Origin of the sequence: Microbulbifer variabilis, assembly GCF_023716485.1 — a bacterium.
Classification (GTDB): domain Bacteria; phylum Pseudomonadota; class Gammaproteobacteria; order Pseudomonadales; family Cellvibrionaceae; genus Microbulbifer; species Microbulbifer variabilis_B.
Map to the genome: position 1 here is coordinate 719,774 of NZ_CP092418.1, position 57,671 is coordinate 777,444.

At 49.4% G+C, this 57,671-nt stretch carries 45 protein-coding genes and 1 pseudogene (1 of these 46 cut by a window edge); 15 read left to right on the top strand and 31 right to left on the bottom strand.

Features of this window, described 5'->3' with window-relative positions; translation table 11 throughout:
- Positions 1–226: 226 nt before the first annotated feature.
- The 6 genes from MJO52_RS03300 to MJO52_RS03325 form a co-directional block, all read right to left on the bottom strand.
- Positions 227–1,609: an MATE family efflux transporter gene (locus tag MJO52_RS03300; protein WP_252084538.1), complete on the bottom strand. Its 1,383-nt coding sequence runs from the start codon at positions 1,607–1,609 to the stop codon at positions 227–229.
- 153 nt (positions 1,610–1,762) lie between these two features.
- Positions 1,763–2,236 carry a ribosomal protein S18-alanine N-acetyltransferase gene (rimI, locus tag MJO52_RS03305; protein WP_252084539.1) on the bottom strand — a complete coding sequence of 158 codons (474 nt, stop codon included), beginning with the start codon at positions 2,234–2,236 and terminating at the stop codon, positions 1,763–1,765.
- A complete protein-coding gene (locus MJO52_RS03310) occupies positions 2,233–3,006 on the bottom strand; it encodes a uracil-DNA glycosylase family protein (protein ID WP_252084540.1) in 774 nt (257 codons plus the stop codon). The genes rimI and MJO52_RS03310 overlap by 4 nt, the downstream gene beginning before the upstream one ends.
- Positions 3,007–4,542, bottom strand: a complete 1,536-nt coding sequence (locus MJO52_RS03315; RefSeq protein ID WP_252084541.1) for a 2-isopropylmalate synthase — start codon at positions 4,540–4,542, stop codon at positions 3,007–3,009. It abuts the gene before it with no gap.
- Positions 4,543–4,939: 397 nt separating this feature from the next.
- Positions 4,940–5,449 carry a MarR family winged helix-turn-helix transcriptional regulator gene (locus tag MJO52_RS03320; protein WP_252084542.1) on the bottom strand — a complete coding sequence of 170 codons (510 nt, stop codon included), beginning with the start codon at positions 5,447–5,449 and terminating at the stop codon, positions 4,940–4,942.
- Between the two features lie 2 nt (positions 5,450–5,451).
- Positions 5,452–5,931, bottom strand: a complete 480-nt coding sequence (locus tag MJO52_RS03325) for a glutathione peroxidase (protein ID WP_252084543.1) — start codon at positions 5,929–5,931, stop codon at positions 5,452–5,454.
- A gap of 178 nt (positions 5,932–6,109) precedes the next feature.
- Between MJO52_RS03325 and MJO52_RS03330 the strand changes: the two genes are divergently transcribed.
- On the top strand, positions 6,110–8,041 hold the full coding sequence (locus tag MJO52_RS03330) for a cytochrome c/FTR1 family iron permease (protein ID WP_252084544.1): 1,932 nt from the start codon (positions 6,110–6,112) through the stop codon (positions 8,039–8,041).
- 237 nt (positions 8,042–8,278) lie between these two features.
- Here MJO52_RS03330 and MJO52_RS03335 read toward each other — a convergent pair whose 3' ends face one another.
- From MJO52_RS03335 to MJO52_RS03355, 5 genes are all read right to left on the bottom strand, one after another.
- A complete protein-coding gene (locus tag MJO52_RS03335; protein WP_252084545.1) occupies positions 8,279–10,111 on the bottom strand; it encodes an MFS transporter in 1,833 nt (610 codons plus the stop codon).
- A 251-nt stretch (positions 10,112–10,362) separates the two neighbouring features.
- Positions 10,363–12,153, bottom strand: coding sequence for an MFS transporter (locus tag MJO52_RS03340; RefSeq protein ID WP_252084546.1), 1,791 nt, complete (start codon positions 12,151–12,153; stop codon positions 10,363–10,365).
- A gap of 270 nt (positions 12,154–12,423) precedes the next feature.
- Positions 12,424–14,310, bottom strand: a complete 1,887-nt coding sequence (locus MJO52_RS03345; protein ID WP_252084547.1) for an MFS transporter — start codon at positions 14,308–14,310, stop codon at positions 12,424–12,426.
- A gap of 210 nt (positions 14,311–14,520) precedes the next feature.
- Positions 14,521–16,590, bottom strand: a complete 2,070-nt coding sequence (locus MJO52_RS03350) for a M13 family metallopeptidase (protein WP_252084548.1) — start codon at positions 16,588–16,590, stop codon at positions 14,521–14,523.
- A 202-nt stretch (positions 16,591–16,792) separates the two neighbouring features.
- Entirely contained in the window at positions 16,793–18,028 is a 1,236-nt protein-coding gene (locus MJO52_RS03355) for a TonB family protein (protein WP_252084549.1), read from the bottom strand.
- Between the two features lie 343 nt (positions 18,029–18,371).
- Between MJO52_RS03355 and MJO52_RS03360 the strand changes: the two genes are divergently transcribed.
- The 4 genes from MJO52_RS03360 to MJO52_RS03375 all read left to right on the top strand — a co-directional run bounded on the left by MJO52_RS03360 (position 18,372) and on the right by MJO52_RS03375 (position 24,761).
- The gene (locus MJO52_RS03360) at positions 18,372–19,070 is read left to right on the top strand and encodes a cyclic nucleotide-binding domain-containing protein (RefSeq protein WP_252084550.1); all 699 of its coding nucleotides are present in this window, start codon (positions 18,372–18,374) and stop codon (positions 19,068–19,070) included.
- A gap of 268 nt (positions 19,071–19,338) precedes the next feature.
- A complete protein-coding gene (locus MJO52_RS03365) occupies positions 19,339–20,526 on the top strand; it encodes an efflux RND transporter periplasmic adaptor subunit (RefSeq protein ID WP_252084551.1) in 1,188 nt (395 codons plus the stop codon).
- A 2-nt stretch (positions 20,527–20,528) separates the two neighbouring features.
- Positions 20,529–23,681, top strand: coding sequence for an efflux RND transporter permease subunit (locus MJO52_RS03370; protein WP_252084552.1), 3,153 nt, complete (start codon positions 20,529–20,531; stop codon positions 23,679–23,681).
- Positions 23,682–23,795: 114 nt separating this feature from the next.
- Positions 23,796–24,761, top strand: a complete 966-nt coding sequence (locus tag MJO52_RS03375; RefSeq protein ID WP_252084553.1) for a phosphoribulokinase — start codon at positions 23,796–23,798, stop codon at positions 24,759–24,761.
- A 70-nt stretch (positions 24,762–24,831) separates the two neighbouring features.
- Here MJO52_RS03375 and MJO52_RS03380 read toward each other — a convergent pair whose 3' ends face one another.
- Both MJO52_RS03380 and MJO52_RS03385 read right to left on the bottom strand, forming a co-directional pair.
- On the bottom strand, positions 24,832–25,752 hold the full coding sequence (locus tag MJO52_RS03380) for a hypothetical protein (RefSeq protein ID WP_252084554.1): 921 nt from the start codon (positions 25,750–25,752) through the stop codon (positions 24,832–24,834).
- 1,494 nt (positions 25,753–27,246) lie between these two features.
- Entirely contained in the window at positions 27,247–27,651 is a 405-nt protein-coding gene (locus MJO52_RS03385) for a hypothetical protein (protein WP_252084555.1), read from the bottom strand.
- A gap of 157 nt (positions 27,652–27,808) precedes the next feature.
- Here MJO52_RS03385 and MJO52_RS03390 point away from each other — a divergent pair.
- Both MJO52_RS03390 and MJO52_RS03395 read left to right on the top strand, forming a co-directional pair.
- Positions 27,809–28,260 (top strand): annotated as a pseudogene (locus tag MJO52_RS03390) (methylglyoxal synthase).
- Between the two features lie 185 nt (positions 28,261–28,445).
- Positions 28,446–28,868: an ExbD/TolR family protein gene (locus MJO52_RS03395; RefSeq protein ID WP_252084556.1), complete on the top strand. Its 423-nt coding sequence runs from the start codon at positions 28,446–28,448 to the stop codon at positions 28,866–28,868.
- Here MJO52_RS03395 and MJO52_RS03400 read toward each other — a convergent pair.
- Entirely contained in the window at positions 28,838–29,257 is a 420-nt protein-coding gene (locus MJO52_RS03400) for a hypothetical protein (protein WP_252084557.1), read from the bottom strand. The genes MJO52_RS03395 and MJO52_RS03400 overlap by 31 nt on opposite strands.
- A gap of 58 nt (positions 29,258–29,315) precedes the next feature.
- Positions 29,316–29,492 carry a tryptophan 2,3-dioxygenase family protein gene (locus MJO52_RS03405; protein WP_252084558.1) on the bottom strand — a complete coding sequence of 59 codons (177 nt, stop codon included), beginning with the start codon at positions 29,490–29,492 and terminating at the stop codon, positions 29,316–29,318.
- A 126-nt stretch (positions 29,493–29,618) separates the two neighbouring features.
- Between MJO52_RS03405 and MJO52_RS03410 the strand changes: the two genes are divergently transcribed.
- From MJO52_RS03410 to MJO52_RS03420, 3 genes are all read left to right on the top strand, one after another.
- Complete coding sequence (locus tag MJO52_RS03410) at positions 29,619–30,866, top strand: Zn-dependent hydrolase (protein WP_252084559.1); 1,248 nt, start codon at positions 29,619–29,621, stop codon at positions 30,864–30,866.
- Between the two features lie 85 nt (positions 30,867–30,951).
- A complete protein-coding gene (locus MJO52_RS03415) occupies positions 30,952–31,872 on the top strand; it encodes a dimethylarginine dimethylaminohydrolase family protein (protein WP_252084560.1) in 921 nt (306 codons plus the stop codon).
- A gap of 375 nt (positions 31,873–32,247) precedes the next feature.
- On the top strand, positions 32,248–33,027 hold the full coding sequence (locus tag MJO52_RS03420) for an enoyl-CoA hydratase (protein ID WP_252084561.1): 780 nt from the start codon (positions 32,248–32,250) through the stop codon (positions 33,025–33,027).
- 36 nt (positions 33,028–33,063) lie between these two features.
- On the opposite strand, the gene glpQ is transcribed toward MJO52_RS03420, so the two are convergent.
- The 15 genes from glpQ to MJO52_RS03495 form a co-directional block, all read right to left on the bottom strand.
- Entirely contained in the window at positions 33,064–34,161 is a 1,098-nt protein-coding gene (gene glpQ / locus MJO52_RS03425) for a glycerophosphodiester phosphodiesterase (protein ID WP_252084562.1), read from the bottom strand.
- A gap of 191 nt (positions 34,162–34,352) precedes the next feature.
- A complete protein-coding gene (locus MJO52_RS03430) occupies positions 34,353–35,984 on the bottom strand; it encodes a long-chain-fatty-acid--CoA ligase (protein WP_252084563.1) in 1,632 nt (543 codons plus the stop codon).
- 348 nt (positions 35,985–36,332) lie between these two features.
- Positions 36,333–37,793, bottom strand: coding sequence for a M48 family metalloprotease (locus tag MJO52_RS03435; protein ID WP_252084565.1), 1,461 nt, complete (start codon positions 37,791–37,793; stop codon positions 36,333–36,335).
- A gap of 28 nt (positions 37,794–37,821) precedes the next feature.
- The gene (locus MJO52_RS03440) at positions 37,822–38,484 is read right to left on the bottom strand and encodes a hypothetical protein (RefSeq protein WP_252084566.1); all 663 of its coding nucleotides are present in this window, start codon (positions 38,482–38,484) and stop codon (positions 37,822–37,824) included.
- An 11-nt stretch (positions 38,485–38,495) separates the two neighbouring features.
- A complete protein-coding gene (locus MJO52_RS03445; RefSeq protein ID WP_252084567.1) occupies positions 38,496–39,164 on the bottom strand; it encodes a hypothetical protein in 669 nt (222 codons plus the stop codon).
- A gap of 23 nt (positions 39,165–39,187) precedes the next feature.
- Positions 39,188–40,192: a VWA domain-containing protein gene (locus MJO52_RS03450; protein ID WP_252084568.1), complete on the bottom strand. Its 1,005-nt coding sequence runs from the start codon at positions 40,190–40,192 to the stop codon at positions 39,188–39,190.
- Positions 40,189–41,271, bottom strand: coding sequence for a VWA domain-containing protein (locus tag MJO52_RS03455; RefSeq protein ID WP_252084569.1), 1,083 nt, complete (start codon positions 41,269–41,271; stop codon positions 40,189–40,191). The genes MJO52_RS03450 and MJO52_RS03455 overlap by 4 nt, the downstream gene beginning before the upstream one ends.
- On the bottom strand, positions 41,261–42,565 hold the full coding sequence (locus tag MJO52_RS03460; protein ID WP_252084570.1) for a hypothetical protein: 1,305 nt from the start codon (positions 42,563–42,565) through the stop codon (positions 41,261–41,263). Before MJO52_RS03460 ends, MJO52_RS03455 begins: the two co-directional genes overlap by 11 nt.
- Before the next feature lie 47 nt (positions 42,566–42,612).
- Positions 42,613–43,407: a MotA/TolQ/ExbB proton channel family protein gene (locus MJO52_RS03465; protein ID WP_252084571.1), complete on the bottom strand. Its 795-nt coding sequence runs from the start codon at positions 43,405–43,407 to the stop codon at positions 42,613–42,615.
- A 25-nt stretch (positions 43,408–43,432) separates the two neighbouring features.
- A complete protein-coding gene (locus tag MJO52_RS03470) occupies positions 43,433–43,639 on the bottom strand; it encodes a hypothetical protein (RefSeq protein WP_252084572.1) in 207 nt (68 codons plus the stop codon).
- A 13-nt stretch (positions 43,640–43,652) separates the two neighbouring features.
- Positions 43,653–45,743 carry a PEGA domain-containing protein gene (locus MJO52_RS03475; RefSeq protein WP_252084573.1) on the bottom strand — a complete coding sequence of 697 codons (2,091 nt, stop codon included), beginning with the start codon at positions 45,741–45,743 and terminating at the stop codon, positions 43,653–43,655.
- Positions 45,744–46,017: 274 nt separating this feature from the next.
- Complete coding sequence (locus tag MJO52_RS03480; RefSeq protein WP_252084574.1) at positions 46,018–47,571, bottom strand: tetratricopeptide repeat protein; 1,554 nt, start codon at positions 47,569–47,571, stop codon at positions 46,018–46,020.
- A gap of 95 nt (positions 47,572–47,666) precedes the next feature.
- Positions 47,667–48,890, bottom strand: a complete 1,224-nt coding sequence (locus MJO52_RS03485; RefSeq protein WP_252084575.1) for a hypothetical protein — start codon at positions 48,888–48,890, stop codon at positions 47,667–47,669.
- A gap of 17 nt (positions 48,891–48,907) precedes the next feature.
- Positions 48,908–50,065: a hypothetical protein gene (locus tag MJO52_RS03490; protein WP_252084576.1), complete on the bottom strand. Its 1,158-nt coding sequence runs from the start codon at positions 50,063–50,065 to the stop codon at positions 48,908–48,910.
- A 166-nt stretch (positions 50,066–50,231) separates the two neighbouring features.
- The gene (locus tag MJO52_RS03495) at positions 50,232–51,527 is read right to left on the bottom strand and encodes a tetratricopeptide repeat protein (protein WP_252084577.1); all 1,296 of its coding nucleotides are present in this window, start codon (positions 51,525–51,527) and stop codon (positions 50,232–50,234) included.
- 586 nt (positions 51,528–52,113) lie between these two features.
- On the opposite strand from MJO52_RS03495, the gene MJO52_RS03500 reads away from it, so the two are divergent.
- From MJO52_RS03500 to MJO52_RS03510, 3 genes are all read left to right on the top strand, one after another.
- Entirely contained in the window at positions 52,114–53,181 is a 1,068-nt protein-coding gene (locus tag MJO52_RS03500) for a branched-chain amino acid aminotransferase (RefSeq protein WP_252084578.1), read from the top strand.
- 366 nt (positions 53,182–53,547) lie between these two features.
- On the top strand, positions 53,548–54,144 hold the full coding sequence (locus tag MJO52_RS03505) for a Yip1 family protein (protein WP_252084579.1): 597 nt from the start codon (positions 53,548–53,550) through the stop codon (positions 54,142–54,144).
- Between the two features lie 184 nt (positions 54,145–54,328).
- Positions 54,329–55,264 (top strand): alpha/beta hydrolase, encoded by a 936-nt coding sequence (locus MJO52_RS03510; protein WP_252084580.1) that lies wholly within the window; start codon positions 54,329–54,331, stop codon positions 55,262–55,264.
- Positions 55,265–55,279: 15 nt separating this feature from the next.
- Here the strand turns inward: MJO52_RS03510 and MJO52_RS03515 are convergent, their stop codons facing one another.
- Positions 55,280–55,765 carry a hypothetical protein gene (locus MJO52_RS03515; RefSeq protein ID WP_252084581.1) on the bottom strand — a complete coding sequence of 162 codons (486 nt, stop codon included), beginning with the start codon at positions 55,763–55,765 and terminating at the stop codon, positions 55,280–55,282.
- A gap of 257 nt (positions 55,766–56,022) precedes the next feature.
- Here MJO52_RS03515 and MJO52_RS03520 point away from each other — a divergent pair, with 257 nt between their 5' ends.
- Positions 56,023–57,324 (top strand): parallel beta-helix domain-containing protein, encoded by a 1,302-nt coding sequence (locus MJO52_RS03520; protein ID WP_252084582.1) that lies wholly within the window; start codon positions 56,023–56,025, stop codon positions 57,322–57,324.
- Positions 57,317–57,671: the 5' end (the start) of an SO2930 family diheme c-type cytochrome gene (locus tag MJO52_RS03525; RefSeq protein ID WP_252084583.1), read on the top strand. The gene runs 800 nt beyond the window's last position; 355 of the gene's 1,155 nt are visible here — the first part of the coding sequence; it begins with the start codon at positions 57,317–57,319; its stop codon lies beyond the right edge, outside the window. The genes MJO52_RS03520 and MJO52_RS03525 overlap by 8 nt, the downstream gene beginning before the upstream one ends.

Sequence of the window (57,671 nt, forward strand, 5' to 3'; positions counted from 1 at the left end):
ACCGTCCTTGCTGCGGAGTAAGTAGGCGTGACCGGACTCTGGGTTCGGCCACGGCTGAAACTAACGTGCAAAGTGGGAAGTAATATGCAAGCTCACTAGTGTGGCGGATAATTCATTATGAAGTGCGGCAGAGCCAAATACAGCGCTGTAAAGTTGAACAAGAGGCAGCCTCATGGACGGGAGAGTTGCGCAATGAGGCTGTCGCTTGCGTTTTCCTGAACTGAAATTAACTGGCCGATAGGGGTTCTGTTGTGTCGACTTCCGCACTGCGCTTGCTGGTATCGTGGCGCAGCCACCACCAGGATAGGGCGCCAAGCAACAGGTTGGATGCGGCGGTAGCGGCAAACAATCCGGTCATGCCCCAGAAATAGTTGCCGACCCACGCTAGGGGGAGATAGATACCGAGTACCCGCAAGAAAGAGATCATGGTTGCAGGCAATGGCCGACCCAGGCCGTTGAAGGCGGCATTGGCCGACATTACAAAACCGTAACCGGCATAGCTAAACGGCACCAGGCTCAGGTAGGCGACAGCCACGGCGATAACTTCTGGGGAGTCGCTGAACAGGCGCACTACTGGCTCGCCGATCAAATAAAGCAGCACCGCCAACCCCGTCCCCAGTATCAGGCAGAAACGTGCCAATACACTGACGGTTTCCCGCAGCCGGTCGGTGTTGCCGGCCCCGGCGTTTTGTCCCATAAAGGGGCCGACGACTGCAGAAAGTGCATAAAAAATAATCAGGGCGACTGGCTCGATACGCAGTGCCACGCCGAGTCCGGCCACAGCCTCGTCGCCGTGTACGGCCACCAGTGCTACTACAACACCGCCGGCCATGGGGATAATGACATTGGTGAGTACCGCCGGCAGCCCCACGGCGAGGACTTTGCGCCAGGATTCGACTAGGGTACCGAAGTGCCATTGGGGCGCGGCCACAAGATTTTCCCGGCGGATCAAATAATAGAAGGCGAAGAAGAAACTGATGGCGCGCACGATGACAGTGGCGATCGCTGCGCCCTGTAATTCCAGCCGGGGAAACCCTAGCAGGCCGAAAATCAGAATAGGATCGAGGATCACATTGAACAGGGCCACCCCCACCATGATTCGACCGGTCAGCGCGCTGTTGCCGATAGCGCGCAGAGCCGAAAGGGCAATGGTGGGGACTATCACGAAGATGGTGCCGATGTACCAGGGCACCATGTAGTCCTCAATCAGTGGCATCAGCTCTTCGCTGGCACCGAGCAGGGAAAACAGAGGGCGAATGCTCAACAAGCCGGCGACAGTAATCAGCAGAGAAATGAGGAGCGCCAATACTGAGGCGTCTGTTACTAATCTGCGCACATTCCCTACATCTCCGGCACCGTAGGCACGGGCTACCGCGGAGGAGGTGCCGGCGCCGAGACCAATGGAGAAACTGTTGATGACCATTACAACCGGGAAGGTGAAGCTCATAGCCGCTAGAGGGGCACTGCCCAGCTGTGAGACAAAATAGGTATCCACGATATTGAAGGACATTACCGCGAGGATACCCCACACCATGGGCAGAGCCAGTCTCTGCAGGTGGCCGGAAACCGAGCCTTCTAGGAGTGAGGGACTGCTTTTAGATAGCGACATTCGATAACTCTTTCCAACAAATCGGTTGTTTGGGCAGATTTTCTGATACTGCTCAGGCAATGAAGATATGGTTCGGCAGCATCCCCTGCGGAAAACTGCGTGGGATGGCACGGCGAGAAATTTGGGCCAAAAACGCCCGCTGACTGTTTTAAGCTACGGTTGCGGCTCTGCCAGGGCGAGGCTCATGAGTACAGCATTCTCGCGTTTGCCGTTTTCCGCGGGATAGTAATTCTTGCGCAAGCCATCCTCAGAAAAACCCAGTTTGCGATAGAGTGACTGCGCGGCGAGATTGGAGGCCCGCACCTCCAGCAATAGCCGCCGGATATCTTTGTGTCGCTCGTCGATAAGGCGGCGCAACAGCGTTTCCGCCAAGCCATGCCGGCGCCACTGGGGTACCACGGCCACATCGAGAATTTCCGCTTCGTCAAACAGCTGGCTGATTACACAGCAGGCGACAGTCTCATTGCCACTGCTGAGAAGCCAGCACTGGTGCCCGTCTTTTAGGCTTTGCAGATATTGTGTCTCACTCCAGGGGTGGCTGTGGGCACTGAGCGCCAGATTGGCCAGAGCGGCACAGTCAGTCTCCTCGGCGAGACGTAAATCCAATTTGGTGTTGGACAACATCATTGAGCGCGGGTCTCTGCGGGATAGGCTTTGCGCAGCAGCTGCCAGAGTTCGCGCTTGCGTTGCGGCTGTTGTAGCAGTTGCGACAGACTGGGGATGGAAAGGATGCGTATACCATCCCAGTGGTTGATATCGCTTTCCAGGGGCTGAGGTGTACAGAATTCCTGTGCTTCTTGCCCCATCAACCAGATCGACCGCACTGGATAGCGCGAGCAGGAGGCCTCCAGCCAACTGGAAAAGGTATCGCGGGCCTCCGAGGCGTCTGCCGCCGGGCCGAAGCGGTTTTCTGCCATTGGCCAATGCAGACGCTCTTGCTGGCGCGGTAGCTCGTGCCAGTTAAGCGCTCGAACGATATTGCCGAACAGAGACTCCAGTGGCAGTGCGGCACCGGGCTCGTGGCTGTCTACTGCCAGCAGGGTTTCGCCGAGACGCCAGCAGTTGAGCACAAAGGGTTTCACTTGCTGGCTCGGCGCTGCCACCGGTATGGCAATAGTAGGTTTTACCGGAGCCTGTACATTTGTCGAGCTAGTTAGTGCGTTGATCTCCGCCGCGACAGTATCACGCTCTTTGGTTGCCGGTGCGTCAATAATCTGTGCCGCAGACTGCGGCAGGGGGTTGCTAGCTAATGGCAGCGGCTGGTCAGTAGCGGTATCAGGCTCCGCCGGCGGCAGCTTGGCCTGGCGGGGCTCGGGAGCGAGCGGTAATACAAAGCGCGGCACATAGCTGGCTATACCCAGTACCGATAGATATTCCGCTCGCTGCAGCTCGTTCACTTACACGCCCTGTTTCTTACTCTCACTGATGGCGAGCAAGTTTAACGCATCCATGTAGGCTTGTGCCGAGGCAATCAAAATATCGGTATCGGCGCCAACACCATTGACCAGACGGCCATCTCTCTCCAATCGCACGGTGACAGAGCCCTGGGAATCTGTTCCCTGAGTGACGGCGTTGACGGAATACAGTTTTAAGTCTGCGCCACTATCCACGATATGCTCGATAGCTTTGAAAGTGGCATCTACCGGTCCGCCGCCTTGAGCCTCAGTCTGGTGGGGCACACCATCGATGGATAGTTCGATAAAGGCTTGTGGCGCACTGCCGATTTTAGTGCGTACGTCCAGGTCGAGCAGCTTGAAGCGCTCGGCGGGTTCCTCGCGCAGGGCCACCAGAGAGTGCAGGTCCTCGTCGAAAATTTCGTGCTTCTTATCGGCCAGTTCCTTAAAGCGCTGGAATACCAGTTGGAACTCTTCGCCATCACTAAAGGCGATGCCCAGCTCCTCATAGCGGGCACGAACCGCGGCTCTGCCGGAATGTTTACCGAGCACCAGGCGGTTTTGCCCCCAACCCACATCTTCGGCACGCATGATTTCGTAGGTTTCGCGATGTTTGAGTACCCCGTCCTGATGGATGCCGGACTCATGGGCGAAGGCGTTGGCACCGACAATGGCCTTGTTGGGTTGTACCGGGAAGCCGGTTACCGACGAGACCATGCGTGAGGTGGGCACAATATGGCTGGTGTCGATGCCGGTGTGTACGGGGTAGAGATCCTGGCGGGTCTGTACCGCCATCACGATTTCTTCCAGAGAGGCGTTGCCGGCGCGCTCACCCAAGCCGTTGATGGTGCACTCTACCTGGCGTACGCCGTTCATAACGGCGGACAGGGAGTTGGCCACCGCCAGACCCAGGTCGTTGTGACAGTGGGTAGAAAAGATGGCTTTGTCGGAGTTGGGGACACTCTCGATAACCCGGCGGAACATGGCACCGTACTCGCCCGGTTCACCATAACCGACAGTATCGGGGATATTGATAGTGCCGGCACCAGCGGCGATCACCGCCTCGATAATACGATACATAAACTCCGGTTCAGAGCGACTGCCATCCTCCAGAGAGAATTCAACATCGTCGGTAAACTGGCGCGCGGTCTTTACGGCTTTCACCGCTTGCTGCAGCACATCCTCCGGATCCATCTGCAGCTTGTATTGCATATGAATTGGGGAGGTGGCGATAAATGTGTGAATACGCGAGGCGTTGGCTTTTTTCAGGGCCTCTCCGGCGCGCACTATATCGGCGTTGACGGCGCGCGCGAGGCTGCAGATACGAGACTCGGTCACGGCTTCGGCAACCGCCTGAACAGCTTCAAAATCTCCGGGGCTGGCAATGGCGAAGCCAGCTTCAATCACATCTACACGCATGCGTTCCAGCATACGGGCTATGCGCACCTTCTCCTCTTTGGTCATAGAGGCGCCGGGACTCTGCTCTCCATCGCGCAGAGTGGTATCAAAAATGACTAACTTATCTTTTTTGGTGCTCATTTCTGTTTTTTCTCCTTATTTGTTTCGAGGCTAAACAAGGGGCTTCGCCGCTGTCTACGCAACGTCCAAATAAAGTTGGGAATTCTGTTGAGGGTGGGGGGGAGAAAAATTATATGCCGCGCAAGGGCAGTCGTAGCGAGGAAGCTAGGGCGAAATGGCGAGGCTGAAAAGTACAGTTGTCAGTCTTCATGTGTGGCGATACCGGCAGCGGACTGGATTTCGCATATTATGGAGGTTTTTTAAGCTTGAGGTCAATGCTTATCCTAAATATTCATTCAAATCGTTTTTTACGGGTAATTGCGTCCTAATAATTGTGCTATTTGTTGGCTTGTTTTCTCTCTTAGGGTGTTTGCCCCAAGGATGAAGGTTCCCGGGGGCGATGAGGAAAATAATGTTTCTACTTTGCAGTCCCTATGGGATTGCTACCTTCCAGCTTGTTTAGAAATTGCCAGAGGTCACCGTGAAGCTGTTTCACCTCAGTACGAGTAATGGCTGAGTTTTGGATGTTTTGCTGCACCCACTGCTTGGCCCGGGGCTTTAATGCCAGACCAGCACTAGTGGCAGCCACTAGAGTGACCCGTTCATCCCATGGAGCGCGTTTTCTCTCTACCAGTCCATGTTCCTGCATGCGCTTCAAGAGGGGGGTGAGAGTGCCTGAATCGAGCATCAAGCGCTGCCCGAGAGCGCCGAGGCTTCTCTCATTATCCTTTCCGTCCTTTTCGACTTCGCAGTTTTCATCTTCACGTGCCCACTCCCAGAGCACCATCAACACAAGGTACTGGGGGTAGGTGATGCCCAGGTCTTGCAGCATGGGCTGATAGGCTTTCGTCATAGCCCTGGAGGCAGCGTAGAGGGCAAAACAGAGCTGGCGGTTGAGAGCCAGCTCGGAATCTTCGTCGCAAATCACAGTTACAACATCCGCTCGATTTCTTCCTGCAGGGACTCAGGGGTGTCTTTTGGGGCGTAGCGTTTAATTTCCTTGCCATCCTTACTGATCAGGAATTTGGTGAAGTTCCACTTGATGCCTTCGGTGCCAAGGAGGCCCGGTGCTCTTTTCTTCAGCTCCACAAACAGTGGGTGAGCCGTGGGGCCATTGACATCGAGTTTGGCGTAAACGGGAAAGCTGACGCCAAAATTCAGTTCACAGAACTCTTGGATTTCATCGTCACTGCCGGGTTCCTGTTTGCCGAACTGGTTACAGGGGAAGCCAAGCACGGTTAGGCCGCGGTCTTTATATTGATCGTAGAGGGCTTCGAGTCCTTTGTACTGCTTGGTGAATCCACACTTGCTGGCAGTGTTTACCACAAGGATCAGTTTGCCCTTGTAGTTCTCAAGGGAAGTGGTTTCGCCGCTGGCGGTCTTTACGGGGATTGAGTAAAGGTCTGTCATGGTGTGCTCCGCTTTTTAAGTTGTGCACAATTTAATTGTGGGCAATATAAAAAGCAAGGCTTTTTCAACTCAATGAATATAGGTGAGTTTAAGCATGGGGTTTATTATGAGAATGATTATCAATAATATTGTGCGCTCCATAACGAATATTGTTTGTAGCAACTGAAAAGGACACTCCATGCGCCTTTCCCACTATCTGGCTCGCTTGTTTTTAGCGTTGCTGGCCATTTCGATTATCCCCGCCCAGGCCCAGCAGGGGGGGGGCTCAGAGCAGGAACTGCGCCAGTTGATGCAAATGGCGGAGTATATTGGCGTTGATTACCCGGAGGCTGTGGCCGGAGGCAAGATCATCAATGCCGACGAATATGCTGAAATGGAGGAGTTCGCCGGTCTGCTGATCGACCGTGGGCAGCAGCTAAAAGATTCCACCGAGGCCAGTGTTATTCGCGCAGAGGCCCAGGCTTTACAGGCGGCGATCCAGCGCAAAGCGGATATTGATGAAGTGCAGGTACACACAGCCAGTTTGCGCCAGGGGTTGCTAGCTATTGCTCCGGCATTATCACTGCCAAGTGGATTAGTCAGTACTGAAGAGACTCTCGCGCTCTATCAGGCCCAGTGTATTGCGTGTCACGGTGTGGAGGGCCACGGCGACGGCCTCTTGGCGGCGAATCTGGAGCCTGCGCCGACCAATTTCCATGAGCGCGAGCGCGCTGATAATCGTTCTCTGTTGGGGCTTTACGATGCGATCAGCAATGGTATTGATGGCACCGCCATGACTGCATTTGCTAACCTCACCGAGCAGCAGCGCTGGTCTCTCGCTTTTTACGTGGGTGGCTTGGCATTTGCCGGTGAAAGCGACCCGGCTGCGGAAATGAAACCTAGCTTGCAAGATATGGTGATGTATAGCCCACAGGTGCTGCGCAATGATCGTCCGGAAATCTCCTCGCAGACGGTGGCGGCACTACGCGCTGATCCGAGTGTGCTGTTTACCGCAGAGGCTTCGGTAGGCGGCTCTCCCATTGATGTGGCGCGCACACAGTTACAGGCGTCGCTGCTGGCTTATCAACAGGGCGACTTCGCCAAAGCTCGCACACTGGCTATCAGCGCCTATCTCGATGGTTTTGAGATGGCGGAAAATTCCCTGAATTCTCTGGATGCAGACCTACGCTTGGCCACTGAGCGTGAGTTGCTGGGATTGCGCGCGCAACTCCATGCCGATAGCGATCCCCAACAGGTTCGGGCGCAGATTGAGACAATCCTGCAGCAACTAGCTCAAGCGGAGTCGCTAATGCAGGAGGGCAACCTGTCTGGTGCTGCTCTATTTATTGCCAGTCTGGTGATTCTTCTGCGTGAAGGGTTGGAGGCGCTGTTGGTGGTGATTGCTCTGACTACCATCCTGGTAAAAACTGGCCGTCGCGATGCCCTCAAATTTGTGCATGTGGGCTGGGTCGGTGCCTTTGCCGCCGGCTTTGCCACCTGGATTGCGGCGCAAACACTGATCACCATTAGTGGCGCCGGTCGTGAGGTGATGGAGGGCGTGGCCGCCTTGCTGGCCGCGGTAGTGCTCTTCTATGTGGGCTTCTGGATGCATAGCAAAACACAAGCGGACGAGTGGCAGAAATATATCCGTGAAAGCATCAACCGTAGCCTGAATACCGGTGCCCTTTGGGGTATTACAGGGCTGGCATTTATCGCAGTTTACCGTGAGATCTTCGAGACCATCCTGTTCTATCAATCTCTACTGGCGCAGACTTCTGCAGGTCATTATGGCACTTTGTGGACAGGGATTGGCACTGGTGTAGTTTTACTGGCGGTGATTGGTTTTGCCCTAGTGCGTTACTCGGTGAGCCTGCCGATCGGTAAATTCTTCAGCGTGACCACTTATGTATTGCTGGCACTGTCATTCGTACTGGCAGGCAAGGCAATTGCCGCGTTGCAGGAGGCAGCCTGGATTGGTATTTCACCGCTGCCGGTGCAGTTTAGCTTCGACTGGCTGGGTATTTACCCAACTTGGCAGGGGATTGGCTTGCAAGCCTTGGTGCTTATCGGAGCGCTTTGGCTGATGAGAAAGGGGAGTGCTTCTACTAAGGCTCCAGCTAAGGTTGCTTAATAAAACACAGCCTGAAAGTATTGAAAATACCCGCTCCTAGAAGCGGGTATTTTTTGCTAAAGAAGCTCCACTTAGAATCTGAATATGCCAATTACCCTATTTGGGTGTGGAGTTCGCAGCTGTTGCTGGACTTGAGCGCGATTAAACTCTGAATTTGGGGTTTGAATAAGGCACATTTTTTACTGGTGGTTAGTGGCTGCTGGTTAAATCGATGAATTAAGTAACACTTTTTCTGAGTTACTCAGCTAAGGCTGATTTGTTTATATCCTTCGCTGCAATAGGCTGCCCTACGCTGATATGTACTTTGGGGAAAAAGCGCATTTTTTTATGATTGGGGCTGCCTGAAACCTCATCGTGCAATCCCTTCAGAGTAAGGGGGAATATGGGGGTGGCCGTATGCGTTAAGACCTCCTTTAGTTGTCTTTCAATATCAGTAAATTCACTGTCACAGTAATCTTTAACGGGAAAGAAGCAGATTAATTCACCATTCCCTACAGCTCGACGTATTTCCGCTGTGAACTTCTCTTTCTCTCTTGTTGCGTCGTAAAAAATGGGCGCAAGACTGTAATTGTTAAAAATAAATCGCAGCAAAGGAAATTGATTAAACCCCTGGGGCAGAATAAAGCGAATCGGCCTCAGCAGAGTATCCATAAGCAGTTGGGGCGCCAGCCGGGCTGCTGGGCTGCAGACTAGCAATGCAGCTCCTGTGGCGGGAATGTGCTTGAGTTCTCCGTAGGAGGTACGGGCGAATAGATGCGAGGAAAGCCACACGAGTAAGTGCACAATAAATTCTGGTTGTTTGAAAAACAATAAAGCCATTACTGTACAGTTCACCAGAGCCATCAGGATAAATAGCTGCGGAATTGTAATTTTCAGTACATCGAGGAAAAAAATACTAAGCAGCGAGATCAGTACAATAAATAGGGCGTTTAAAACATTGTTTAGGGATAGGACTTGCGCACGCACAGCGTAGTCGGTCCTGTCCTGCATGATTGTATAAAGCGGTACGATGAAAATACCGCCAAATATGCCCAGTAAAGCGGTATATATGAGTACGGCATAAGCGCCATCACTTTGCAGGTATTCGCTGATAGATGCCCCGGACAAGGTGTCAAACTGTGCAGTGGTTATACCGAGGCCCAGCCCACCTAGAGTGATCCCCAAGGCGCCGATAGGTACTATGCCAAATGTGATGCGCCCTCTGGAGAGTGCTTCGCACATCAGGGAGCCCGCCGCCACACCAATGGATAGGCAGCACAGAATAATGGTGATAACTGGCTCGCTCGCGCCTAGTACATTCTTGGTGAGGCTGGGCACCTGTGCCAGATAGGCTGAACTGACCAGCCAGAACCAGGAACAGGCGAGAATAGCGTAAAAAACTGATCGATTCTTAACCGTTAGCCGCATTATACGCCAAGCTTGGGATACGGGGTTCCAGTCGATGCGCAAGTCTGGGGTCGGGGGAGGTGCTTGTGGGATCATTCGGCTGGCAAGATAGCCTAAGACGGCTATCACAACCATGATGGCTCCCAATTCCTCCAGTCCCGGTTGGCCTGGTTTTGTGTAACCGGCGAGTAGGGTACCGGCAATAGTCCCGACTAACACCCCGGCAAAGGAAGCCATCTGTGCCAATCCATTGCCTCCCATCAACTCGCTGCGCTTGAGGTGTTGGGGTAGTAGGGCATACTGCACAGGGCTGAATATAGCGGTGTGTGTTGCCATTAAAAACAACACAATAAAGTTCAGGATCTGGTTGTTATAAATAAGGCTATAGGCTCCCAGCAAGACAAAAAATATTTCCGCTAACTTCAATATCCTGATAATTCGGCTCTTGTCATATTTATCCGCTAGCTGGCCGGCCGTTACCGAAAAGAGAAAATACGGCAGTATATAAAAGCCCGTTGCGAGATTGATTAAGGCATTAGCCTCGGACTCCGCCAGACGAAATGCCAGCATCACCAGGAGTGCATTTTTGAAAATATTGTCGTTGAAGGCAGCGCTGATCAGTGAGAGAAACAGTGGCAGGAAGCGGCGCTTGGTAAAAAGGGTGAATTGGTTTTGCTGGGCCATTGGCGCCTTTCTTTAGTTAGGTTGCTTCCCTTGAACAAATCCAGTGACTAAACCATTGTATCAGTGCAAAAGTGAGTAACTAATAGCATAGGGTAAAGCTGAATCAGTGGATGCTTGGAGAGTAGAAGGAACTGCTGCCAACTAGTAGATGGAATCTGGTTTTATAGTGTTGATTGTTATTGTAAAAGAGTAGTTGTGGTTTTTGAGGTCTTTATCCTTAAATGGTGAGGCTGTCTTTGTAGGTTTTCTTTTTAAATATCGTCGTCTTTGTAAATGTTTTTTAAGGTTAATAATGTTCTTCTGCTTAACTGGCTTTTTGTCTTCTTGATCTGCAATAGAGTTTGAATAATGGGAACTTTATGATTCTTAAATATGCCCCATAACTGTTTTCTTCTTTTCATGATTGAACTTGAATGATCTTGCTTGTCTATAAATAGACACAAAAGTTCCTCTTTTTTTGTTGCGTTTTCTATTTCGTTGAGAAGGTTGATATTCTTTTCTGTTTTTTCTGAGTTGTAAATTATAGGTTGTGTACCCCCATTGCTAAGGGAAAAGCGTATTAATTTATGATTGAATAATGACTGCGGTAATATAAAACGAACGGGGCGCGGTATTATCTCATATAGGATTAGAGGTGCCCGGTAATTCATGGACGTGCAGATGATGAGAGTGGCTCCTTGTTCTGGTATCAGTTTCAAGTTTTCTCCTTGCACTCGAGCTACGATATTTGTATAGGCCCAGGTGGTTAGGTGTACTAACAGCTCGGGTAATTTGAAACAGATAAAAATCAATGCAAGGAGGTTTAAAATTGCAAGGAATATTATAAGTTGGGTGATAGATATCTTTGCCGCATCTAGCAATATAATATTGACTATTGAGATTATGACAACGAATAAGGCGTAGGACATATTGTTCAGTGCAAGAATTTGTCCACGTATTTGCTTTTCTGCCCGGTCTTGAATGATGGTGTAGAGTGGCACGATAAAGATCCCCCCGGAGAAACCCACCAATACTGTATAGAGCAAAATTGAAACTGCGTTGTCGCTCATTATAAATTCAGATATGGATGCTCCAGATATAGTATGAAAACCTAGTGCGCTAAAACCCAGACCAAGCCCGCCCAGAGTTATTCCAAGGCCACCGATGGGTACTATGCCAAGTGTAATGCGGCCTCGAGATAAGGTATTGCACATAAGGGATCCAAGCGAAATACCAATTGTTAAGCAGCAAATCATCAGGGTAACCACGGGTTCGCTGGCGCCCAGTGTGTTTTTGGTGAAACTGGGAATTTGCGCAATAAAAGTTGTGCTGATTAGCCAAAACCAAGAGCAGGCGATGATGGAATAAAAAACCGAAGGGTTCTTCATTGTTTGCTGTAAAATTTTCAGAGTTTGATTTACTGGGTTCCAATTCACTTTTAAGCGGGGTGACAATGGTGGTGCTGGAGGTATTGCGCGGCTGCTTAAATAACCGAAAACTGCGATACCAGACATGACAAGGCTAAGATATAAAACCCCATGTTGTCCCGGCTTGATAAAATCTGCGAGTAGAGCGCCTACGATTGCACCGCTAAGGCTGCCAGCAAAAATTGCCATTTGTGCCAACCCATTAGCACCCATCAGTTCTTTTCGTTTCAGGTGTTGGGGCATAACTGCATAGCGGGCAGGGCCGTAGAAAGTCTCGTGGGTTGCTAATAGGAATAAAACTAAGAAGCTTAGCATCTTACTGTTGGCATACAGCGCAACAGCCCCCAGAAGTACAATGGGGATTTCTAGCAGCTTAATCAGCCTAATAAATTTGCTTTTATCGAACCTATCTGCCAATTGTCCCGCTGTGATAGAAAACAGGAAAAAAGGTAAAAGATAAAGTGCGGTTGCCAGATTGATCAGAGTATTGGCTTCGTTTTTTGCCAGCTGGAAAGCGAGAATAACTAAGAGAGCATTTCTGAAGATATTGTTGTTGAAATAGACAGTGATCAGAGTAAGGAATAGGGGGAGGAAGCGGCGTTTTCCCAATAGCTGAAACTGATTCTGTCGAGCCATTGCCACTTCCTTACATGAGACAGCCTATATCTGATTGGTTATCAGTCGGGGATTCATATTTGTTGAGTGATGCTGCGAATATTCCTTGTTAGACCCGTATTCGGTCATCGTGCTTTATAAGGTTCTGAAGATGGGGTTACATTGAAGGAAGTTTGGTTAAGCATAGGACAGCAGTAAGACTACAGTAGCCTTGGTCTGGTCAAATATCCTGGCGCGTAAGGGTTTTGATGACAGGGCTGGTGTTATCCCAGCCCCAAAATATGTGTTGATCTATTTTAATTCCCCGCGCAACTCCAGTACCTCATCGTGTAATGCCTCTACCTTGGCTTCAGGCGCTTCAATCGGAGCGCCTGCCACGACACTGACTTTGGACCAGAAGCGCTTTGGCAGGGTGGTGAAGGCGTGTCCACCTTTATGACTGAAGAAGCTGCCCCAAAGTCCGCGCAGGGCCATGGGGATTACTGGCACAGGGGTGCGCGCAAGGATTTTTTCAATGCCGGCTTTAAACGGTTGCATCTCTCCGTCTTTAGTGAGTTGCCCCTCTGGGAAAATACATAGCAGGTCACCATCTTGCAAACCCTGCTCAATGTCCTTGAATGCCTGATCATAGCCTGCAGGATCCCGTGACTTGGAGCAGATGGGAATGGCGCGCCCAGTGCGGAAGATAAAGTGCAGTACCGGGATTTCGTAAATCGGCTTATACATGATAAAGCGTATTGGGCGGCGTACGGCGCCGGCTAACAGTAGGGCATCCACATAACTTACATGGTTACACACGATCAGGGCTGGTCCCTCTGCGGGAATCTGCTCTAACCCTTGATGCTTAACCCGATACATTGTGTGGGAGAGCATCCAGATAAGTAGACGCATCGCGAATTCGGGAACCTTGGTGAATACAAAGATAGCCACGGCGGCGTTCATCAGGGCGATGACCAGGAAAAACTGTGGAATCGTGGCTCCTAGGATATTCAGGAACAAAATACCCAGCAGCGCTGAAACAACCATAAACAGCGCGTTAAGAATATTGTTGACCGAGATAATCTGTGCGCGAATTTCTCGAGGCGATCGGTCTTGCATCATAGCGTAGAGAGGCACAATGTAGAGGCCACCAAAAATACCTAACAATACGATGCAGGTAAGAATAGTGAGGGCGCCATTGCTGTTGAAGAAAGCGCTTAAGGTGGGCTCTTGCAGTTCCTGAAAGCTCCCCCCAGCACTGGAAAGGGCGATTCCGGCAATGGTGAGACCGGCGGCACCCAGTGGCACTAGGCCCAATTCGATATGGCCGTTGGATAAGCGCTCGCACAGCATGGAGCCCAGGGCAATACCGACGGTAAAGGCACACAACAATAGGGTGACAAGGGATTCATCTCCCCCCAGTACATTATTCGTAAAACTGGGTATCTGCGTCAGATAAGCCGCGCCCAATAGCCAAAACCAGGAGATGCCGATAATGGCATAGAAAATTGATGGGGTTTTGGCAGTAGTGCGCAGGATTTTGTTGGTTTGGGTGATGGGGTTTGGGTTGATATGCAAATTTGGCGAGGGCGCTGGACTTTGAGGAATCCAGCGGCTTGCCGAGTAGCCGAATATCGCGGCCCCCATAATAATCAGGCTGAGGTAGAAGAGACCGTGTTCCCCTTGCCCGGTCAGTCCGGCGAGTAGGCCGCCCACAATGGTGCCGGCGAGGATACCAACAAAAGTACCCATCTCTACCAGGGCGTTACCACCGACCAGTTCAGAGCGTTTCAAGGATTGTGGCAGGATGGCGTACTTCACCGGGCCAAAGAAGGCGGACTGCACTCCGAGCAGGAACAAAACGGCAAGGCAGAGCAGATTACTGCCACTATAAAGCGCACCTATACCGAGGGAGCCAATAACGATCTCTCCCAGCTTGATCAGTCTAATTAAGCGGCTCTTATCAAATTTGTCCGCCAACTGACCTGCAGAGGCGGAAAATAGGAAAAACGGCAGAATAAACAGGCCGGCGGCGATATTAATTAGAGCATTGGCTTCGCTTTCCACCAAGCGAAAGGCGATCATCACGATCAACGCATTTTTATATACGTTATCGTTAAAGGCACCTAAAAACTGGGTGATAAAGAAGGGCAGAAAGCGGCGGCTGGCAAGCAGTTGGAACTGGGTGCGATGGGCCATTGGTGGTATCTCTTATGAAAGCACGCCATCCATCTTAAGCTATTGCGGCAAAGATTTGTCCATCCTGTAGTGTTGATGAAATGGATGGTACAAGAATGAGGAAATATTAGGAGAGAGGGAAACTTCGAGGAAAATATTGAGAGAAACCGGCCGCGGGGGCGGCCGGTAGAGCGGAAAGCCGGTAACAGATGGCAGGATTATTGCCAGCGATTACCAGATCTTCACGCGCTCCTCTTTCGGCAGGTACATACCGTCACCTTCTTTAATATCAAAAGCTTCGTAGAAAGCTTCGATATTGGGGAGGACCCCTTTCACTCGGTACTCCGCAGGAGAATGGGTATCCACCTTCATACGGCCGCTCAGAGCTTCATCGCGGATCTTGCTACGCCAAACCTGTGCCCAGCCCATAAATACGCGCTGATCACCGGTGAAACCGTCGATGACCGGTGCTTTTTTACCGTTCAGGGACATTTTGTAGGCTTTATAGGCGATGCCGAGGCCGGACAAGTCGCCGATGTTTTCACCCAGAGTCAGCTTGCCGTTGATGTGTTCATCTTCTAAGGGTTCGTAGGCGTCGTATTGGGAGACCAGCTTACTGGTTAGGCTCTCAAAGTTATTGCGGTCAGAGTCAGTCCACCAGTTATTTAGGTAGCCTTTGCCATCGAATTTACTGCCCTTGTCATCGAAGCCGTGACCGATTTCATGGCCGATCACACCACCGATACCGCCGTAGTTCACTGCATCGTCGGCATTCATATTAAAGAATGGCGGTTGCAGAATTGCTGCGGGGAACACGATCTCGTTCATTGCCGGGTTGTAGTAGGCATTCACGGTCTGTGGGCTCATGCCCCACTCACCGCGGTCGATGGGCTTGCCCAGTTTGTTGCGATCATAACTGGCCTCAAACATATTGGCTGCCAGCACATTGCCCACCAGGTTATCGGCATCTACCTTGAGGGCGGAGTAGTCACGCCACTTGTCCGGGTAGCCAATCTTGGTGGTGAAGTTTTCCAGCTTAAACAATGCCTGTTTGCGGGTGTCCTCACCCATCCACTCCAAGGACTCGATGGATTCACGGTAGGCGGCTTTCAGGTTGTCCACCAGCACAGTCATACGCGCTTTAGCTTCCGGTGGGAAGTACTTTTCAACGTAGCGCTTGCCGACCAGCTCACCCACTGCGCCATTCACAAACTGGGTGCCGCGCTTCCAGCGGGGTTCCATCTGCTCTACGCCGTGGAGTTTGGTGTTGTAAAAATCGAAATGTGCCTGGGCAATCTCACTGTGCATGTAAGGCGCCATGGCGGAAAGTACCTTGACCTTCAGGTAGCGCTTCCAGGTGGCCATATCGGTGTCGACAATGATCTGATTAGCGGCTTCCAGGTACTCGGGCTGGCCCACAATAAAGCTGTCAGCCTTGGCCAGTTTGGCTGTGCTTAGGTAGCTGTTCCAGTCAACTGCGGGCATCAGCTTTTTCAGCTCCGCAGCGGATTTCTTGTTGTAATACTTTTCGGGGTCGCGGTTGTCAAGGCGTGTACGGTGATACTTGGCGAGGCTCTCTTCCAGCTTGAAGATTTTCTTGGAGAACGCTTCGGCATTATCCAGCTGGCCTAACTTTTGGATTTCTACCAGATACTCTTTATAGGCCTTGCGCAGCCCCTTGCTCTTCTCGGTATCTTCGAAATAGTAGTCGCGGTCGGGCATACCCAGGCCGGCCTGCCACAGGTAGAAAATATAGTTCTCGACCTCTTTCAGGTCTTGGTAGATGCCGCCACCGAAGGGTACGTCGTAGCCGGCGATATCAGCGTAGGCGAAATAGTTGGTCAGATCCTTGCGGGTCTTAATTGCGTCGATTTTGGCGAGTTCGGAGGAGACAGCGGTAATGCCTTTCTTTTCAATCAGCTTTTCATTCATAAAGCTGTTGTAGAGGTCACCGATCTGCTTGGCATCTTTGCTGTTGGCGCCTTTACTGGCCTCCATGATCAGTGTTTTAACTTGTTCTGTGCTTTTGTCTCTCAGGGTTGTAAAGCCGCCCCAGAGGGATTTATCTGCTGGAATTTCGGTGTTCTTTAGCCAGGTGCCGTTTACATAGGCGAAGAAGTCATCCTGTGGGCGAACACTAGTATCCATCGCGGTGAGGTCGATACCGGAAGTGAGCTGCTGCTGTTCAGCAGTGGCCTTATGGTGGCTGGAGCCACTGTGATCGTGGGCGTGGGCTGTTAGTGACAGCTGGGTGCCGGCGAGAATGCCTGCAATAGCGAAAGGTAGTAATAGTTTTTTCATTTCGGCTCTTTTGGCTAAATTTTGTACAGTTGTATCAAACGTACATGGTAAAAGGGGATAGTAAGGTTGGGCAAGAGGGCTGCGTTTAGCGGCGGATGGATTGCGGCAGATGGTGGCTTGGCTAATTTGGTTAGGAGTTACAAATTTAGCGAAATTTCTTAGTAAAAAGCCCCACAGAGTGGGGCTTTTGCGAAAGAGTGGGTCAGTCGGGTAGATTGAAGGTAATCGGCAGTGAGAAGCTGAAAGTCTCCTCGCCCAGCTGGGAGGGTACTGCGGGGTATGGCGCCGCTCTCTCTACCGCAGCGCGAGCTTCACGGTTGAGAGTTCCAAAGCGGGATTCTTGCACTGCCTGAATCTCCTCTACTTCGCCGCGGGTGTTAATAACCACATTCAGGCGCACACTACCTTCCTGGCCCCGCTCCTGGGCGCGTTTCGGATAGCGAATATGACGGTAGGTGTGGCGCAGTAGGTTGGAAGTGTAAATTTGGCGAGCCAAGATCATACCGGCGGTTAGGGGGGCCTCTTCTTCCTCCTCAAACTCCTCATCCATTTCTGCCAGCGCTATATCCTCGGGGCCGTTTGCGGCTAGTTGGATAGGCTCGCCGCTACTTTCGTTTTCCTGCTGCAGGGGGGCTTCCTCTGTCTGTGAGAGCCCATCGGTGGCTTCAGTCTGAGCTACCTGCTCTGTGATTTGCTCGGCCACCTCCAACACTTCGGAGCTTGCCGGAGTCAGAGTCATGGTGGGCGGGGCGAGATCCACCTCAACCAGTGTGGGCTTGGATAGCTCCTCCTCTTTCTGTGGTGCCTGCGCCGCCGCCAGGGCTTCCTCTTGGCTAATCAACTTCAACTGCAGCTCGGCGATCCGCTCGCTGCTGGGCTCTAGGCTCTCAAAAGTGGAGCGCAGGGAGTCGGGAATATTTCCGGCAGAGAGCAGTCCGTCACGAAAATCTGTCGAGGGGGGGACAGGGCCAATCCAGGCGCGCAGCAGGGTATTGAAGAAATCCGGATTGGCTATCTCACCGAGGGTAATGCCATTTAGGGAAACCGAGGTGATACCGCTGTCGGCAGCAAAATCGATGGCTAACTGGTCCCCGCGGTGTAGGCGGCCTTTAAACAGGTTGGCGAAGGTCACCATATCCTCCGCCTGACTGCTCAGGGTGTCACCGCGGTTATTGATGGCGATACTTTCCATCCACTGGTTGCGGAAACGGCGCGCGGGCAGGCTTTTGGCGAGCACCCGTACTTCCAGGCGCCGCGGTGTCTCTGGGGTGAAAAGGCCGGCTGAATCACTGGAAAGACTCTCCGAGTAGACAGCGGCTATATAGAGTTCTTTGTTAAATTGTTGTTCGAGTGCAAGGCCATTTAGGAGCGGTGCAGCTGAGGTAGTTACAGCAAATGTTAACACCCAAAGTGAGAAGACAATTTTTATCGATTTCATTGTTCTATGGTGTCTGCATATCCGGACACACGGGTCCCGGTAATTAAGATTGAGGTGTCCCTCCCCGGTGCACACAAATCAGATGAAATAGTGCGCATTCAAAGTGTGAGTGAGCACACTGTACTCAACACTTCGCCTAACTCTACTGCAACTGGAATGGAGTTCAAGCCTGGAGAGGTTAGAATGCCCCCCTTCGCAGGATCGCGGGTGCCGAGTGGGAAACGATTGTCATAGCCAACGATGTGTGTGGCAGATCGATATCGTTTAGAATCCGGCATCGCCAAGTGGCATCGGCCACACTTTTAGAAAAAATGGAAAAGTTTTCACTAATTTTGCGGTATCTATGGAAACCAAGCCCCTTATTGACTATCCGCGGGAAGCTGTCGATAAGCTTCTTAACGTCATTCATCTGTTTCGAGATATTCGTGCGGCCAGTGAGTGGCAGTACGATGTGTTGTTAAAGCGCTCCCGACTTTTGAGTTTGGAACCTGGCGAACAGCTGCTGCGCGCCGGCGATGTGGATCAGTGGGTTTTTTTCCTTTTGCGGGGAGAACTGCAGGTTCAAGTGGAGGGCAATGGGCTTAATGGCGAGCGTCCCCTGGCGGTTATTCGCCCAGGGGAATTATTTGGCGATCTCTCTATGTTGTTGGCAGAGCCTCGTAGCGCGAATATTTTTGCTGCGCACAATAGCCGCGAGACCCAGGTGCTCGGGCTCGATTGCTCCCTGTTTGGGGATCTTGAAGATTTCACTCTGCTGCAGTTGCCAACAAAATTGACGTTTTATCGCAATATGGTGCATTCGCTGCGCTGGAAGTTGGAAGTGTATCGCTCTAAGTACCCCAGCCATCAACTGGCCGACAGCCATCGCAAATTAAAGCTTTACACAGGGCCGAAGAATAGCCGCGAAGAGTTAGTTGCCCTGGCCGAACAGGCAAGGGCTCTGGCCAGAATACTTCTCGATTGGAATGCGGAATTTGGTTCCGGTGAACTGATTGATGATGAGTCAGATATGCTGGGCTTTTTGGAATCGATGCTGTCTTAATTCTCACTAAATGATGCGGTCGGAGTGCCCTGTGAAGACAGTCTGACCGATTTCCCCTCTTTGCCCCACGCGAAGCACCTGCCCCTTCTTATACTCAATTTACTCAGACATCGACTGATGTTACCGGCCCCGCAGCCTTGTCAGCTGGTCTATTTCTCTGAAAATTCAATTTAGGAATACGACTGGGCTGTGTAAAATTTGGCCTACTCAAAACACTGCGCCAGCGTTGCTGCCGGCCGCTTTATTTGTGCCTGACAGGTTTCTATTTATGAGTGCATTGGTATCTATCTGGTCTAACCGAAATTATCGAATCGCATTACTCGTTACCCTACTGGCCCTTGCCTGGCTATTCAGTGGAGTTTTGCTGCCTGAAGAGGATAGTGAGAGTGCGAATTCCGCCGATAAAGCGGGGGTTGTTCCCGAGGCGGCGATGCGGGTTCAGGCCCGGCGGATTGAGGCTCAGTCCTACGCGACACGGGTGTTGGTCAATGGGCATACCGAAGCAAATCGCAGCGTGCGCCTGAGAGCGGAACTGGATGGTGTGATAGCCCGGCTGCCAGTGCCAGAGGGAAGCCAAGTACAACAGGGTGAGGTGATCTGTGAAATAGAAGCGGAGGACCGTCTGGAAAAGCTGGCCCTGGCCGAAGCTGCGCTCAATAAAGCGCGTCTGGATTATGCTGGCGCTGAGCGGCTAAAAAAGAAAGGCTTGCAATCCGATACGGCCATGGCTCAGCAGAATGTTGCTCTGGCGCAAGCGCAGGCGGATTTCACCTCGGCCAAGGTGATGGTGGATAACTTGAAAATCCGCGCGCCTTTTGCCGGCGTGGTCAATAAGCGCGCGGTAGAGCTGGGTGATTTTATTCGCCGGGGAGAAGAATGTGCGACCCTGCTGGATTTGGATCCAATTCTGGTAGTTGGTGAGGTCTCCGAGAATCAAGTGGGCAATTTAGTGCCCGCGGGGCCGGCCAGTGCAGAATTACAACGTGGTATTCCGGTTCAGGGTAACTTGCGTTACATCAGCCAGCAGGCTCAAGAGATCACCCGCGCTTACCGGGTCGAGGTGGCAGTGAATAATCCCGGCAACTTGCTGCGCGGCGGTTTAAGTGGTCGCTTGGCTCTGCCCACCGGTGAAATACTGGCACACCATATTAACTCCTCACTACTGACTCTGGATGACAGCGGCACACTGGGTGTGCGGGTGCTCAATGAAAACAATCAGGTCGATTTTATCAATGTCACTTTGGTGGGTGATGGAGACGGGGGTGTTTGGGTCAGTGGCCTGCCGGACCCGGTTACTCTGATCACCGTCGGTCAGGAATATGTGAGCCAGGGCGATATTGTCAAGGTGGAAATGTCTCCACCAGAACCTGCACTCAGTGTGCAACCCCAGCCTGTGGATATTACCCCTGAGCCGGTTTCAGTGCCCAGTGCACAGGATGATCAGGAAGGTAACTAGCGATGAAATTATTGGAGAATGCGATTGCGCGCAATCGCAGTGCCATTTGCCTGATGTTGCTGATTGTCTTAGTGGGGCTTGTGGCCCGCGGTGCTATGACAATTGAATCTAGCCCTGAAGTGAATCCGCCATTTGTCATGGTGCAGGTTACTCATGAGGGAATTTCTCCCGAGGATGGCGTGCGCCTTTTGGTGCGCCCCTTGGAGCAGGAAATCCGTGCGGTTGAGGGAGTTGTCGAGGTGATTGCGGTCGCCCGTGAGTCCCTGGCCTATATCGTGGTGGAATTTGACTCCGCAATTGATGTGGATGATGCGGTGGATGATATACGCAACGCGGTGGAGAGGGCCCGTGCAGAGCTGCCAAGGGATGCGGAAGAACCCACCGTTGAGGAGGCATCGGCGCAACCTTTTCCCACCATTGTGGTTACCCTCTCTGGGGAAAAAGTTAGTGAGCGGGTACTGCTCAGTAGTGCCCAGTTACTTAAGCGCAAAATAGAAAATATCAGCGATGTATTGAGCGCAGATCTACACGGTAATCGCGAAGAGGTAGTCGAGGCAACTATTGATCCGGTGCGCCTGGAGCACTATCAGGTGACCAGTGCAGAGCTGATTAACGCGGTGCTGGGTAATAACTTGCTGATTCCCGCAGGAGAATTGGATACGGATCGCGGGCGCTTTTCTGTCAAAGTTCCCGGCCTGATTGAGAGTGCACAGGATGTTTATGAGATCCCGTTAAAGAATTCGGCAGATGGCGTTGTTACCCTGGGTGATGTGACCGATATTCGCCGCACCTTCAAGGATGCTGTGAGTTTTACCAGCATCAACGGTCGCCCCGGTCTCGCTATTAATGTCGAGAAACGCAATGACGCCAGCTCCGTAAATGTGGCAGATCGGGTCAGATCGGTTGTGCAAGAGGAGCTGGGAGCTTTACCCCAAGGCGTAAAAGTGGAGTTTGTTTTTGACCAGTCCAACTTTGCGCGGGATATGGTCAGTGAAATGCAGGGCAATATTCTTACCGCAATGCTGCTGGTAATGATTATTGTGGTGGCTGCCCTGGGTTTCCGCTCAGGCATTCTGGTTGGATTGGGGGTGCCATTCTCGCTGCTGTTCGGTTCTATCGTCACCTGGTATCTGGGGTACTCCTTTAATTTTATGGTGATGTTCGGCATGTTACTGGCCCTCGGTATGCTGATTGATGGCTCCATCGTGATTACCGAATTTGCCGATCGAAAAATGGCAGAGGGTTTGAGTGCTCGTAACGCTTATATCGCATCGGTCAGTCGTATGTTTTGGCCGGTTGTCGCCTCAACGGCAACTACGCTCGCCGCTTTTCTTCCGATAATGCTGTGGCCGGGAGTGGTCGGCGAGTTTATGCGCTACCTGCCGGTGACTGTCTTTGCGGTATTAGCGGGATCACTGCTCTATGCACTGTTTTTTGCTCCGGTGCTGGGCGCTTTATTTGGCAAAAGTAATTTAACAGCTTCAACGCGTAGTTACTTAAAGCAGTTAGAGGAGGGGCAGCCCACGCTCCTACCGGGAATTACCGGTTACTATGCCCGCCTCTTGGCTTTTGTCTTGCGTCGCCCAGGGATGGCCTTTACTACCACAATTGTTCTATTGGTCTGCATATTTATTGCTTTTGGCCGCTTTGGTGCCGGGGTTGAATTTTTCACCGAGACCGAAGAGCAGTACGGCAATGTTGAGATTAGAGCGCAGGGCAATCTCTCCATGGCGGAGAAGAAAGTGCTGGTCGCCCAAGTGGAAAAAGCGGTCCTGAGTATTCCAGAAGTACGTATAGCGCACACGACAATCGGTTCCGGTGGAATTTCCGGTAACTCCGATCGTGCCCCGGACCAGATTGCCAATATGTTGGTGGAGCTGCTGCCGGCTGAAGAGCGCGAGCGGCGCAGCCGGGAAGTTTTCGAAGATATTCGTACACGCACAGCAAATTTTGCAGGGATCAAGGTTACGGCTAACGTAATGGAAGGCGGCCCGCCAGTTGGCAAAGATATTGTGTTAGAGCTACGCGGGCAGAACTATGAAAAATTATTGGCCGAGACTTGGCGACTACACCGGGCAATGGAAGATGATTTCGGTGGTTTACGAGATATTGTCAATACTGCACCACTGCCAGGGATTCAGTGGGAGGTGCGGGTGGATCGTGCCAAGGCCTCCTTGTATGGAGCTGATCTGACTGAAGTAGGACGAGCGGTTCAGCTGGTAACCAACGGTGTGCGAGTGGCTGAATACCGTCCCGATGATACTGATGAAGAGGTGGATATTCGTATTCGTTACCCGCAAAGTGCTCGCGGTATAGCCGCTCTTGATCAACTCAAGGTCAACACTCCGCGCGGTACAGTGCCTATCAGCAGCTTTGTACATACAGTGGCCATGCCGAAAGTAGACAAAATTGAAAGGATCGACGGCATTACCCGCATGCAAGTAAAAGCTGACGCCCAGGAGGGTGTGTTGCCAGACGATAAGGTCAAAGAAATCCGGGCTTGGCTTGAGCAGAATCCGGTAGATCCAAGCGTGGAGTTATTATTTCGCGGTGCGGATGAAGAGCAGAGTGAGTCCTTTCAGTTTCTAGGGGTGGCTTTTCTACTTTCACTGTTTTTGATGTTTATCCTGTTAGTAACCCAATTCAACAGTTTTTATCAGTCATTGCTGATCTTGTCTTCGGTGATTATGTCGACGATTGGTGTGATGTTGGGTTTATTGCTTAGCCAGAGCACCTTCAGTGTCATCATGACTGGAGTAGGGATTGTTGCCCTCGCGGGGATTGTGGTTAACAACAATATTGTTTTGATCGATACCTATAACTTTGTACGTAAAAGTGAGCCTGACCTTAGCCCCGCAGAGGCTGCCCTCAAAGCTTCCACGCAGAGGTTACGCCCGGTATTTCTCACTACTGCGACGACGATTTTAGGTTTGTTGCCGCTAGCCCTAGGTGTGAGTGTCGACATGGTAGGACGAAATGTTGTGGTCGACGGTGTAATCGCATCATTCTGGGTCAAACTGGCCAGTGCTATCGTCTATGGATTGTCCTTCTCCACACTCCTGACGTTACTGGTGACCCCGGTTCTTTTGGTTTTGCCTGGGCATTTGCGCAGCAAACTCTCTTGGAGAAAGTTAGCAGGTCCTCGATTGAGCTAGCATATTCAGTATTAAATTATTCTTGTGATCACTTTTTGCGGGGGCCATGGCCCCCGTTTCTTTATGGTGAATAAGAGGCTTGATTAAAAATTGGAGCAGAATCTGGAGGGAAGATTGGGAAACAAGTTAGAGACTGGAATATGTCGCTGGCCGGAGGAAGTTATCAAACTTAGCCGTGAATTAGCAGGGACAAGACTACGGCAAGTGATTGGTAGTTTTATTCAGAAGCACCAACTGCCAGCAGATTTTTCTCATGAGATAGAGGCCTATTACTTGCCATTGGCTTTATGGCTCATGAAAAGACACAAGGAAGGGCAGACCCTGGTTGTGGGGATTAGTGGTGGGCAGGGCACTGGCAAGTCAACGTTATCAGACTTTATTTGCCTGATCCTGGCGAAACAGGGGTTCAACTGCTGTACTTTTTCTTTGGATGACATTTACCTGACTCATTCCCAGCGGCTGCAGCTCTCCCAAGAGGTTCACCCGCTCTTGCGCACCCGCGGAGTACCGGGCACTCACGATGTTCAATTGGGGTTAGATACTCTGGATGCTCTTTGCAGTGCTGGAGATCAGTCACAAGTTTCTCTGCCGCGTTTTGATAAATCCAAAGATGACAGGGTGCCCAGTAACCTTTGGCCTGTGCATAGTGGCAAGGTGGATATTGTATTACTTGAGGGATGGTGTCTCGGCGCCAAGGCATCGATAACACCAATTCGGCCTATTAATTCATTGGAGAGGTTAGAGGACACTTCCGGCAGCTGGAGACGTTTTATTAATCAGCAATTGGAAGGGATCTATCGCGAACTATTTCAGCGCGTGGATATCATGGTGATGCTGTGTGCTCCTGGAATGGAGTCAATTTTTGAGTGGCGCAAACTACAGGAACAAAAGTTACGTAAACGCACAGGGGCGGGGATGGAGGAGTCTGAGCTGGACCGCTTTATTGAGCACTATGAACGGATAACACGAAATCTGTTAATTGATATGCCTAACTGGGCCGATTGCATTTTGTATTTGGGGGAGGATCACCACATACGCGCGGTCAGTATTGGTGTTCAAATCGGTGAGTGCAAAGGATAGCCCCCGGGCTTGCCGGGGGCGGTTCAGCGAACGCTGTTGTTCCCGCTGAACAAGCTAAGTGAGTTACTTATTACTTAGCCTTGGGCGGACGGCCACGGCCGCGCTTTACAGGAGCAGTTTCAGTTGCAGCTGGGGCTGCGGCTTCGACTTTTTTGGGGCGCCCTGGCTTTTTCTTGGCTGCTTCGCTTTTGGCCGGGCGACCGGGCTTCTTTTTCGCAGTTTCTGCCTTTGGCGGGCGGCCGCGACCGCGTTTTACAGGAGCAGCTTCAGTTGCTGCGGCTTCTGTTTCTGCTTTCTTTGGACGGCCAGGCTTTTTCTTGGCTGCTTCGGTTTTGGCTGGACGACCGGGCTTTTTAGCTTCTTCGGTTTTCTTTGGGCGACCCGGCTTTTTCTTGGGCTCTTCAGTAGTGGCTGCAGCCTTAGGAGGACGGCCTGGCTTCTTCTTAGCTGAGTCAGCTTTGGCTGGGCGACCGGGCTTTTTCTTTACCGCAGCAGCTTTTTTCTTCTCTGCAGTGGCAGCTTTCTTGGCAGCAGCTGCAGCTTTTTTGGCTTCTGCTGTAGCTTGCTTCTTCTCTTCGGTTGCCAGCTTCTTGGCGATAGCGGCTTCTTCTTTAGCGACGACTTTGGCTACTTTAGCCGCAAGCTTGTTTGCAGCTTTAATGCCGGCCAGCTCTTCTTTTGCATCTGCAGCGGCAGTTTTGGCCTCTGCAGCGGCAGTTTTGGCTGCAGCAGCAGCATCACGCGCTTTTTTCAGCTGGTTTTGCTGGGCCGGGGTTTTCTTCTTAGCGCGAACAGCGGCAACTTTTTCTTGAGTCGCTTTAGCTTTTTCTGCGGTTTTCTTGGCACTGTTTGCCAACTTTTCTACTTTAGCGGTCAGGTCCTTCTCTTGTTTGAGACGGGCACTTTCCAGTTTTGCGGTAAGGGAGCGCAGCTCCGCTTCCAGCTGTGCAACATCGCTAGTGGCGACTGCGGATACTTTTTTTGTAGCCATTTAAATTTCCCTGCAAATGTATTGTTTTGTTAAATGGGGGCATTCCTATCAATTATTCTCAGCCATCTTCCCAGTGAAATGCACTGTCGAAGACGTCTGTTTTCGGCAGAAAACAATTGATAGTGAGTCCCCCCAAGTGAGCGGCGCTAATTGCAGCTTATTTGTATACCTAAATGCAAGTGTTTTATATGGAATTTTGCTATTTCATGTAAAAAAAATCGTTTTTTTTTATATATTTTCAATTTGAGGACCTAAAAAGAGAGTCGTAGTAGGTATTTGCGCAGTAAAGAAGACTTTTGTTTTACTCTCGTTGCATAAACTGAAAGGTGTAATTGCAAGTGAATAGTTGAGTAATTTCCTATGGTTTATTGATGACTCTCGTTTTTGTATAAGAGATTAAACTGGAGAGCACTTACAGTTCCGATTTAGCGCAAACCCAGGTAGTGGGGTTAGTGTGTTGAGCAAGTAAAGAGTTAACAAAACTTAACGGACTGTTATCGACAAATGCTTAAGCTCGGAGCCTGCGACTATGAATCATTGCAGTCTTTATCAGATGTAACCCTACCGCGCTGAGTTAATGTGGCTGGATACTGATTTCACTATAGTGAAAGTGACTCTAACCATGCCTTAAAAGCTCTGGCTTCTTAAGTGGAGTAAAAGTAGTGGCTGGCTCTGGAGAAATGCCCACTCTTTTCATGGGCTTCTAGTCTGGATGCACTGTCTAACAGAAGAACTTCGAAAGCCTTGGATATTACTATCCTGCACCTGCGAGAGGTTAGGGATGTTCAACGCCTTCAAAGTTCAGCTGAGCCGTCGCGGATCAGTAAGGCACTTCTTATACGTGTACATGTAGGCTTTGATTAATTAGATAGCCTCTTTATTTATGGGGATATTACTCTCTTTAGGTGAGTTAAGAGAAAAGCTCGGTGGTTAAGCTGGATATTGGCCAAGAATTTTCCCATTGATGCCAACAGCCGATCTGAATTCTGGTTGAGTTTTGAGTGTTTGTGGCTATCTTGAAATAGTCGTAGGAACTAATCGCTTTGTTGCAGACTAACTCAACTGGTCTGTTAACTAAGTATCAAAAAGTTAGTGGGTATTTGCTGAGTGTTAAAACGCTCAAGAACATTCACTTGGGTAACTGGGATAATGAAGGCTTTAAAGTAAATTCTTTGTTATCTAGTGACAGGTTGAGTCTTTTGTAGAGTCATCACTTCCTGGAGCTAAAAGTATGCTTCCTAAGTAGGCATTGCTATGAATAGCCTTAGGGGGCTCAGTTTAATGCTGGGCAGAGAATTCTAGGTTAACAAGATATTCCCGTGCAGTGGTTTCTGGTAGTGATGGCGATTGCGGTGAATTAGCTGAAAGTTTTCAAGGTATCTTAATAGCGCTTGGAGATGGATTCTTCTTTATAAAGAGTTGATAACTTAAGCAGAGACTTTGGTGATAGAGGAAGGGATTGCGGCTCTATCACCGTGTCTTGGTATCTAAAGGTTACAGTGGCCCGTAGGGAAGGTAGCGGTTATTGGAGTGTTGACGAATCCAGAGAAGTTGTTCTTTTTGTAATGGTGCTTTGCGTTGGCGCAGCTCTTTGGCTAGGGGAATGACAGCAGACTCTGCCCCGGCATCCCAGCCGGTCAGTTCCATTTCTGCAAGGGTGAAGAAGCGTATGAGTTGCCATAACTGCTCGTTGTCCCAGTGTTGGCTCTCTTCTAACCATTGCTGAGCCGGCAGGCGAATCAGCTTTGAGGCCTTTAAGTCATCTTTATTTAGATTTGCGCTTAGGCTGTTATCAGAGGCGGCGACACTGATAAGCCTCTGCAATTGATCCCGGTCGAATTCCCACTGGTTTTCTTCTTGCCGGCCACTCACCTGTGGCTCCCAGGCTCCTACACTCATATTCTCTCCTTACTTAGGTACGAGGTTTTCACCATTATACCGAGGTGAACCTACTTCTGTGGGGAGCAATTACTTAATACTTCGTGGGGTGGAGTAGAGGGAACAACTTCCGTGTGATTGGGATAATATAGAAGAGTTACTTTTTATTGAGGTCCTTATGGAATTTATCTCTAAGGCGTTACCCGCGAGTAAACGGATCGCCCTGGTCGCCCACGACAACCGCAAGGGGACCTTGATACAGTGGTGTCTTCGTCACCGTTATCTTCTGGAGAAGCACAGTCTTCTGGCTACGGGCACAACTGGCGGTAAGATAGAGGACGCTACCGGTCTCACAGTAGAGAAGCTATTGAGCGGTCCCCTAGGGGGGATCAGCAGCTTGGAGCCCGAATCAGTGAAGGCAAGGTAGACTTGCTAGTCTTTTTCTGGGACCCCTTTGAGCCTATGCCTCACGATCCAGATGTCAAAGCACTGTTACGTATTGCTGCCGCATGGAATATACCCGTGGCCTGCAATTCGAGTAGTGCAGACATGATTGTTCAATCGACCCTAATGGAGCGTGAGTTTGACCGGGAGGTACCGGATTACCAGCGTTATCTGCAGCAGCGATAGTCGGATCTTTCGATCAAAAAATGATCTGATTATTCAGTTTGCTTTCTTAACGTATTGATTTTAAAGGGTTATTTCTATTGGTTATAGGTTGTACTTGCAATGCCTGGCGATTCGCGGCAATCTTGCCCACCAGATGAGACCGGTTAAACCGGCACCCTTGGTATTTGATAACAGCACGGTGTTTTATGAGTAGACGACGCGGAAAGGCCGTAGAAGAAGAGAAGGCGGATATCGACCTAACGCCCATGCTGGACGTAGTGTTCATCATGTTGATCTTCTTTATCGTAACGGCGTCCTTTGTAAAAGAGAAAGCGTTGGACGTAAATGTGCCTGATCCGAACCAGACCCAGGACAACCCGCCTGATTCAGATAAGCAAAACATCCTGCTGGTTGTGAACGCCAACGATGAGATCAGTCTTGCTGGTAGCCGTATTGATAGTCGCGCTGTTCGTGCCCGTATCGCGCAGCTGTATGCCGAGAACCCTCAAGCTATTGTGATTGTACGTGCGCATAACAAGTCGAGTGCGGATACTTATGTACAGATCGCGGATGCTGCTAAGGAAGTGAATCCGGCTATTCAAGTTTCCCTGGTGCCTTTCGAGAAGTAAACCAGAGAGAAGCGAGCGAGCCTTCGCATTGCATAAAAAAAGCCAGCAATATGCTGGCTTTTTTTATGCCTGCTGCTAATTACTGAGACCCCGCAACGGGAGCCTTCAATAGCGCAGGAAAGGCGAACGGTAAAAATTGCTTTTTGCCCGCTCATGGCCGATCCGCCAGTGCCTGCTTTGCTTCCATCCTTCGCTCTACCATTATTGTTGTAAAGAACAGTCGATATCGAGCAGCCCTCACAGATCTCATTCAGCAGGGGATCATTATGATAGATACCAATCAGAACCTTTATCTCGCAGAACTGAAATGACTGAAAGCCGCTGGCGGTTGAGAGCCGGTTCCTGAAGGATAAGAATTCCAGTAGTGTCAGCGTTTCAAGAATATCCACTTATTGAATCAGCGTACGGTAAATTTTATCCACTCGCTTAAGGGGATGTAAGGCGCGGTCAACTGAAGAGCCATACCAGGAAGCTCTGTTCATGTAACATTTGCTTAAACCAGAGCTCGAAGCTCTGGTGTTTCACAATAAACAGAGGTTCATCGTGCTTAGAGCCATCTGATAGGGGCTTCTGGCACCCTAGCAGCTCGTCTATTTTCAAGTATGAGCTATCAGTGAGAGTCATTTGGTAAATTCTGGTCGAGTTTTGATCAACGGCGAAATAATTCTCTCTTTAATCTGTAAGGATCAAAACATAACTTTTGCCAAAGTGATTAATATGATCCTCAATATCAGGCCCGGAGCTTTTTGAATGGAAAACCCCGCACAACAATTGCGTATTGATGGCACACGTCTCTGGCAAAGTCTTATGCAAATGGCTGAAATTGGTGCAACCCCTGCTGGGGGTTGTAACCGGCAGGCTCTGACTGATGAGGATCGTAAAGGGCGCGACCTGTTTGTACGCTGGTGCCGGGAAATCGGTTGTGAAATTCGCGTGGATCGCATGGGGAATATCTTTGCTCGCCGTTCCGGTACCGACAATGACCTCCCCGCAGTGATTACAGGATCGCATCTGGATACCCAGCCCACTGGCGGCAAGTTTGATGGAGTTTACGGTGTGCTGGCCGGCCTCGAAGTATTGCGCACCCTTGAGGAGGGTGGGGTTCGAACCAAGGCACCCCTGGAAGTGGTGGTGTGGACTAACGAAGAAGGGGCTCGCTTTTCACCAGCCATGGTCGGATCCGGTGTTTGGGCGGGGGAGTTTAGCCTCGATTATGGCCACAGCCGCATGGATAAATCTGGCATAACCATTGGCCAGGAGCTGGAGCGTATTGGGTATTTAGGTCCTGAACCGGTCCAGCCGGCACCTATCAAAGCGGCCTTTGAGGCGCATATTGAGCAGGGACCTATTCTGGAAAAACAGGATCAAGTGATTGGAGTCGTTACCGGGGTGCAGGGAATCCGCTGGTACGATGTAACCTTCTTTGGTACCCCCTGTCATGCAGGGCCCACCCCAATGGAGGATCGTCGCGACCCTGTCCAGGCCATGGCGTGGCTGTGCGAGAAACTTTATGGGGAAGTGAAGGCTTACTCCGAGGATGCCCGGATTACCTGTGGCGACTTGCGTGCAGAACCGGGTAGCCGCAATACCGTACCGGAAAAAGTAGTGCTCGCATTGGATTTACGCCACCCAACACCGGAGGGGTTGGAGCATTTACACCGCACTCTCTACCGGGTAGCCGAGCAGGCGCAAGAGGCCAGCGGTGTTGTTATCGATGTGCGCGAAGAATGGTTCTCACCACCGGTGGCTTTTGATAAAGACTGTATTGAGGCGGTTGACAGTGCGGTACAAAACCTGGGTTATAGCAATCGTAAGATGGTTTCTGGAGCTGGGCACGACTCGGTCTATATCTCGCGCGTTGCACCCGTGTCTATGATTTTTGTTCCCTGTGCCGGGGGGCTTTCACACAATGAAGCGGAGTCGGCTGAGCCAGGCCACCTGGAAGCGGGCTGTAATGTTTTATTGCACGCCATGCTAAATAGCGCCGAAGCGGGCTGATTATCCTTACTAGCCAATATGCAATAAGAACGCCTGGTAAGCCTAAAAGGTTGGCTGGGCTCCTATCAATAGATTTAGGTTGATCATGAGTGAATTTACCTTGAAGTACCGCAAGGATAACGGTGGTACAGCTCCACTGACTAACTGGGGAATGGACTCGGAGTACGGCGTATTGCGCGATGTACTCATCGGGCCGGTGGATAACTTCAGCTGGCGAACGGGAAATGCCAGTGCACGCCGAGCTGAACGCTTAGGCATGCAGTTCGATCACAAAGTGGCTGAGATGCAGCATAAAGAAATGCTGGATGCCTATCGCCATGCGGGAGTGACTACCCATTTGATTCCGGCAGACAGCAGCTTGCCCTATCAGATCTACGGACGTGATTCTTCGGTAATGACGCCCTGGGGACCTATTGTTACGCAAATGTTTAGCCCTTGGCGCCGGGGGGAGTGGGCCCCTATCGTTAAGAAGTATGCGGAACTGGATATCCCCATTTATGATGTCATTACCGCCGGCTCTCTGGAAGGTGGTGACTTTATGGTGCTTGAGCCGGGAGTGATTCTGTGCGGTTATTCTGGTGAGCGCACCAGTCCTCAGGGCTTTGCGCAGATGAAGAGCTGGGTAGAGAAGGAGGGTTGGGAGGTAAAGGGCTACCAGTTTGACCCCTTCTTCCTGCATATCGATGTTATGGTGGCAATGCTGGCGGAAAAGCTTGCGGCCATCTGTGTTGATGCCGTCGAGCCGGAGCTGGTGCAGTGGTTTAAGAGTCGCAATATAGAGATTATCGATATTCCTTTCCCGCAAGTACTGGAACTGGGAGTTAATGTGGTGGCCCTGGGGAATGATCGAGTGATGCTACCCAAAGCCAATACTGGCCTCGCGGAGAAGTGTCGGGCTCATGGTCTTGAGGTAATTGATCCGGATATCTCCATGATTACTCCCGGAGGTGGTGGTGTTCACTGTATGTGCCAGCCTCTGCGTAGAGAGTCCGCGCTAAAGCCCTAACAAGTGCCCTGAAAGAATAGCTCGGTGATCTATGAGCCACCGGGTTATTCCCGTCAACGAATGTGGTTGGTTATGAACTCGCCTCTGGGCTTATAGTCGTTAATATGAATCGCCTGTCAAAGGCGGCTCGCGGCTATACACCCGGTTATCAAGCCTTTTGTGCTAACTAATAAGATAAAAGTGGTTTCCCTTGGGAAAGGCATAGAAATTTCGCGCTAATCAACGGAAATCTGTTTATTTGTGGTTGCACACTTAGGCCAAGATCCTATTAGTATTCCGGAAGCACTATCAGAAGCTCTGCGTTTACTCACAGCTCTGTTTTTTGGCCGCTGCGGCTGTCTATCAGTCTTAAATGATTCGAACCCGGAGAACATTATGCAAAGCGCATGTGCGGAAATTCAGGCCCAGGTAAACGAGCGTATCCTGGAAATAACCATCAATCGCCCTGAGCGCAAAAATGCACTGACTATGGCTATGTATACCGCCATGGCAGAGTTGCTCAATAGTGCAGTCAACAATAGTGAAATCCGCGTAGTTATTCTCACTGGTGCCGAGGGCATTTTTACCAGTGGCAACGATTTAACAGATTTTCTCGGTGGCTCTGCAGAGGGTGAGGAGTCTCCGGTATTCCAGTTTATGAGCGCACTTTACAACTTTCCCAAGCCAGTGGTTGCAGCAGTGAATGGCCCTGCAGTGGGTATCGGTACCACTATGCTGTTGCACTGTGATCTGTCATTTGCCGGACACGATGCCCTGTTCCAAATGCCGTTTGTCAACCTGGGGTTATGCCCTGAGTATGGTTCCAGTTACTTATTGCCTCGTATTGCCGGCCACGCAAAAGCATCGGAATTATTGCTATTGGGCAAAAAGTTTAGTGCTCAGGAAGCTGTGGAGATCGGTATCTGTAATGCGGCGGTGGAGCCGGAGCAGGCGATTGTTCGGGCCCGAGAGGTGGCCGCTGAGCTAGCGGCGAAGGCACCGGCTGCCGTGCGGCTTTCCAAGCAGTTATTGCGTCGCGCAACCCAGGAAAAGGGTTTGGAGATTATTCAGGAGGAGGGTCGCCATTTCCAGGACCGCCTCACTTCTGAGGAGTTTAAAGAGGCGGCTACTGCCTTTATGGAGAAGCGCCCTGCAGATTTCTCAAAGTTTGATTAAAAAAGTGGCCGCTGATGCGGCCACTTTTTTGTTTGCTTAATATCTGCGTTTTCTATGGTGAGGGCGGGAAAGGTAATTGACAGCTTGATCGGGCTGGTCAGTAAAAATTCCATCGACGCGCAGTTGGTAGGCGGCAAAGTGGAGGAATTGGTTAAAACTATCGAATTCCTCTGGAAGCTTCTCCGGGTCGGCGCGAAAAGTATAGGGGTGAACTTGGAGATCCCTGCGATGGGCACGGCGGACGATATTATTGGCCCTTGGCTTACCATCCTCAACTTCTATTAACATGGGGTACCAAGGGCCGATGCCATCGGCATAGCTGGTGATTTTGCGCATGCCGCCAGGCTCCAGCATCCAATCGTAATCATAATTTTGAATTATGCCATCAATCTCAATCAGTTTTTCCCCCCAGCTGGTTGCAGCAATAAGCTGAACGAGGGAAAGATCCATCCCCATGGCGGGCATTAGTTCAAACTTGATACGTTGTAACTCTTCTGCATCGAAGCACTGTAAAAAAACTTTTTGTTGTTTGTCGCTATAGCCGTATTCCTTAAGTTTTTGCAAAGCGATTGTGGCGATATCTTTTCCTTCCCAGTGGTGGAAGTATGGTTTTTTTATTTCTGGATAAATACCAATTTCATATCCAAGGGATTTATTTAAACCCTGGATGAGTTCTATTTCTTCTTCGAAAGTGGATAGTTGAAAACTGGATTTCCATAGGGGGAAGCGATGCGGATATTTTGCCTGAGGCCCATCCTCGCCTATTGAGAAAGCTTCGCTAACACGGAGCTTTTTTAATTCTTCCAGCGTGAAATCGATAGTGTAGTAATGCCCATCTTCACGAGCTCGTCCAGGAAATATCTCTGCAACATTGGTGGTGCTATCGAGGTAGATATCATGCATCACGATCAGGTGATTATCTTTGCTAAGAACCAGATCCTGCTCAATATAATCTGGTCGCATAGCATAAGCCATGGCCTTTGCTTCGAGAGTGTGCTCTGGTAAGTAAGCAGAGGCACCACGATGAGCGATAACCAAGGGGGATTCGGCTCCAGCGGTACTGTTTTCAGCACAGGTGATATTTGCACTGGCAGAGCCAATGAGTAATAAGGTAGACAGAATTCTTTTGAACATTTGCAAGAGATCCCAAATAAGTGTGGGAAGCTTTCTAGCAAAAGAATATGACAGAGATATATCAATGCTAAAGTGGTTAAATATAGTGTGAACCATAGGGCATTTAGATTTGCTCAACGGTTTCAAGTGGCAAACCGGGCTTATTGCCCGGTTGAACTGGTTGCTAAGATGCTTGCCTTTCTGATGGCAATTTATACTGATACTTCTTGAGGCCAGAGGTGTTGTGCAAATTGCTGCCGCAAGTCTTTCTTGCTAATTTTTCCCGTAGCGGTATGGGGGATTTCTGAGGTGATAATACAGTCATCAGGAATCCACCATTTTGCGAAGCGCCCGTGAAAAGCGGCGAGAATCTGCTTGGCTTCGAGCTTTCCGTCGGTCTCTGGCACCACGATCAATAGTGGCCGTTCGGCCCATTTTTCATGAGCGACACCTATAACTGCTGCCTCGGCAACACCATCAAGGGTTATAGCGAAATTTTCAAGCTCAATGGAAGATATCCATTCTCCCCCAGATTTAATCACATCCTTGGTTCGGTCGGTGATGGTCAGATAGCCTAAAGAGTCTATAGTGGCCACATCGCCGGTATCAAACCATCCGTCCACCGTGAGCGCAGACTCTTCGGCTTTATAGTAGCGTTCGCAAACCCAAGGGCCTCTTACCTGTAGTGTGCCAAAAGCAATACCATCGTGAGGAAGGGGGCTGCCGAGAGGGTCTACAATTCGCATTTCTACTCCAAACCCCGCACGGCCCTGCTTCAGGCGTAGGGCCTTGGCTTCATTCTTAGGTAAATATTCATCTATGCGGGCATTGTAGGTACCAAGTGGGCTCATCTCTGTCATACCCCAGGCATGATGGGTATAGACACCATGCTTTTCTTCAAACTCTTCCATGATACTCCAAGGGCAGGCAGAGCCGCCGACGACCACACGGTTCAAGCTAGAGACCTTTTCTCCACTTTCACGCAAGTATTTGAGAAGTGCTAGCCAAACGGTGGGCACGCCAGCGGCGATGGTGACTGACTCTTGTTGTATAAGTCTACTAAGCGTTTCACCACAACCCATTTTAGGGCCTGGTAAAACTAACTTAGCGCCAACAGCAGGTGCCGCGTAGGGAATGGACCAAGCATTAACATGAAACATGGGCACTACGGGAAGGATGGCTTCATCGCGGCGTATGGCGAAGACATCGGGCATTAGTACCCCGTAGGTGTGCAGTGTCATTGCTCGGTGAGAGTAGAGGACTCCCTTAGGGTTCCCTGTAGTGCCGGAGGTATAACAGAGAGCGGCGGCACTTTGCTCATTCAATTCCGGCCAGTGGAAATCGCCAGAATGATTATCGAGAAGCTCTTCATAGCAATAGTAATTATGTAGAGTGCTTTGGGGCATATGAGCCCTGTCGGTTAAAACGATGAAACCCTCTACGCTGTTGAGTCTATCAACCATTTTTTCAATAAGCGGAACAAACATTGGGTCGATAAACAGCCAGCGATCTTCGGCATGCTCGACAATATAATGAATTTGTTCCGGAAATAAGCGTGGATTGATGGTATGGCAAACAAATCCACTACAGGAAGTCGCATAGTAGAGTTCAAAATGACGATGGTCATTCCAGGCCAGAGTGCCGATACGATCTCCATTGTTAGCTCCAAGTCTGGCTAGGGCCTGGGCAAGTTGGGCAGAGCGTTTAAAGGCCTCTTTGTAGGTGTAGCGAAACTGAGAATTATCCGTAGTAATGGAGACAATTTCACTATTGGGTGAATTACTCAAGGCGTGCTGCATGATACCGGTTAGGGTAAGTTGTGACTGCATCATCATGCCGTTCATTTAAAGCTCCTATTATTATGGTTTTTAGCATTTGATCTATATAGGGTTGTGCGGATCGATATTTATGCCTTGCTATGAATGAAGAATAAAAAAGAATACATTGTACTGTGCATAAGTTGTGAATATGTTTCTATGCACTTAATTAAAGTATCCATACACCACTGATGTTACTGGCATAGAGTGTTCTTCAATCGTGAGTAAGGTAGACCAAGGGGTCTCTATGGAGAATGAAAAATTCTGCACGTATAGTGAATTCCGTAAGTTATTATTTAATTTTCCATACGGTATTTCTCAGGTATACAGAATATTGCTACAAATGCCAAGAATAATTGAAAGGTGGTAGCTTTTTTACTGGATTATTTTGATCCATTCACCGGGCTCTGGTTCGCCCCGAGGATAATAACCATTGAGAAGTCGCAGCTGTTCCTCAGCATATTCACCAATTTCCATGTGTCGTGCCAGGGAGGAAAAGGTAGTTTTTTCTGTGGCTTTTACGTAGCGCAGTCGTCTTATATCCTTCTCTACAATATCGGTTTCCCGCAAGGGTCTGAAACTGCGAATACTGGTTAAAAATAGTGTGTCATAATGTTCAAGATCATCTTTTTTCTGCGATGATGCATTGGCCACTTTACCTTCCAGCATAAATTGACGGCTGCCGTAGTAGATAATTGCAACCCGATCTAGATCAATATTATTCTTTTCAAGTGATGGGACTTTACCTGTGTGTCCCTCTAATCGGTATTGATTTAGTTTTTCATCTTGTTCCAGCTTGCGTAAATCGTACTGCTCACGCAAGGCCATATCTGCGGGTTGATTCCCCTCACGTTTAGCGACCTTAATCGTAATTGTTGCTGATTGGTCAGGAGCTGTGCCTACGATGGAGGAGCGTTGATTGGCTACTGTCCAACCATCAGGAAACAGCAGTGAGAAGCCTAAACGTTTATGATTAAAACGATTTTTATTGGATTGCCTGGCATTATCACCGTAAACAAGACCATCAGTTTTTTCACGGTAATAAGCTACTTTAACATCCTTGCTCTCTTCAGGTAGGGTACCTGCGGCCTTGACTACTTCCTGTAGACGAATATCGTTGCGTGGGTGAGTAGAAAAAACGCCATGATATGTCTGCGGTTTTTTACCCTCCACACGCGCCCGTCTGCGGGCGAAGATTTCCTGATCTTTTAGTATGCCAATTACATTGAGCATTGCGGTGGGATCATAACCGGCTTTGAACATATACTGCGCACCAAAGCGGTCTGCCTCCAACTCCATTTCCCTCCCATAACCTTTCACCGCAGCAGTACTCCAGAGATTTGCTGCATCACCAACAACCCGGCTACCTGTTACCAATACAGATAATACTGATGCGGCACTGGCACCAGTGGCAGCGGTTTTTTGACGAACGGCATGGCGTGCAGTGATATGGCCTATCTCATGGGCGAGCACAGCTGCCATTTCTGCTTCGGAGTGAAGGTAAGTCAGCAGGCCGCGATTGATATATACATAGCCTCCAGGTAGGGCAAAAGCGTTGATATCCTGGCTATCGATAATCGTGAAGTGATACTTGATGTCGGGCCTATCGCTGGCTGCCGCTACTTTTTGCCCTACGTGGTCAACATAGGCGGTGAGTACTGGATCCTGGTAGATAGGGGTGCTTTCGATCAGCTTTTCATGCATTTCTTTGCCGATAGAAATCTCTTTATCCTCAGACATCAAGACCAGATCGGGTCGGTTGGTGGCCGGGTTGAAAGCACATGCAGTACATACAAGGACCAATAAAAAGACGTACCACCGAAAGAAATTTTGCATTAACCCTGCCTCCCTGCTTATTTATTGTTTAAGAACTGCTGCCTGCTGCGGGTACCAAAAATTGCTGTAGTTGTACGGCCATCCCTTTACAAGCATTGTTTTGTACCCGTGCGATCAGGGGGATTGGTATTACGATGGCGGGCATATAAGATGTGCCTTTGGCATCTGCGCTCAGCTTTCCGGACAGCTCTCGATCGCGAAAATCCCATACTGATGCTTCATAGTCAGATTCCTTATCCCAGGTACCGAAACCGAAACAACCAGCTCCGCCAGTACTGATCGTGCAGCTTATTGAGCCGGCACTGGCAGTGGTTTCTGTGGAGCCGTCTATCCAGACGATGTATTTCACCCCATAAGACTCCATTCGCTCACGGACCTCCTTATTTTCCATAAGGCGATCGAGTGAACGCACATGCATGGGGGCGGTTCTTGGCTCAAACCAGGGATACATAAGATCGACAAACTCTTTTTCGGGAATAATATTAACCCCCATCTCAGGATTGTGTAATTCTCTGCCGACACAGTCGATAAGATTGGGTTCTGTTTCGTAATCACTGGAATGGCGGCGCCCTAATATCACCACGGAATCCCCAGCCGCAAGTTCACCATCGCTACGTCTGTATTCATCAATAACTACAGTGGTGCATCCGCTAAGGATGAGCAGGGATATAACAATTAATGGCTTGAACACGATGAAACCCTCTATTCAGCCTGTGGGGACTTTACTTTAAATTCCTGTAATGACGCAGATCTAATCCTGCCAGAGAGAAATGCCTGTAGCTCGGGAACCTTTTCGAAACCTGTATATAAGGTTGCACCTGCATCGCGAAGAGCAATATTGATTGCCTGGGTTAAGGCCTGCTCTTGGGACTGTAAAAAGGCGGTTGGTGTTTTACCGTAAGCAGTGATCACCCAGTTGGCAACTTGGTTTCCCTGGGAGTCATAGGCGTTCATATCATATTTGATCCACACCTCAAAAATATTGACTCTTGTTTCTCTGGGCATGGTGAACTGAAGTTCACGGACTTCCGGAACTATAACAAGCTCAACATTAGCGGGGACATCCTTAGGGTATTCAGAAAGTGAGATAGTATTGACAAACATAGAGCGGAGAACTGTTTCAAATAGATTTCCCTGTGCTCTACCAGTATTTATTTTCCATTCCTCTCGGTCCTCACTATCCTCCTGATAGGTATAATTTTTGAAATCCTCGCTCAGATAGATACCCACGGAGAGTGGAAATTGATGACCTACAGGGGCGGGATAGTTTCCTTCAACCTGAACCGTATGGGAGCAGGCCGTAACCATTAGAGAGAGAAAAACCACAATCGCCAGATGAAATGTGGGTGTCTCCTTTATCCTGTGCTTCATGCATGACTCCTGATAACAATCAGCTAGCGAAAATCATTAAGTCCAACAAAAGTGCCACCATTACGATAGGTTAGTTCTCTCATCAGCGCGGCAAAACGTAATCCGGTAGTTTGCAAATGCGGAGGCCTGGAAAACTGTATTGGGAACCCTACTGCGTGGATGCGAATATTGCGTTTACCCTCTCCATGTTGGGCATTGACTCGATCCACAGCCAACATGACATTGCGAATTGATTTCCCTGTAAATTCATCACCTAATACATAGATGCTAATTTTTTTACTGGGATCGTAGAAACTACGCACGGCTTTTTGTATGCCCTCTACAGGACTAGAGTTACTGAAAGGGTTCCATGTTTTTAATCGTTGGAGGATCGCCTGGCGACGTCCAGGGGTATCGGGGATCCACTTGTTGCGGTAATTGAAAAACATGTAATCCCCCATGTCATTCATTACCTGAATACCTTTGACGTTGGGATACAGATCTAAAGTATTGACCATTTCCGCCATCATGCGGTCCCAACCATAGTTAAACATACTGCCGGAGGTGTCGATAATGAAAAGAATGTATTCACTGTCGACTGGTATACCACCTATGACATTATTTTTACGCTGGTAGTTTTCGCCGAGTAGGCGACGCATTTCTTCGGTCATCGTCTGAAGAGCGATCGTCAACTCACCCTTCAACTTGCCTTCCTGGCTTTGTCCTTCCGTTTTACTGGCGTAGACGGCCTGCAGAGCTTGAAGTTCTCCACGTAGATTGGCAATGCGCTTGCGCTCAATGTCAATCTGCTCGCGCTTGGCGTTGAGGTCCCGGTTGAGGACGGTGGTTTCACCACGAATTTCTGCGATTTGTTCTTGAAGCTCTATAACCTGAGCCTCCAGATCTATCTCCGCTTCTTCCAATACAATGGGCTCGGCTGTTTTGGCAATCATTAACAGCAATACAATAGCGCCAAATCCACAGCAAATGACATCGAGAAAGGAGATGCTGAATTCTTCTTGGCGTTTTTTCTTTGAAGAACCAATCATGGCCAATCCCTTGATGGGGCGAGAAAGGATCCTTGAGTTTGCATGGCCAGTTTCCAGTATTCACTGGCCGCGAAAGGGTCGCCTTCCATTGGAGTGAGAATAATATTGATCGGAACATTCTTGGGAAGCACTTTAACCGCACGTTTGAATAAATTACGGCGTTCCCTACCTGAGACAGTGGCACTTCTGGGTGGCTTCAAGCCTTGTGTAGGCAGGCCATCGGTGATCAAAATAATGTTATCGGGTAAAGGTGTCATGGCGTGAATGGCATTGAATACCCTTTCTAAACTAGTGCCATTTTCTGGCACGATTTCATCCAATTGTTTGATTGCTTTATCCAACTGGTCACGATCATCTACATTGAGCCAGCGATCTTCCGTCCCGGTGATTGCGGCGCGAAAAGATGTATTGAAAGTATAGATCTGGTACTGACTGTCTGGTGGTAACTGGGCGGTGAGCCAGGAAACGGTATTGATGGCCCGACGCCATTTTTCTGTCTGACGTTTAACCCTTGATGACATATTGCGGGCGCGAATAACTTTGATAAGTTCATCACCGAGCATTGAAGCAGAGGCATCAAGTAAAATCAGGATGCGATTACCACCAAGTCGCAGCCCTGTAAGGTACTGACGGTCACCATCTCCACTATATTTGCGCACATTGTTACCGAGCTTCTTATTTTCTTCCTCCAAGTCCTTTTTGGCCTGTTCTAATTTTTTGAGCTTGTCTTGTAATCTTTTTATGTCTTCCTTTTCATCAATACTGTCTACTTCGGCAATATTGCCTTTTACCTCCTCTATTTGTTCGAGTATACGACGTGCAAGTCCTTGTGCCTCTGCGAGTTCATCGCTGACGATATCCAAGGTGTTGCGCGCCAATACAAGGTGCTCCTCCCCAATTTCAACTTCTTCTTGTAGCAGGTTGACTTCAGCGCTCAAGTCCTCAGTTTCTACTTCGATTTCGTGATCGGAGCCATGCTTAATAATTAGAAAAATTAGTGCAACCGCACCAAATCCACAGGACATGATGTCTAGAAAAGATAAGCTGAAGGTAGAAAAGCGACGCTGTTTACGTCTCATAGCGTTCCACACTGATTGCAGTTATGACGTCATGGCGATCCGCAATTCCGATCTTATCTCCGGCGTTTAGGTTAACCGGTGCTGCAATTTCCTCACCGTTAAGCATCAGACGAATTCCCGCATCTACTCTTAATGCAAGACGCCCCGCATGGTTGGTAACCGTTGCTGCTGGGTGCTCAGGAGGGGTGGGAGTAACCTGAAATTTATCTTCGTGCCAGAAAACAAATAGTGGCTGTTGTGCCGCAAGGGCGCGATGGCCATATAAAAGATGTGTGGCTACGGCTTCTGAAGGTGCTTCTAAATGCAGGCTGATTTCACTTTCTGGGGCGGCTCTGACACTGCTCACTAATCGCAAAGCAGAGTCAGGACTGCGCAACTCTTTCCAGCGATTCTTAATAGATTGGGCAGTGCTGTCCCTGGATAGAAGGTGCATACGCTGGGCTATCTGCAGACCACCGGGAATTTCTGCCCAGCGATGGGATATAAAGCTCACACTGCCACTATCTGCAAGGTTTTCAATCATTGCCCGAACACGGGAAAGAATAGGAGCTGTAGCGTCCTGAAGTTGGCGCAAAGATATTTTTGCCGTACGATCATCTAACTCTGCAAGAACTTCCCCCTGACTCATTGCGCGGCTGACCCACTGGGGCATCAAATCATAGAGTTGCTGTTCGGATTCTGCAGAGTGCAGTGGATCAAAACGGCACTGCATAACGAAAGCATCCGTGAAAACTCTTGCCCAGGCCTCTTGAAAATGACATAGGCCTGCATCTGCAACACTCTCCGATGATTTTACGGTGGCTTGGTTATCCACCGAAATACGGGAAACGAGAGTTTGATGTAGTTGCAGTTCTACATGCATTTGCAATCCAGCGGGGGCCAAGTCACCAATAGCAGCACTGGCAGAGTCAACCAGGCCAACCACATTCATATTGCTTTCTTTAATAATCCCGAGTAACAGCGCTAATTGCTCGCGGGTAAAATTGCCTGGTACTGCTAGCACCAATTCTTCGGGAAGATCACAGTGTTCGGATATTTCTTGTAAGTGGCAGTAGGCAAGATCGGCATGGTGGCGGCAGCGCTGGTTGGTTGATTTTAAAGATTCTAAACTCAGCCTTCGCCAAAACTGGTTGTTGACTTGGGTGGGGTGACTGCGGGCACGCATTTGCGCTGCGGTGCCTATGTGAATACGTCCCGGTTCAATTACCGCAATACCGGGGCTTTCCAGAACTTCCGTGGTATCGATAAAAACTCTTAAACCACAGTCATTGATTTCAAGGACACCTTGTCCCATGGAGTATTCCTCGCGGCGAATATCCGAGATGATAATTTTGAGTTCGGCTAGCTGATTTTGAGAAATCTCAGCAGGCGGTTATCGCAATAGTTCTGTGTATCCAAGACCAGTCTTTCTTGCATAAGCTGTAACTGGTGGGTAAAAAACATAATGACAATGCTGATCACCAGGGCAATAAAAGTTGAGTTGAAGGCGACCCCAAGGCTTACGGTAACCCCGGCAATATCACCCTCTACTGCTTTATGGGCTTGAGAAAGTGCCTCGCCGATGCCGCGCACGGTTCCGATAAACCCGATCGAGGGAATTGCCCAAGTGATATAGCGCACCATTGCTAATTCCGAGTCGAGCCGATCGCCCTCTGTTTCGCACACTTCTTTCACCGAATTGGAAACTGCAGCCACATTTTTGGTAGAACCGAATCTTTGTAGCGCGGTGAGCAGTGCTCTTGGCACGAGATAACTTCGCTCCTCTTCGGGTAGTGCTTGTATGGGACGGGACAGGTCGCGGGTGTCTTCGGGTAATATAGGTGTGCCTTCGCTGATATTAAGAAGGGCTTTATCGAGCAGTTTGCGCTCGCGTATGCTGCGGTGTGCCTTTAGGCCCATGATTGCCATGGCCCACAGCATCAGTACAAAGCAAGCTTCTTGCTCGTAGTCTTTCATCACAATATAAATGGAACGTTGCTGAACGTAGGTTTCTCCTGCAGCCTCCCGTGCAAGCTGTTCTTCTATCAAGGCATCTGCATTAGGGCGAATGATGGCAACATAAATGGCGTGAACCAGGATAATAGATCCCAGCAGAGCAAATATCTGGAACACAAAGTCTGAGGATTTGAATTTCATGGTGGTGCCCTTGGCGGCTTCTCTTTTAAATATCCACAGGATAGGAAACAGATAAGTCTTCAGAAATTTCTTCTGAAGACTTGTAATCATCTGAACGATTGCCCTTGCGCTTGTTTTTTTCTGTTTTCTCCTTGTTCGCCTGAGCAACGGTCATCTCATTGGTATCTTCTTTCTCCTGGGCAAATAAGTAAGAGGGTAAAAGAATGATGAGTATTAAAATGATCTTGAACATCTTCACTCCTTCTTTAATTAATCCAGCGCGCGACCCTAAATCCAATATCATTGCGGGGAGCTTCGCCATAATCACGGTAGGATAAACGCAGTTCGGTTAACCCTGAATGACGCCAGCTGGAGCCGCGAATTACATGGTAGTCGCCATCCTGTGGGCCAATCGGATTTTCTTCCAGGCGCGATGAGAGTCCGGTACCAATGGTATAGAGGTCGTGAATCCACTCAGAAACATTGCCACCCAAGTCGTATATACCAAGAGGATTTGGACTGTAACTGCCGACGGGAGCCGTGGCTGCATAGCGGTCGCTATAGGTGCGTAATACTGCCGGGACCAGCTTGGCAGCGTGGCTATCGGCATAGTTACCAGAGTTGGCACCGATAGGTAGTTCATTGCCCCAGGGGTATTTACGCATGGTGCCTTTATCATAGCGTGCTAACCAGGCCCATTCGGCTTCTGTGGGAAGGCGATAGCCGTCTGCCGCTGAATCAAACCCAACTATTTTACCGCGCTCGGTTAGGTATACAGGGTTTAGACCTTCACGTTCACTGAGCCAGTTGCAAAATAAAGCCGCATCGGCCCAACTGACATTGACGACAGGCAGGTTGTCATTATCCAGGCTAACTCCATTCACATGCCTTGAGGTATGCATACGTTTAAAGCGTCTGAATTCTCTGTTAGTGACTTCGGTGGCTCCGATATAAAAAGGACGATTGAGAGCGACTTGGCGCATCACCTCATTGGCACGGCGCCCTTGTTCACGTCGTGAGGATCCCATAGTGAATACAGCATTGGGGCGCATTAACTTCATGGTTCCATTCGCGCCATGTTGATAGGATGCCGGAACCTGCTGCCAGCGAGCCTGCTCTTTGGTCAACAATACTGCGCGTACCGTCTGCTCCAGCTTGTCGCTTGGGATTACTCTGGTATCAAATGCTTGGTAGCCATTCTTCCTCACTTCAATTTTGTGACTTTTCGTTGGGAGGTTGAATGACTGTCCGCTTTTACCCGCATATTGCCCATCAATATAAACCTCTGCATCAGTGGGTACACTCGTTACAAATACCCTACCGTACACGGCGTTTAAGTTAACGCTGAGATCCCGCTCCATTCCGGCGGAAAGGTCTATGGTGTGTACTACAGAGGCGTAACCTTCTTTAAAAAAGCGTAATCGATGAGCTTCTCCTGATGACAATTCAAGTTCAAGAGGAGTGTGTCCGCGGAACTCCCCATCAACAGTTACACTGGCGCCTTCGGGAATTGAAACAACTCGTAATAGTCCATCGGCTGGGCCCAGATTTACCGTGGGAAGGGCTTGGTCCACACCGGCGGTAACGGCTATTGGGACATCGACAGTTTTATGTTCTGGTAGGGAGATGGAGACAACCCTATCCCCTTGCACCAGCTCTGTATTGAGAGGTGTTGTGCCAAGAGTTTTTCCATTGGAGGTGACAGTGGCACCTGGGGGATTACTACTAATACGTATATTGGCCCAGGCTGGACGAAGTTTTGCTTGCAAGCGATGAGTGTTGTCGAGCCCCTCGACTTTGATTACTTGGGTATAGGGGAGATAACGATCGGAGAGAATTGTTACCCGAAGGGAACCTGGACGTATATTTTCCACCAGTCCGTTTGTATTGGGCACTTCACCGCCATTGATTATTATTTTGACTGGAACCGGGGGGTCTGTTTCAACTTGCAGATGGCCTGGCAGCTTATCCAGGGTCACTGCATGGCGGCTGTGCCCATCGCTGCCGACTTCAACCTCACCACTCTTGGATAAATAACCATCTGCACTGATGGTGTAACTGTAGTTTCCGGGAAGCACCAGATGTCCATCTCCCAGTGGCAGGGCAAAGCCATCAATATTGACTTTTGCATTGTTAGGCACGGTTTCAAATATGAGGGAGCGGGCGATGACTAAGTAGGTCAGCGCCAAGAGACTTAATAACAGGCAGGCCGCTACTACCAGTGCACGCTTGGACAGGAACAGGCGAGCACGGTTAGAGCTGACTTGAACCGGTGTGAAACCTATAGGTTCGATGAGAGGTGAGTCATCGATTACAGGTTCATTATCGCGAACTGAGACCGCCTCTTTCACTGCCATTTACACTTCCCTATTGCTGTGTCGTTATGGAGTTATCGCAATAATCTGGCACCGATGAAATACGCGCCAAGGCGCATCGGGTACCAAGGCTGGGTTGGATGTTTTTTGTGTGAAATAAAGCTTAGCTCGCTGCCACCGGAGGGTTGGCGATCAGCGAGCCGTTTGTCACAGAACACCTCTTTTCCTGTGAATGAATCTTCTGATTCATCTTAGGATTTGCCCCTTGCGAATATCTTCTTTATTGGATTTTCATCTCTCTCAGGGGTTCTTGTCTTCAGCTATTATTAGCGCCGTTTACTTTCTCTGCGCACTGAATGACCACTTCGGTGACAGGTTTTCCGGGTTTTACAATGAACTCACGCCGTACATCCCGATACCCATCGCGGGTACCAATGGCTGTGTAGCGACCGGGTTTTAAGGCGATTTCTCGTTGGTCAAAATTACCCAGTCGTCCAACATGGTAAATCGTGACACTGGTACTACGATCGGATTTGAAACGAACGGGTAGAGGTATCAGAGCTTGGGTAAGCGCATTTTCTAGGTCTTCTATTTGCTGAACTAAGCGTGGTGTTTGACCGTTTACTTTACGTGCATCGGCTAAGACAGTGCGGGCAAAGTGGTTGCGCTTACCTTCACTAAGGGTAAGGGGGTCTTTGAGTAATTCTTGTAACTGATCATCTAATTTGGCCCTGGCAGAAGAGCGTGCCTTCCCCGTAACTGCAGCAACCAGGCTACTATCCTTTTTCAACAAGGCCGTATAACTTTTAAGAGCATCACGCCAATCTTCTTTTTTTTCCTGTGAGCGTGCCAAGCTCAGTAGTTTATTAATTTTCTCCCGCTCCATACCATTTTTTGCCTGTTGTAGGCCGATGGTCGGTGCTTTAGCAGTAGGCTTTAATGCTTGCGCTTGATTGAAGAATTGTTTAGCGGATGTGTAATTTTTATCGGCAATCGCTGCGTAGCCCGAAGACATAGCCTTTTGGTAGTCTCTCTCAGTGATTTCTATTTCAACCTTTGCCAGTAATGCTTGAGCTTCAACAGTCTCAGGGTCAACCGAGAGTGATTGCTCAAGAGATGACTTAGCCTGGTCTAGGTCGGAATCGGAGTAGGCGTCTTTTGCCTGAATATATCTCCACCAGGCAGAGGGTAATTTATCGGTCCGCTCAAGCCCCTTGAGACCTCTTGGGTGATCTTTAGAGATAGTAAGTACTAGATTAAATGCATCTAGTGCAGAATCCTTATCCCCTATATCCAAAGCGCGTTTACCCTCGCTAAGGTGTAACTCAATTCGCTCGGGAATACTGTCACGCAATGTCTCTAGTGCTTGTAAGGATTCCCGGTACTTTTCCAGGGCTTGCATGAATTGTCTTTTTCGATAAAGGCTATCAGCCTTTAGAGCTAGGTCTTCAGCGGAGTAGTAATCTTCGAATGCCCATAACTCAACTTGACGTTCTTGTAGCTCCTCTTTAAGGGCGAGAATATCTTGCAGAATTCTTTGCACATCCCTGCGTTGCTGCATGATTTCAGCATCGGAATAGGGGGATGCCTTTGCCGGATCTTCCTCTGGTGTATTTATTGTTTTGGCAACAGCCATTTTATCGGTTTGTAATTTTGGAGTTTGCACAACTTGGGGAAGTCCCCAGAAAACCCCTACCAAGCCACTGAGCATTACTGCCCCCAGCAAAAAAGGCCAGTATGAATTTTCCCTTTCCGGCTTGTCAGTTTTAGGGCTGGTTTTTTTGGGGATGCGAGCTTCCTCACCGCCAAAGCTAAACTCTGCGGGCTCGATCGGAGTTGAATCTTCCTTGGTGTTATTGCGGTGCTGCATAGTGATTCCGCCGTTTTATTAAGTTACCCAGTGAAGATCTTGGGTGCTTGCTAAGGGTTAAAATCCGACCGGTTTACCTCGATAAGGTCTGCACTTCATATACTGGTTTCGGAAGACGCTGTTTCGGCTTCATAAATTTCTTTCAAGATTTCCCGCCACTGACGATATTGGTTCTCTACTGTGCCGCTCAGGGTGACGGTGCGATCTTCCAGTTCGACAATTTGTGGTTCGACTTCAGCCTCCATCGAGTCTCCCAATTCCTGCAGAGCTTCCAGATGCATCTTGGCATCTGCACGACGATCAAAGCCGCTCTTAATTAAATAACCGCCAGCACCAATACCTACCTGTCCCGCAGCCTGAGCACTGCCTCCTCCTGCACCGGCTGCGGCAATACCGCCGATAATGGCCGCGGCCCCCATGATGGTGTGGTTGCGGGCTTTACGCTTGAGTTCGCGCATTTGCCGAACTTCCTCATAGCTGCGTGCTCGCCACTCTTGGTAGGGTACTTCCATGGTTTTGGCAAAAGTGCCGTAGTATTCCTGGAGTGTGTCCACAAATAGATAATCGCGCTCACGGATTTTTCGTACTCGCTGCAACATAGGATCATTTTCTGCAGGTAGAGCGCTCAGGTAATAAATACCTTCTTGGCTTTGCTGCAGATAGCGCGTAAAGGCTTCAGGGGAAAAGCTCCTGGCGAAGCGCATCTCAGAGATAGTGCGGATTTCAGCAATCTGTTGATTGGATAGCCCTTGTCGATAATTCAACATGTCATTGGAAACCCGGTTATAGATTCCCTGAAAGGCATCTCCTTCAGTAGGGTGCTTACGATCATAGGCGTAGTGAGAAGCGTATTCCGAATATTCCTTGGTAAACCAGCGTTGACCACGGGAATCGGTAACGGTCACTTCCATGGTGAGAATTTCACCATCGGATTGGATTATCTTTCCAGAAACTGTTACATCAATATTGGTGCGGGCAGATGGGATAACTCTCACTGCCCCCCAACCCAGGCTGGACTGCAATGAGTCGGCCAGGGTGACTGCCATAAAGCGGGACTCAGCTTGGCGTAATTCGGGAAAGACCAGGGTGTCTTCGTCAACTTCAACAGTGTCTATACCGGGATCGAACTGGATAACGCCGACGTCCAGCAGGCGCTCTTCCGCAATATTTTTGTCCTCAATGGTGAGGGGAGTAAATGCAGTAGTTCGTACTTCGGTTGTGGTACATCCGCTAAGTAGAGTTACCAGTAACCCAGCAGTTATCAATGCGAGCCGAGCTGTAAATAAACAGCGATAGTTTTTTCGAGTTAAAAGTGCCATCTATGCGTCCTCTGTAACTACTTCGTCGCATTTTTATATTTTCGATACTCTTCCCAGAGCTTTTCCCGTAATTCAGGATCGGTCTCCCGTGTGGCGGCTTCACGAATTTGTCTTGCCACTACATCGTCATCGGTACCACTGGGAATATCTGCAGGCACCACAGGCTGTGAGCCGCTGTGGTTGTACTCCCCTTGGCGCCCCTTAGTGGGTAAACCGGGGCCTGTTACCTGGCCGCTGGAATTGTTTTGCTGTGGGCCCCCGCCGCTGGGTGCTCCGCTTCCGGGTGGAGGGGGGATTTCGGCTTCCGCAGATTCAATGAGATCTTCCAGGGATTCTCCAGGTGGCGCTTCATCCATTGCCTCTTCCTCGCCCTCTTTTGAAGCGGAACCAGGCCTGTTACGGACATAGTCCCGTTCACGCAGGATCATGCCGTCGTAGCTCACCATGGTGGATTCGAAGCGGCCCTCAAGCTCTGCGACTCTCTCCGCGGCTGTACTGGGAACTTCATTGGGCGCACTGCCAGCGCGAGTAGAGCCATTACTGGGTTGACCGTTGGTGGACGCATTGCTATTTGAGGCCGAACTACTCGACGAGGAGCTGTTCGAGGAAGAACTACTTGATGAGGAGCTACTTGAAGCCGAAGCTGTTTGCTCCTCCTCGGAGAAGTCGATCTCATCCGGTGGGGTGCCGTCCTGGCTAGAAGAGGGATCTGGAGGCGTACGTCTTTCATCCGGAGATTGCTGTGAATCACTGTAGACAGGGGATGATGGAGAGCGATTGCGGGAATCTGCCTCCGGCATGCTATCACCTGCTGAGGGTTCACGGGAGGAACGTTGATTTTCACTGGAAGCTGTTCCGGACTTTTGTTGGGACTCTCGCTGTGCCGTTGGCATATTCGCGCTGGGTTGGCTCGAAGAACGACTACTGGGTTGCCCACCACTGCTACTGGACTGTGACTGGCTAGAGCTCTGTGAACTACTGCTAGAACTGCTGCTTGATGAGGCGCTGCTCTGAGACTGAGATTGCGAGCTGGAAGAGGGCATCGCCGGTGGTTGCGATTGGGTTTGCTGGCTTTTACATCCAGTAATCACTGTAGTCAGTACAACGACAGAGAACAGAGTGTGCCAGCTAATGCCCTGGCGGTGACTTTTTCGTACCGCTTTCCGAGTTGTCATCTCTTTTCTCCTAGAAGGGCTTGGCGTTATACCGGGAGGCCGCGATCAATTCTGCGACTCCCCAGCTGCCCGGAAAATGGCTGGTGTGGAAATTTAAAAGTAGTTGTTATTTGATTATTTGCGCGCTCTCCACAACACATCACTCAGTGTCTTTTCAGTGAATCACTCAATCGAAAACAAAGCGCTGAACAATACCGCGTGTTGCTACTGCTTCACCATCTTCAAAGCGCGGCCGGAATTTGGCGCGTTTAAGTATGTTTCGGACTTTGGAGCGAATCTGTACTTTATCGGATGGGTAGGCTCTGAGGATTTTAATATTGCGTGCTTTGCCAAAGGCAGTGACATCGTAAGAAACAGTGATATGTGAGTTGGCCAGGGCTTTGCTTTCCGATTCCAAAATCGGCAGGGCAGGAAGTGCAATCGGGCGACCAAAAATATCCTCAATTTCATCGCTGGAGGCACCATTGTCCCACAGAGATTTATAAGCCTCTCCATAAGTGCGGCGCGCGGAATGCCATTTATTGAACATCATATACCAGTCGCCCAACTCGACTTTTGCTTTTGCAGATGCGGCCGGGGGTGATTGAGGGTTGCGCTGGTAGACATCGACGATTCGGGTAATCGCTTTTTTGCCAGTATTGAAGCTCTTCATTCGATAGTGATCTACCATACTGCGCTGACTTACATCGGGGCCGCCGCCAAAGCTGGTATTGACGACGAGCGGCGCCTGGGCCTCTCCTTTGTAATTGGCGAGATAGTAATTCGTTGCCTTCAGCCCGCGTAGTGCGTCCACTAGACGCAGATCGTTGGAGCCAAAATTTTTGCTGATGATATCGACCGCGAGGGTGTAGAGCTTGGTGGCGTTGATTAGGTGCTCGACCAGAGTCTCACCTTTCTTCTCAACATAAGACTGTAGGTGCCAGCGACTCAGGTTATTGATTACAGGCAACATCCGAGGATCTTTTTTACCGTAATTTTTTTCGTGCAACCAGTAGAGATACTGTTGGTTGTCGTTGGCTTCTTCCCATTGATTCAACGCAATCTGGCTTTCTATCAAGCGTTCAATCATCGGTATCTGACTGAGGGAATAGAGGCCCTCATTCACTCTATTAACTAACATTGCACGGCGGAATTCGGTGGCGGCTTCCTCATGGGCTCCAGCTTTCTGCAGTGCAGTGGCCAGGCCCAGCAGCTGTTCATCAATACCGATACCATAGGCACCATACTCAGCTTCAAGATCTTCAATGCGTTCACGGTAATATTCGACAGCCTCTGAGGGGCGCAGCTGTCTTCGGTTTTTTTTCAGCGGTTTGGAGGCGGCTTCAATAAAGGCCTGGGGAGGGCCTTTCGGATCTGGATTCGCAGTGGCGTCATCTGCGGCAATGGCGCCGTTACACAGCAGTGCTGTGGCTGTAAACATCAAGCCGATAGCAAGGCGATTGCAGGTATCTATCTGTGTCACGATTGAACCACTTCCATTCCGGTTTACTTTGCCCACAGCTGTGCAATAGGCCTTAGCCATCACGCAGGGGTGTGGATCTCGTCTCCGCCCGATCGCCGGAAAACCGACAGATACGGTGGAAGCTCTCTCCTGAAATGTGGTTCTGTTACAACTCTGAAGGCACGTCTTTTTTACTCATAGCCGCTCAGAGAAGCCGCATCCGGAGGCTTATTTTTGCGCTCCTGGCTGCGTATTAAACAGTATAGCCAGCACAGTCTGTCATCAGAGGGATTGTGACGGAGACTTCAACCAACCGGTGAATAGGTTACCGGGATGCCTGCGGGCACTCTTTCGGTTTAGCAGCTGGGGAGAAATAGCAGTGCCGAAGGTCGGCAAGTAAGTGCCAAAAATTTTTAGAGTAAATTTAAGTGACTACTCGATGGCTTTGCGCTGCAGGGGTAAGAACAGGAGTATTTGGATTTTCATCCTATATGAATAGGTTTGATTAGGTGAAAACGGCTAAAGCCATGGGGTCTGTGGTCACTACATTTGGATTGCTGGCCGGCAGGCGCCATAATCAGCCGATTCGAATGAGAGGAGAGTGCCGGTGAGCATCTATATCGATCCCGAAGTGGCCGCAAGCCTGCGTGGATATGAAGTACCCGAGAGGCTGGGCTTCGGGACGGCAATGGCCCCTATAATGTTTCGTGCAGTCTATCAGGACGGTTGTTGGAGTCAGGGTGAGTTGATTCCCTATGCACCCTTGTCGATAGATCCTGCAGCAAAAGTGCTGCACTACGCTCAATCGTGTTTTGAAGGAATGAAGGCCTACCGGACCCAGGCTGGTGGTATTGCTCTATTCCGTCCCGAGAAAAATGCTGAGCGAATGGCCTTTTCTGCCAAACGCTTGTGTATGCCCCCGGTGCCAGAATCCCTGTTTCTCGATGCCGTGCGTACTGTTGCTTCCTATTGTGCCAACCTGGTACCCGGTAATAGCGGCGAGTCTCTCTACTTGCGGCCGTTTCTGATTGGCACCCAGGCGGACCTTACCGTATCTGCTAGCAGCTCTTATGAGTTCTATGTGATTGCCAGTCCCTCAGAGGCTTACCACTCCGGTAGCATGCGTCTTTGGGTGGAGAGGGAAGATGCACGCGCCGCAGTGGGTGGCACAGGGGATGCCAAGGTTGGCGGTAACTACGCGGCCTCTCTATTGAGCGTAGGGCGGCTCAAGGAGCGCGGTTACGATCAGTCTCTATGGCTCAATCCGTCTGACCGAAACAGCGTAGATGAACTCTCTGGCATGAACTTCTTTGCGGTAATTGAAGGGACATTGCATACGCCAGCGCTGACCGGCTCCATCCTGGAGGGTATTACCCGTTATTCACTATTGGAGCTGGCCGAAAGCCTGGGCTACCAGGTCGTAGAGGAGTCCATTCCGGTTGATCGATTACTCAGCCAGATAGCTTCTGGCAGCTGCACAGAGGCTTTTGCCTGCGGTACTGCTGCTATTATCAGCCCTATTAGCGTTATTGGTGATGCAGAGCATTGCTATGAGCTGCAGCAGGCTCCAGGTCCTGTGGCCGAAGCTTTACGTCAGGCGCTTCTGGATATTCAAGAGGGGCGGGCAGAGGATCGCTTTGGCTGGATGCAGGCTGTTGAACCTGCGAGCTTCTGAGCTTAGCTAAATAATTAAAAGTAACCGGCTGTAGGTTGGTTACTTTTTTTAATTAGCAAAATTAGCATGGCAGCATTTGATTTTTCTCTACTTCTGCCTCTTTCCCTTTAACCTGGGGTTGTTTGGTATCACCTCATGCTTTAAAAATGTTTCCGCGAGAAACGTGCATGTAAGCATTCCCGCCAATCTCTTTTCTACGGTTGACTTGAACGACTGTTGCTCCTACAAGTAACTCGATACAAGAAGAAACGCACTGGAGCTTTTGGGGTGGCCTTTTGGTAGTACCTTCATATTGACCGGCAGTTCCAAGATCAATTTGACTAGATAGGTCGCACTCAGAGTTCCCTAGAACCTGAGGAAAACAGAATGTTGACCCATATGTTCGGCCTGATGCTCCAACCTCGCAAGCAGTGGGAGTTGATTAGCTGCCTCCCCGAGAAAAAACTTCGCCGACAAATCTCCTACGTTATTATTTTGGCACTATTCCCTGCAATCGCCTGGTATTTTGGCACTACCCAGGTGGGTTGGAGTATCGGCAATGGGAATCCGGTAAGAATAACCGGCCAGAGTGCGTTGGAATTGGTAGCGGTTTTCTATTGTACGATGGTGTTGGCGGTTGTCTCAATTGGGTACTTAATTCACTGGATGGCGAGAACCTATGGTGCAGAAACGCACCCGATGAAAGGTGTAGTCGTGGCAGGGTTTACAGCGACTCCAATATTTTTGGCAGGTATTGCGGGAATCTATCCGGTGTTGTGGTTGGATATTTTGTTGGCAACTGTGGCGGTAGCTTATGCGGTGTATCTACTTTACCTGGGGATTCCTATTGTTATGGGTGTCTCAGAGGAGCGAGGATTTCTTTTTGCCAGTGCAATTATTACTGTTTCCCTGGTTATCGCTGTAATAATTATGGTGGGCACGGTATTGTTCTGGAGCTATGTGTCCGCTCCTGTTTTCCACTGATTTTTTTTTCACAGATCACTACCTGTGAATTTTTGTGTTTATCTGCCAGTCGGTTTTACTTGAGCCGGCTGGCTTACCCCCTTCATTTATCAGCTTGTCTTGAATCTATTTTATCTCAACTCAATTGTAATATTCCTTTTTGCACCAAAACACTATGGGTGCTGTTACTCTTTGGAGGTCTCTTTTGAGGAAAGTAAATCCGAACCTCTCTGAGTTTCTCAGAGTATGCAATGAGTTGTTATCAGAGCGTACAGCCAAAGGTCATGCCTTTAGTGTTATCGATTCTCGCGAGAGGTCGGAAAGGATGATCCAGGAATATGTTACAGACATCCCAGGCATTGACCAGGTGATAGATGATGAAATCTATACCAGTGGATACAATGTCCCTGTGAGGATATTTAACCCTAATTCGAGCTTGGCACTACCGGTTCTTTTATATCTGCACGGGGGTGGTCATATGCTGGATAGTGTTAAAGCCTATGACCCTATTTGTCGTAAAATGGCGATAGCTACACAGCATATTGTGGTGGCACCAGAATATCGGCTTGCTCCAGAAAACCCCTATCCAGCCAATGTTGAAGATACTTGCGCTGTAGCTCGTGGAGTTTGGGCGAGCCTTTCCCGACACAAGATCGACTATCAAAAGTTACTCTCAGTAGCGGGAGACTCTGCAGGTGGTTCTTTATCGGCAACTTTGTCGCATATAGCACAATTTGACACTGGGATTTATATAGACAAACAGGTTCTTATTTATCCTTGTGTTGACTATACGGCAGGCTGTCAATCTTACCAAAAAAATGGGAAAGGATATTTTCTAGAAGCTGAGAAATGTTACTGGTTCTTTGAAAAATATTTCCGGGATGGCCAGTGTAGAAAGTCGGCATCTCCACTTTATATGGATTTTACTCAAAGGCTGCCAAAAACTCTGGTGATTACAGCAGAGTTTTGTCCCTTGTGTGATGAGGGTAAATTTTACTTTGAGAGGGTGAGGTCGGTTGGTGCACACGCTGAGTATATACACTTTGAGGGTGTTATACATGGATTTTTAAATGTTGAAGATTTGCTCAAAGATATTTGTGCAGAAGCTTATGAAAAAATAGGTAGATTTCTGAACAGCTAAATTATTGTAAATTCTTCAACCAGGCTTGTAATGGTACTTAAGAATATAGCCATTGCTGAGCTCCAATTGCTCAGAAGCTTCTTTTCCAATAGAGAGTTCAATTTCAGTGATCGCATTGATTATCTGTGTGGGCTCGACATCAATGCATTGAATACTCATTGAATAAATGGCACCTTCTTTACTGTCAACAGAATATTCAATAACTTGCAGAAAAAGACTATCTGTCCCATATAAGATTTTAATACCGGGGCCCTTTAATAGGGGGATAGTATATTTTACAGCCCCCCAGGGGCCATCGCAGCGAATTGCCTGGTACTCTGAGGGCGCTGTTTGGGCAGATGTAGACTTAGATTCCTTACTTAGGGTTAATTCACTCAATATCTGTCGAGTATGAAACTGCCATCCCTCTGGGGTTGTAATCTCAATTTTTAAAGTCGGTTGAGCAAGCACCTGAAAACTTAGAAAGGCAAATGGCATTAAAATCAACTTGCGAAATTCCATCTTGATTGCGATTCCTTAGGGAATGTGGGGTACGGGTAAACGTCCTTTCAATAATTGGTTGCATGAAGCGCCAAGCTGGTAGCCCTGCATGTTTTCTAGTCTTTCAAATAATAATAGTGTCTTGAAGGGTATCTAGGGGTCAGATAGTATGCAGAAGCTTGCCTAGCAAGTTTTTTTGCGCGACTTAATTGGTACATTCGTACCTACCAAAGCCAGATGTAGTAGCTACAAACAATAATTCAAACAAAGGGTGAAGCATGAAGACCTTGTCCTACATCGGGGTGGCTCTCACGTTATTACTAGTCTCCGCCTGCGGAGAGAAGAAAGCCCCTCAAACAAATCCTGCAACTAATGACGTTGATTTTCAGAAAAAACTGTTGAGGCAACTTATTGCTGCTAAGCCAGGTGATGTCATTGTTGTTCCTGAAGGAGAATTTCAGATTGATCGTAGTCTTTCTCTAAATGTTGATGATGTCACTATTCGTGGTATGGGAATGGATAAATCTATCCTCTCCTTTAAGAGTCAGATTCAAGGAGCTGAGGGACTGTTGGTCAATGCCAACGATTTTACGATAGAAAATTTGGCAATTGAGGATACGGTGGGTGATGCCTTAAAAATTAATGAAGGGCAAAACATTATTATTCGTAATGTTCGTGTTGAGTGGACTAATGGCCCATCTACAGAAAATGGTGCCTATGGAATTTATCCGGTACAGACACGAAACACCTTGGTGGAAGGTTCAGTAGCTATTGGCTCCTCAGATGCTGGTATTTATGTTGGTCAGTCTCGCAATGTGATTGTGCGGAACAATCGCGCTGAGTTTAATGTGGCGGGCATCGAAATAGAAAATACTATCGGTGCTGATGTGTATGGCAATGTGGCAACCAATAATACTGGGGGCATTCTAGTTTTCAATATGCCAAATTTGCCTCAGCCTGGGCATAGTACGCGTATTTATGATAACGATATATTTAAAAACAATGTAAAAAACTTTGGGCATGAAGGAACCCCTGTGGCTGCAGTTCCTGCAGGATCGGGTATCGTGATTAATTCCAATGATCAGGTTGAGATATTTGATAACAAGATTGCGGATAATGATACTGCCAATATTATTGTGAGTAGCTACTTTACTGCGGGTTATTACAGCGATAAGTCGACTCAGGCAGACTTCGATCCATATCCAGAAGGTATTTATATCTATAACAATCACTTTGCAGGAGGTGGTTCATCACCAGACCACTTGGAACTTAAGGCGCTAAAGTTAGCGCGTTTTGGACTAGGTGGAAGCTTGCCCGATGTACTTTGGGATGGTGTTGTAGATACCAAGAAAATGTTTGAGGGCGCCCTGCCAGACCACCTTCGGCTATGCATCGATAACACGGATGTGGGCATATTGAATATTGATTTCCAAAATAACTATCAGAATATTTCTACCGATATTTCTGCTCATCAGTGCCGTCTGAAAAAGCTACCAGAGGTCGTTTTGAAATTTGACCGCCCAGATGTAGAAAAAAGCGTGGGAGATCATTTGGCTGTCTTGGAGGGGGGGAATGAATAAGTGGAAATATTTGGTGGGTTCTTTCCTTCTCCTTATTGCTACATTAATGGTCACCCTTAGCGGCTGCGAGAAAGCCCAAGCCCCAGTTCAACTATTTGCCGAAGATGCTATTCCTGAGAGGCTTAGTGACTGGAATCTGGTCAATATTATTGATAACGGTTTGATCCCCAACGCAGGTGTGCTGCCGTATGATTTAAATACTGGGCTATTTACCGATTACGCCCATAAACTGCGAACTGTGTGGATGCCCGCCGGCACCTCGGCAGAGTATGGTGAGGAGCAGTTTGAGTATCCGGTGGGCACGGTACTTACCAAGACTTTTTACTATCCAAGAGGAGAGGGTGATA

Bases quoted from the DNA above. Each gene is read 5' to 3' on its own strand.
- MJO52_RS03445 (WP_252084567.1), bottom strand. From the start codon at position 39,164: ATGAAGCACAGGATAAAGGAGACACCCACATTTCATCTGGCGATTGTG.
- MJO52_RS03505 (WP_252084579.1), top strand. From the start codon at position 53,548: ATGTTGACCCATATGTTCGGCCTGATGCTCCAACCTCGCAAGCAGTGG.
- MJO52_RS03380 (WP_252084554.1), bottom strand. From the start codon at position 25,752: ATGGCTACAAAAAAAGTATCCGCAGTCGCCACTAGCGATGTTGCACAG.
- MJO52_RS03520 (WP_252084582.1), top strand. From the start codon at position 56,023: ATGAAGACCTTGTCCTACATCGGGGTGGCTCTCACGTTATTACTAGTC.
- MJO52_RS03340 (WP_252084546.1), bottom strand. From the start codon at position 12,153: ATGGCTCGACAGAATCAGTTTCAGCTATTGGGAAAACGCCGCTTCCTC.
- MJO52_RS03395 (WP_252084556.1), top strand. From the start codon at position 28,446: ATGAGTAGACGACGCGGAAAGGCCGTAGAAGAAGAGAAGGCGGATATC.
- MJO52_RS03430 (WP_252084563.1), bottom strand. From the start codon at position 35,984: ATGAACGGCATGATGATGCAGTCACAACTTACCCTAACCGGTATCATG.
- MJO52_RS03300 (WP_252084538.1), bottom strand. From the start codon at position 1,609: ATGTCGCTATCTAAAAGCAGTCCCTCACTCCTAGAAGGCTCGGTTTCC.
- MJO52_RS03355 (WP_252084549.1), bottom strand. From the start codon at position 18,028: ATGAAATCGATAAAAATTGTCTTCTCACTTTGGGTGTTAACATTTGCT.
- MJO52_RS03335 (WP_252084545.1), bottom strand. From the start codon at position 10,111: ATGGCCCAGCAAAACCAATTCACCCTTTTTACCAAGCGCCGCTTCCTG.
- MJO52_RS03450 (WP_252084568.1), bottom strand. From the start codon at position 40,192: ATGATTGGTTCTTCAAAGAAAAAACGCCAAGAAGAATTCAGCATCTCC.
- MJO52_RS03325 (WP_252084543.1), bottom strand. From the start codon at position 5,931: ATGACAGACCTTTACTCAATCCCCGTAAAGACCGCCAGCGGCGAAACC.
- MJO52_RS03365 (WP_252084551.1), top strand. From the start codon at position 19,339: ATGAGTGCATTGGTATCTATCTGGTCTAACCGAAATTATCGAATCGCA.
- MJO52_RS03515 (WP_252084581.1), bottom strand. From the start codon at position 55,765: ATGGAATTTCGCAAGTTGATTTTAATGCCATTTGCCTTTCTAAGTTTT.
- MJO52_RS03455 (WP_252084569.1), bottom strand. From the start codon at position 41,271: ATGAGACGTAAACAGCGTCGCTTTTCTACCTTCAGCTTATCTTTTCTA.
- MJO52_RS03480 (WP_252084574.1), bottom strand. From the start codon at position 47,571: ATGCAGCACCGCAATAACACCAAGGAAGATTCAACTCCGATCGAGCCC.
- MJO52_RS03315 (WP_252084541.1), bottom strand. From the start codon at position 4,542: ATGAGCACCAAAAAAGATAAGTTAGTCATTTTTGATACCACTCTGCGC.
- rimI (WP_252084539.1), bottom strand. From the start codon at position 2,236: ATGATGTTGTCCAACACCAAATTGGATTTACGTCTCGCCGAGGAGACT.
- MJO52_RS03385 (WP_252084555.1), bottom strand. From the start codon at position 27,651: ATGAGTGTAGGAGCCTGGGAGCCACAGGTGAGTGGCCGGCAAGAAGAA.
- MJO52_RS03435 (WP_252084565.1), bottom strand. From the start codon at position 37,793: ATGCAAAATTTCTTTCGGTGGTACGTCTTTTTATTGGTCCTTGTATGT.
- MJO52_RS03485 (WP_252084575.1), bottom strand. From the start codon at position 48,890: ATGGCACTTTTAACTCGAAAAAACTATCGCTGTTTATTTACAGCTCGG.
- MJO52_RS03410 (WP_252084559.1), top strand. From the start codon at position 29,619: ATGGAAAACCCCGCACAACAATTGCGTATTGATGGCACACGTCTCTGG.
- MJO52_RS03350 (WP_252084548.1), bottom strand. From the start codon at position 16,590: ATGAAAAAACTATTACTACCTTTCGCTATTGCAGGCATTCTCGCCGGC.
- MJO52_RS03415 (WP_252084560.1), top strand. From the start codon at position 30,952: ATGAGTGAATTTACCTTGAAGTACCGCAAGGATAACGGTGGTACAGCT.
- MJO52_RS03360 (WP_252084550.1), top strand. From the start codon at position 18,372: ATGGAAACCAAGCCCCTTATTGACTATCCGCGGGAAGCTGTCGATAAG.
- MJO52_RS03405 (WP_252084558.1), bottom strand. From the start codon at position 29,492: ATGACTCTCACTGATAGCTCATACTTGAAAATAGACGAGCTGCTAGGG.
- MJO52_RS03330 (WP_252084544.1), top strand. From the start codon at position 6,110: ATGCGCCTTTCCCACTATCTGGCTCGCTTGTTTTTAGCGTTGCTGGCC.
- MJO52_RS03465 (WP_252084571.1), bottom strand. From the start codon at position 43,407: ATGAAATTCAAATCCTCAGACTTTGTGTTCCAGATATTTGCTCTGCTG.
- MJO52_RS03475 (WP_252084573.1), bottom strand. From the start codon at position 45,743: ATGGCAGTGAAAGAGGCGGTCTCAGTTCGCGATAATGAACCTGTAATC.
- MJO52_RS03420 (WP_252084561.1), top strand. From the start codon at position 32,248: ATGCAAAGCGCATGTGCGGAAATTCAGGCCCAGGTAAACGAGCGTATC.
- MJO52_RS03490 (WP_252084576.1), bottom strand. From the start codon at position 50,065: ATGACAACTCGGAAAGCGGTACGAAAAAGTCACCGCCAGGGCATTAGC.
- MJO52_RS03345 (WP_252084547.1), bottom strand. From the start codon at position 14,310: ATGGCCCATCGCACCCAGTTCCAACTGCTTGCCAGCCGCCGCTTTCTG.
- MJO52_RS03460 (WP_252084570.1), bottom strand. From the start codon at position 42,565: ATGGGACAAGGTGTCCTTGAAATCAATGACTGTGGTTTAAGAGTTTTT.
- glpQ (WP_252084562.1), bottom strand. From the start codon at position 34,161: ATGTTCAAAAGAATTCTGTCTACCTTATTACTCATTGGCTCTGCCAGT.
- MJO52_RS03470 (WP_252084572.1), bottom strand. From the start codon at position 43,639: ATGTTCAAGATCATTTTAATACTCATCATTCTTTTACCCTCTTACTTA.
- MJO52_RS03370 (WP_252084552.1), top strand. From the start codon at position 20,529: ATGAAATTATTGGAGAATGCGATTGCGCGCAATCGCAGTGCCATTTGC.